The sequence below is a fragment of the Ruegeria sp. YTSC106 genome (genome assembly GCF_059609765.1).
In genome coordinates this window covers 109168-154234 of the sequence record NZ_JBXWMI010000012.1, presented here as the reverse complement: position 1 = coordinate 154234, position 45067 = coordinate 109168, and the positions used below count along the sequence as shown (strand labels likewise).

Here is a 45067-nt window from a genome sequence, read left to right as displayed (position 1 = left end):
ACAGGCCGGATACATATCAGCGACTACCGCTAGCCACGCCGATATCTCACTTGCGAACAGCAGCCGGTACATACATTGGGCTCTGAGCGACCTTTGTTGGCTAACCGACGTGCAGATGGCGAAGCGCGCGCCCTTCTTCCCGAAGTCGCACGGCAAGCCCCGAGGTGATGACAATCGGGTGTTGAGTAGAATTATCTTCATCAATCGCAATGGTTTGCGCTGGCGAGATGCCTCTGGCGAATACGGGCCTCGCAAGACACCGGTCAAGTACGACAAGCGCAGATTCAAGCGCGAAATCGCATCGAGATTATGTTTGGCAGGCTCAGGGGCTGGGGTGCGTGGCGACACGCCATAATCGTTGTCCCAAGGTCTTCATCTCAGCAATCGCACTCGCGGCAACCGTCATCTGCTGGTTATGAATACTGACCCTAGGTATACGAGAGTGGTTAAGCTTTCCTCTCAACGGATGGTAGAAAGCCTCATTTTGTCCATAAAAAATTGTCTTTTTCTGGGAAAACCATTAGGTTTTATGAAAATGGTGGAAAACACCGGAGGCAGTAAGAGAGCAGATGCCAAAACCGAAAACACGTGTTTTGCGGACAAGGGTTCCTGCGCGCCTCATGGGAAAAAGGGATGGTCTGTTTTTCCTGTGGGGACAGATAGAGCGCGCGCGTTTGAAAATCGAAGACGGCGAACGCCCTGATGGTGCAGCCTCGGATGGGGCAAGAGTAGACATGGCTGGCGAGGCCAAAGGATCAACGGCGGCATTGGTGGACGAATTCATCTTCTACTGACTTTTGTGATGAAGCTGAGCCTGACGGGTCTATTTTTTCTCGAAAAACAGGATAACTTCACCCAGGCGTACGCCATAGCGTGAGACATACGCACGGTTCAGCAGGCGGTCGTCATCCAGCAGCCACATCCAGTCGTCAAACGTGACGCGCATGGTTCCGTCCTTGATCGGCAGGTCGATCTTGTATTTCCAGTTGAACGTATCCCCGCGTTCAATCCCGCTGGCGGCGCCCAGCACGCCAGGGGCCATACCGGTCCAAGTATCTTCTCCGGTCTTGGTCAATGCCCAGATGCGTTGCTCAGTCGCGCCATCATCGTAGACGAAGTCTTCGATCAGGGTCAGGGTTTCGCCGTCCCAAGTGCCGTCAATGTCGACCTTGAATCTGCGGGGGATGTTCCCCAGAACATCCTGAAACTGACCGTAGGCCACGGTTTCACCTTCAAAAAAATCCTCGAGGTTCAACTGTCGGTCAGAAAGAAAGGTTTTTGGTACCTTCGGTTTACTGGAGCAGGCCGTCAGAAGCGCGAGACTCGCGATGGCGACACAGGCGATCACGGAGCGAACGGTGATCATTGCAACGGTTTCCCGTCCGAAGTCGCGTCATATCCGTTCGAACCAATTGCGTGGGTCGGTTTTGATTTCGGGTTTGCACGCATCGTGGCCACAAGTTCCGCGACCTTGATGCCAAATTTGCGCATCTCGGACCGGTTCATGATGACGCCATGTTCTGTAAGATACATCCAGTCGGTGACATCCAGAGTATGCCCGCCAGCGTCTTCGGGCAGGATGATGCGATAGGTCAGTTTCACGGTTGACCCCGAGATGACACCCCGGCCTTCGCCCACGATATCATCCGCCATTGCCGTGAATGTGTCTCCGGTTCCCAGCGTCAGATACCATTTGCGGGTCATCTGTTTTCCGTTTGAATAAGTGAAGTACTCGGTCAGCGTGCCCGAGTTGCCTTGCCAGTCGCCGGCCATGCGGGCGACAAAGCTGTTCGACATTTTGCCGTTGGGGCCATAGATCAGGCCCTCGGACACGATCTCTCCATTCAGGTGTTTTTTCAGCGAAAAACTTGGCCCGGTACCACTGTAATCGGACGGAGATTGCGCACGAAAGCTCAGCAGTCGGGTGCGGATGAATATTGCGATCAGAAGGACCAACAGGATGATGGCGATAGCGTTCATTTGCTTGTGACCTCGGTGGGCAGGGTCAAGACCATCCCGAACGCCCCGACTTTCAGGATGCAGGGCAGCACCGCATAGGCAAGATTGAGTGTATCCAGTGCCTGTGCTGAATTGGTTTGACCAGGGGTGAAACCGCTGCGTTCCAGCAGCGGCAGAGTGAAAAAAGCAGCCAGGGCGAGGCCCAGCTTGCCAGCGAAGGACCAGATGCCAAACGCGGCCGACGCGTTCAGCCCGGCCCGGGTCAGGACGACCGAGAACATCGCGGGCAACACGACCATGTCCGCACCAAGGGCCGCGCCCGAGGCGAGACAGATGACGGCGAACCCGGTAAGGTTTCCCGCGCTCAGTGTGGCCGCGCCGATAAAGCCAGCGATTGAGAGCGGCATCGCGATTATCAGAGTCTGTTTCGGGCCAATTCTGTTGCTGAGCTTTGCCCAGAGCGGGACACTCGCGCCTGCGCTCAGGAAGAACAGGATCAACAAGGGGCCCGCTTTGCCCGGCAGTTGCAGCCGGTCTTCCACAAAAAACAGAAACAGGGTGGAGGTGATGGCGACCGGGAGGCTGTTTACCAAAGCCAGCGCAAGAAGGCGCAAGCCGCCAGCCTGACCCAGTCCAGAAAAAGACAAACCTGTTCCTGTTATCGGGGTCCGTCGCCAGATCGGGACAGTCAGCACCAGAGTCAGAACGGATAGCAGCCCCAGAAACGCTCCGAATGCGGGGTAGCCTTGGAATTGCGCGCCGAAAGCAACCAATAGGGCTGGTGCGCTGGCTGCGATGACCACCCCGGTCAACTGCCCGCCTTCACGAAAGGCGGCCAGTGTCATCAGTTCTTTCGGATCGGTTCGCTTTGCCAAAGTTGCGCTGCGACCGTACAGAAGAATGGTACCCAGGCTGTATGCCGAGAACAGCAAGATCAGGATTGCTACCAGTTCCGGCACGCTGGCACCCTGCGGCAGATTGAAAAGCAGGGGAAACCCGACCGCCAGCCCCAAAGCCGCCATCGCCGCAAATACAAGCTGGCCACCGGGCCATCTGTCAATTGCCCAACCAATCAGCGGGTCCTGCACCAGATCCACCAAACGGATCAACAGCAGCACGGCACCAATGACCCCAAGGCCAATACCCAGGTTCACGGCTGCAAAGCGCGGCAAGTGGATATAAAGCGGAATACCCGCCGCAGCGAGCATCAGCGCATAGAGGCTGACCCGGGGATAGAGCATCACCGCCCCTGCAGCCTTCGCGTGAAAGACGCTGACCGCGTGTTGTCCCCCAGGAATACGGACATGAAATTGCGCTTGATGCCCGGATACGCCATGGTGCAGGTCTTTTGCCCGTTCAGCCAGAAACTGACCTTGTCGGGACCGTCAGAAACCGCCAGATAGCTGTCCCCTTTTGCCACGGCTTTGAAGCACCGGTCCAGTTGGTCGCGAACGGGCACTGAACGGCCGATGCGGTCCATCTCCTCAAGCGTCGAGTTGACCAGCGCTTTCTTCTTGATGTTCTTGCGGTAGGTCAGTTGCAGGGCGATATCTTCGCTCCAACTGAACGGCGCACCTTTGGGCGTATAAAGCTTGGCGTCATAAATCGGCAAACCCAGATACCGGAAAGTCGCGGTTCCGCGCAGTTGCGCGTCGTTTAAACCTTCCGTGACCGGTGATGCCGCCAGACCCTTGGCGACCAGCAAACAAAGTGCAAGAAGCGCCACGCGCCATATCCCATTATTCGGCGGCAACAGATATGGCCGGGTCTTTACCAGGAATGCCATTGTCAGCTCCGATGGTTTGCGGGGCACCATTGATTTGAGCAACGACATGCATCGCGCTGGCTATCCCGTCTTCGTGAAATCCGTGCCGGTTGTAAGCCCCGGCAAACCAGGTTCGATTCTGTCCCTGCATCTCGCGGATTTGCCCTTGCGCCTTCAGGGCGGCCTTGTCGAATACCGGATGGGCAAATTCGACCTGATCATAGATTTTATCCGCGGGAATTTCTGTTGAGGCGTTCAGCGTTACAAACAGCGGGTCACCGTCCGGAATGTTCTGAAGCCGGTTCATCCAGTAGGTCACGCCCACATCTCCGGCTTGCGAGCGATAGGACCAGCTTGACCAGCACGCGCGCCGCTTTGGCATCTGACCTGGGTCACAATGCAGTATGGCCGTATTGGGCTGGTAGCGGATCGCGCCCAATGCAGCGGCTTCCGCGGGGGTCGCGCCCTCACCCAAAATGGCAAGCGATTGATCCGAATGGGTGGCCAGGATGATTTCATCGAACTGATCCACGGCGCCCTGGCTGTGGATGGTGACGCCCATCTCGTCACGGGATGCATTCTGAACAGGGCTGGCCAGACGTATTTCTGCCCCCCGCGCACGAAGGGCTGCGTCGATCCGGCGGACATACTCTATGCTGCCGCCTTTGACCGTGTACCATTGATGCTGGTTTGCACGACCACTTGCCAGCAAAGCGTGATTGCGGAAGAACTGCACCAAAGAACGTGCGGGGAACTGATCCACGAACTCGACCGGCGTAGACCAGATGGCACCGCACATCGGCATCAGATAGTTGTGCCGGAACCAGTGACCCAGCCGCAGCTGGTCCACCAACTCACCAATCGTGGTGTCGTCGTCCTTGGCTGCTTCGGGGGCTTCTTTGCCAAACCGCAGGATATCGGCGATCATTCTATAGTAGGCAGGGCGCGCCAGATTGCGCTTTTGAGCGGTCAGAGTGCGCAGGTTGTTCAACCCGTATTCAATGCGCCCATTGTCGATGCTCGCGCCAAAGCTCATCTCACTTTCGATCACGGGTACGCCCAGCTCATCAAACAACCGGGTCAGGTAGGGATAGGTCGCATAGTTGAAGACGATGAAGCCCGTATCGACCGGTTGGTCCCCGTTCTTCCCAGCCATCACCGTGCGGGCATGGCCACCAAGTCGCGGTTCTGCCTCATAGACCGTTACGTCGTTGTTTTCTGACAGATAGTAAGCGGCGGAAAGACCCGAAATGCCTGCACCTACAATCGCGATTTTCTTCCGTACACCCCGGGTTTCGTCGAACATTCCAGCCTCTTTATGTGACGTTTTACAAGAAGATACGCAGGGTAGGCGCGAGTGGATCAATTCGATTGGAAATTTTTAGCAGATGCACTACTTCGTGACTTCTGGTTTGAGATTCCGCGAATTGCGCCACCGTTTTGATCCAACGCGGATGCGAAGCCGTATTATTGTGACACACAAGTGAAACGGCCCACACATGAGCAGATTTGACGGGAAAACCATTTGGATCATCGGCGCAAGCGAAGGTCTGGGCCGCGCTTTGGCGCAGGCGCTCAGCCGAAAAGGTGCGTCCCTGATCCTGTCGGCGCGCAATTTGGAGCGGTTGTCCGAGATGTGTTCAGAATTGCCGGATGCGCGCGCGATCCGGTGCGATGTGACCGATTTAGACTCTGTTCGCTCTGCTGTTGCTGAGGTGGGGCATGCCGATGGGCTGGTCTATAATGCCGGTGCGTATGATCCCATGCGTTCGGCCGAATGGGACACCGAGGCGTCCCTCAGGATGAGCGATGTGAACTATCTGGGTGCGCTGCGGGTTCTGGGTGAAACTGTTCCGGGTTTTGTCCGGGCGGGCCAGGGAGAGGTTACTCTGATCGGATCTCTGGCCGGGTATCACGGGTTGCCTGCAGCCATCGGGTACGGAGCCAGCAAGGCCGCGCTGATTTCGCTGGCCGAGACGATGCGGCATGATTTGGCGGGTACTGGCGTGACAGTGCGTATCGTCAATCCCGGCTTCATCAAGACCCGACTGACCGAAAAGAACAGCTTCAAGATGCCGATGTTGATGACGCCCGAGGATGCGGCGAATCGCGTGGTCAAGGCGATGTCTCACCGCCGTTTCCGTACGGATTTTCCGGCACCGTTTTCCTGGTTCATTCGTCTGATTGACTACCTGCCGGACCTGCTGGTTTATCGTGGAAAATAGACTCTAACAAAACTGCCCCTGACAGAACCACCCTGCGGACATCGTGCCTCCGTGCCCGTAGAACAACCATAGTCGTTCCCCCTGTTCTGTCACCACCACCCAGTAATCGCGCACCCCGCTGCGCCAGTTGGGGTCATCCAGCCACCATTCCGGCGCGATACGTTCCGGGCCTGTGGCCTGCGCCAGTTGCCAGTCGCGCCCGCGCCAGCGAAAGGTGCAGGGCACATTCGGGGTTTCCGGCGCCATCACGGGTTCGGGCTGCCACATCTGCAAAGGCCGGGGGCGCGGTGGGGCAGGCCAGTCGCGCGCGGGTTCCGACCATGCGGCTGCCAGCGTTTGCGCCGTTTTCTCGGGGATATGAGAGGCCGCCGGGTGCCGCCGCGTGATTGCATCCAGCCCCACCCGTGCGCCCAGCTTGCCGATCAGATCATCCACCGCTGTATTGCCCTCAAGCCGGTTACGGGCCACACGGCGCGCTTCGGCATGACCGGCGATGGTGCGGGCATGGATGGGTTCCGTCTGGATCGCCTCAAGCCGCAGCATGTCGATGCCATAGCCTGCGTCGATCTTGTCAATTTTCATCTCTAACAAAGGGCGAATGCGATTTTTGTCATAGGTCGGACGTGCCAGGCCGATCTCGATAACCTCAGCGGCCTGATCGGCCCGGTGGGCTTCCAGACGCAGCGTGCGGACCCCGCGCCCCTTCTCTTCCAGCTTGGTGCAGAGCGTTGGCAGAATCCGATCGACGGCAGCCATCACGTCTTCGACCAAGCCAATCGGGTTGGGCAGAGTCATCCGCACCGCAAAGTGATGTGGCGGACGGGCGGGCGAGACCGGCTCGGGTGCGCTGCCCATCGCTTGATCCAGGCGCAGCACCAGCCCGCGGCCGAACCGCCGTGCCAAACTGGCACGCGGCTGTCCCAGCAAGTCTCCGATCCGGCGCAGGCCCAGACGATTCAGTTGCGCCACAACCTGATCTTCAAGCCGCAGCGCCGCAATGGGCAGAGGGCTGAGCGCGCCATAGGCCTGTCCCGGCTCGGCAATCCGCGCGCCACCGCCCAGCGCCATCGCCTGTGGCGCGGCCCCGCCCTTGGTCCAGTGCCGCCGCTTGCTTGCCCGGGCGCGGGTGGCGCGAGCCTCTTGGGCAATGGCATCACCGTTGCGATCGGATGTGGCCTCTTGCCCGGCATAGCGGGCCAGCGCCCAGGCCGCGCCCAGCGTGTCGGCGATGCCCATCTGCACGCTCAGGCCCATGTCGGCACAGTCGGTTTCAAGCACGACCAGCAAGGCCTCTTCACCGCCGAACAGATGGGCGCAACCCGACAGGTCAACGATCAACCCGTCCGGAGCCTCTTCGGCCACCCACGGGCTGAACTTGCCCGCCCAGCGGCGCAGCGCGGTCAGAAACGCGGCCTCGGTCGGGGCGTTGCGGGGGCGGGTGATCAGGCTGGCGCACATGGCATGGGCATCGCGTACCGGCTGGCCCACGCGCAGACCAGCGGCCTGTGCCTCGGTGTTTAGCGAGGTGATGACCTGCATGTTCGACTGTTCGGTCACAACGGCCAAAGGTCCGCCATGCAGGCCCCGCGCAGCGCGGATCAGCCGTTCGGCCCCCAGACGGGGGAACCACAGCGAGAGTATTCGGCGTTTGGGCATCGGGCAGACATCAAAATGTTCTCATTTTGTTCTTATTCGAGAATCACCTGCCGAGTCCACGCTTACCCACAGGTCAGACGCTGAATAACACCGGCGCCGTCCACATAGACGTTCAGCCTGTCGATACGGTAATCCTGTGTGGCGATGCCATCCGGGCCCAAGACACGAGACCGTTCGGGAAGATCGGCCTGAATCGCTGAAACGGGCTGGCCGACGGATTCGGCAAAGGGCTCGCCCTTGCAAAATGCCAGATCAACAGGTGCGTCTTCTGAGGTGGCGGCAACTTCCTGCGGAATGCTTGTGTCTGCGCAGGCCGCCAGAAGGATCAAGATAGGGATAAAACGGTGCATTGGCGTTCCTCATTCTGGCAATGTCGTTTCTGCAATATCAAATAATTAGCCAACCTGCCAAGAAAGCACAGTTGAAAACACCCTGTATTTGACGCAGGGTCGAGGCAAAAGTGACAGGGAGAAAAGTACCATGCGTACCCGTGCTGCCGTCGCCGTACAGGCGGGCAAACCTTTGGAAGTGATGGACGTGAACCTAGAAGGCCCAAAGGCGGGCGAGGTTCTGGTTGAAATCAAGGCCACTGGCATCTGCCATACGGACGAATTCACCCTGTCGGGTGCCGACCCCGAAGGCCTGTTCCCGGCCATTCTGGGCCACGAGGGCGCCGGCGTAGTGGTCGAGGTCGGCCCGGGCGTCACCAGCCTGAAGCCGGGGGATCACGTGATCCCGCTCTACACCCCGGAATGCCGCGAGTGTGAATACTGCCTGCATCCCAAGACCAACCTGTGCCAGGCGATCCGTGAGACTCAGGGCAAGGGGCTGATGCCCGACGGGACGTCGCGTTTTTCGACCTTGGATGGCGATCCGATCCTACACTACATGGGCTGCTCGACCTTCTCGAACCACACGGTCCTGCCTGAAATCGCACTGGCCAAGGTGCGCGAGGACGCACCCTTCGACAAGATCTGCTATATCGGTTGCGGCGTGACCACAGGGATCGGCGCGGTGATCAACACCGCCAAGGTGGAAATCGGCAGCCGCGCCATCGTGTTTGGTCTGGGCGGTATCGGCCTGAACGTCATTCAGGGCCTGCGTCTGGCCGGGGCCGACCAGATCGTCGGTGTCGACCTCAACCCGTCAAAGGTTGAGATGGCCACCAGGTTCGGCATGACCGATTTCGTCAACCCGTCCGAAGTTGAAGGTGATCTGGTGCCTTATCTGGTCAACCTGACCAAGGGCGGTGCGGATTATACCTTTGATGCCACCGGCAATGTTGGCGTGATGCGCGCGGCACTAGAATCGGCACACAAGGGATGGGGCGAATCGATCATCATCGGCGTGGCACCTGCTGGGGCCGAGATCTCGACCCGTCCGTTCCAACTGGTGACCGGGCGGTCTTGGCGCGGCACCGCCTTTGGCGGCGCGCGGGGCCGGACGGATGTGCCCAAGATCGTCGACTGGTACATGGACGGCAAGATCGAGATCGACCCGATGATCACCCACACCATGGGTCTGGACGACATCAACCACGGCTTCGATTTGATGCATAAGGGTGAAAGTATTCGCTCGGTCGTAGTTTATTGAGACTCTATTCAGAGGTTTTTCGACAACGGCGCGCTGAGTGGTGCGCCGTTTTTTGGAACTACTTTCCGGGCCTTGTGGCCCCGGTATCCGACCGCGGTGATCGCACGCGCAGAACAGGGGTGTTGACTGAGGTGGTGTTGGCCCGGCTTTCTCGCCACACAACATAGATGCCTGACGCAATGATAACACTGGCGCCGACAGCAACCCAGATGTCAGGGCGTTCACCAAAGAAGATCATGCCAAACAGCGTCGCCCAAATGATCTGGCTGTACTGGCTGGGGGCGACAACACCGGCAGGTGCAGCGCGATAGGCCAGAATGATCAGGTGCTGGGCGATCACCGAGAACACCCCAACCAGCGCCATCATCGCCAGATGCAGCAGGGATGGCGGCTGATATACAGCGGGTTGGGCAACGCTCATCACAGCAATAGCCAGCAGCATCGGGTACAGGATCAGAACGGCCGAGCGTTCCTCATTTCCGATCTTGCGCACAAGCACCGAGGCAAAGGCGCTGCAGAAGGCAGCCGTCAGGGCGGCGAGGTGGCCAAGGGTGATGTCGGTCGTACCGGGGCGCAGAACGATCAGGACGCCGATCAGGCCGACGCCAACCGCGGCCCAACGCTGGGCGCGGACCACCTCACCCAGTATCGGGATCGACAGCACCGTAACGATCAGCGGGAAAGAAAACAGCAACGAATAGACTTCGGCCAATGGCAGGACGGAAAAGGAATAAAACGCGCAGGACATTGCCGTGACCATCAGGCCTGACCGTAACAGAACCAGCCATGGGTGGCGGGGTCGAAAGTTTCCGGTCGTTCGGTCGGTCAGGATCGTGACGGCCATCGGCACAAAGGAAAACAGTGTGGCGAAAAAGATGATCTGCAGCACCGAATAAGTCCCGCCCAGCACTTTGATCAGCGCGTCGTGGCTGGCAAAGACGGCAAAGCCCAGAAATGCATAGCCAAGCCCCTTTAGGGTGGTGTTTTGAGCGCTCATCGACATGGCCCCGGTCAATGTTGGTGTGATGGCGATATGCCATAGCAGCGCGGGCGGAGTTCCCGGCTGTCTTTCTTTCTGCTTAACCCTATTTCGAGGGCGCGAATAGCCCCAATTTTACCGCTAACATCGCATGGCCGCCATGATCTGAGATCATCGCAGGATCGGCGGCGCGTCTTTGGGCTGGCGCGCAGACTGAACACCCGCTTTCATGCCGACACCGATACGACGCGCCAGAGCGACCCATGGTGTGGCGGTTTCAGAAGGCAGGGTCTGGGTGGCGACCTGTTCGAACAGGTCCAGCCAATGGGCAAAGAATTCAGGCTTTACATCTGGTCGTTCGATATGGACCCGCTGTGGATTGCCGTCATAGCTGCGTTCAAACAGGATGGCGTTGCGCCAGAAGGATTCGATCTTTTCCTCATGCGCGGACCAGTCGGTGACATGGTTGGCGAATACGGGTCCAAGTACCGCGTCCTGCCGCACACGGGCGTAAAAGGCGCGAACCTGTGCGTTGATCTGCTCAGGCGTCGCGGGAAAGCGCGGTGGAAGGGTTGGTCTGGTCATGGTGGCCTGTTTTCGACTCTGTTTTTGGCAGATAGGCGGTTCCGGCGTTATGTGACAGAGGTGGTATTGTCGCGCCCATCCGGTGTCAGCAGATGCCGCAGCAGGGCCACCGGATGCGCGCGCAGGCTCAGGCGGGTGGCGACGTAATCCTCGACCACCTGCTCGCCCAGCGTCATTTGCGGCAGATAGGCTTCGGGCTCGTCCAGCGCCTCGCCCTCCAGATCCTGTGAGAACAGCGGCAGAGGCTTGGTAGTGGCAATCGCCTTGGCCTGCCACAAGGCCTCGCGCCGGGTCAGGCCGCAGGTGGAAAAGGCATCGGCCTCGGCCAGCCGTTCGATCACGGACGGGCCCAGCCCGGCGCGGCGCCAGACATCCTCGACCTGGGTGTAGCCATTGCCGCGCGCGGCGGTCAGCCAGCTGGCGTCCTCTTCGCTGAGGCCCTTGATCTGGCGAAAGCCCAGCCGGAGGGCCAGCCCGCCGTGGCCGTCGGGCTCCATCACGTTGTCCCAGAAGCTGGCATTGATGCAGACCGGGCGCACCTGCACGCCATGCTCGCGCGCGTCGCGCACGATCTGGGCGGGGGCATAGAACCCCATCGGCTGCGAATTCAGCAGCGCGCAGGCGAAGATGCCCGGATGGTGGCATTTGATCCAGGCCGAGGCATAGACCAGCAGCGCAAAGCTGGCCGCGTGGCTTTCGGGGAAGCCGTAGGACCCGAACCCTTCGATCTGCGAAAAACACCGCTCGGCAAAGTCGTCGTCATACCCGTTGCGTTTCATCCCACGCAGGAACAGCGCGCGGAATTCGCTGACATTGCCGTGTTTCTTGAAGGTTGCCAGCGAACGGCGCAGCCGGTCCGCCTGTTCCGGGGTGAAACCCGCGCCGACAATGGCGATCTGCATCGCCTGTTCCTGAAACAGCGGCACGCCCAGCGTCTTGCCCAACACCTCGCCCAGTTCGTCCGAGGGGAAGCTGACCTCCTCCTCACCATTTCGCCGCCGAATATAGGGGTGGACCATGTCGCCCTGGATGGGGCCGGGTCGGATGATGGCGACCTCGATCACCAGATCATAGAAATTGCGCGGCCGCATCCGGGGCAGAAAGTTCATCTGTGCACGTGATTCCACCTGAAACACACCCACTGAGTCTGCCTTGCAGAGCATGTCATAAACTGCCGGGTCCTCGGGCGGCAGCGTGGCCAGCGTATAGCTGGTCTGGTGGTGCTGGCCAATCAGATCAAACGCCTTGCGGATGCATGTGAGCATTCCGAGGCTCAGGACATCGACCTTGAGGATGCCCAGCGAGTCGATGTCGTCTTTGTCCCAGCAGATGACCGTGCGGTCCTCCATCGTGGCGTTCTCGATGGGGACAAGTTCGTCCAGACGGCCCTCGGTGATGATAAACCCGCCCACATGCTGGGACAGGTGACGGGGAAACCCGTCGATTTCATAGACCAGCATTAGAGTCTGTTTCAGCCGCCGATCTTCGGGATCGAGGCCGATTTCACGCATGCGCTGGGCTTCAAGGCCTGCGGCGGAAAAGAACCCCCAGAGCTGCGAAGACAGGGCGGAAATCGTGTCTTCGGTCAGCCCCATGGCGCGGCCCACCTCGCGGATGGCGCGCTTGCCGCGATAATGGATCACCGTGGCGCACAGTCCCGCACGGTGGCGGCCATAGCGTTCATAGATGTGCTGGATCACTTCTTCGCGGCGCTCATGTTCGAAATCGACGTCGATGTCGGGCGGCTCGTCCCGCGCCTCGGAGACGAAGCGTTCGAACACCATGGTGCCCATCTCGGGGCTGACCTCGGTGATGCCAAGACAGAAACAGACGACAGAGTTGGCCGCTGAGCCGCGCCCCTGACACAGGATGCCGCGCGAGCGGGCGAAATGGACGATGTCGCGGACGGTCAGGAAATAGGGTTCGTATTTCAGCTTTCCGATCAGGGCGAGCTCATGCGCCAGCATCTTTTTTGCTTTCTCCGACGCGCCCGCCGGATAGCGCCATTTCAGCCCCTCATGCGCCAAACGATGCAGGCGTTGGGTCGGGGTTTCCTGTTCGCTGCCCTCGCTGGGGTACTCATAACGCAGCTCATCCAGCGAGAATGTGAGCTGTTCGCTGAGTTCATGCGCGCGGGCGACAGCCCCCTCATAGCCTTTGAAAATGCGCAGCATCTCGGCCTCGGACCGCAGGCGTTGCTCGCCATTGGCAAGCGCCTCGCGGCCCAGCTCATCGACCTTGCGGCGCAGGCGGATGGCGGTGAGCACATCACCCAGCTTGCGGCGCGTGCCGTGATGCATCATCGGTGCGGCGCTGGCGAGTGTGGGGAGGCTGAGTTGCTTTGATTCAGTCTCTAATAAAGAGAAATATATGCCATCTGCGCCGTCATACCGGGGGTGCATCAACAGATGTATCCGCCCGGCAAAGCGGCGCGTCAGCTGTTGCGCTTGTGTCCGCCATGTGCCCGCGCCGCCCGGAGACCGGGCCGTTTGTGGCCACAGCAGCAGGTGGAGACCGTCGGAAAACTCCAGCAGGTCGGACAGGTGCAGGATGCAGTCGCCTTTTTCGGCGCGCAGACGGCCCTTGGACAGGATGCGGCACAGATTGGCCCAACCCTGCCGGTTCAGGGGTAGGGCGGTAACCGTGGGTGCGTCGGTAAAGATCAGCCGTGCCGCCGGTATCAGGCGGGGCACCGCGTGGATCGGGTACGAGGGCGGTTTGGGGATGTGATCGGGGCAGGGTGGGCCTATGGAGGTGTTCTGCGCCTCCCACTCCAGCCGTTCGCGCACCTTGCGGGTGATCTCGCGCGCCTGCGTATGGGCGCGGACGATGCCTGCGACCGAGTTGTCATCAGCGATGGCGATGGCGGGCAGGCCCAGGGTGACGGCACGCTCCATATACTCCTCGGGGTGGGACGCCCCGGTGAGGAAGGTAAAGTTCGACGTGATCGACAGCTCGGCATACATGGCGATTCCATATTATATTCACGTTTTGTTCTTTTTCGAGTCCTTTGCGCAGGAAACGGGTCGATTGGGTTTGGTCGGATGGGCAGTGTCGGGAAAAAGGAGACCCGAGATGTTCAAAATCACCGCTCTGCCAACCGACGAAGTCCGCGACCTTCAGGCAGGTGGCCCGGATGCGTATGGTTCAACGCCGGAACGCGCCATTTCGACGGGCGCCGGCAACCCGTGTCGCCATTGCTTGCAGAACATTCCCGAAGGCGAAAATATGCTGATACTGGCACATCGGCCTTTTTTAGAGACACATCCCTATGCGGAAACCGGACCGATCTTTCTGTGTGCCACGCCGTGCGACCGGTATGAGGGAGACACGCTGCCCGAGATTCTGACCTCCTCGTCCGAATACCTGATCAAGGGTTACGGTGCGGATGACAGGATCGTCTATGGCACCGGGGCGATCACGCTCAGCGACCAGATCGGCGCAAAAGTGGCGGACATCTTTGCCCGCGCAGATGTCGATTACATTCACGTCCGGTCTGCTCGAAACAACTGCTATCAGGCGCGAATAGACCGCGCCTAAAGCTTGACCCGGTGCATCCCGCGGCGTGGCTGATCCTGATCATCCATCGGGGCATCACCAGTGCGGCTGGATGTCAGCGCTAGGAACACATCCTCCAGATCCGCTTCTTCAGTGCGGACGTCGCGGATGCGAATACCTGCGGTGCGCACGGCTTCCAGAACCTGCTCGGCGCTGGTCTGGGCGCTGCGATATTGCAGTACAAGGCTGCCATCATCGCGCAATGTCGCCGCAACGCCTTCTGCTGTGGGCAAATCGGTAACTGGGCTGTCCGGCACAATCACCATTGTCCGGCTGTCCATGCGCCCCAGCAGATTTGCGGTACTGTCCTGAGCGATCTTTTCGCCGTGGTTGATGATGGCGATTTCGTCACACATCTCTTGCGCTTCTTCCAGATAGTGGGTGGTCAGGATAATCGTCATACCCTGTTCGTTCAGCTTCCGCACATTGGCCCACAGCATCTGACGCAGTTCGATATCCACGCCTGCCGTGGGTTCGTCCAACACCAGGATTTTGGGGTGATGGACCAGCGCCTTGGCCAGTAGCAGCCGCCGCCGCATCCCGCCCGACAGCGTGCGGGCATAGGCCTCGGCCTTGTCGCTGAGGCCGACCAGTTCAAGGATTTCATCGCTGCGGCGTTCGGATTTCGGAACGCCGTACAGGCCTGCCTGTACTTCCAAGGCACCACGTGGGGTGAAGAACGGGTCAAGGTTCAGTTCTTGCGGCATGACACCAATCGCGGCGCGGGACTGTCGCGGATTCTGATCCTGATCGAAACCCCAGATCGATACACGGCCCGAAGACTTCACCACCAACCCGGCGAGAATATTGATCAGGGTCGATTTCCCGGCACCATTCGGGCCCAGAAGTCCAAAAACCGAACCCCTGGGAACAGTCAAATCAATGCCTTTCAGCGCGTGTTTCTCAGGCTGACCCTTGCCGCCACGATATGTCTTGCGCAGACCTTCGATCCTGATTGCCGCATCGCTCATGTGGCTCTTGCCCCCGGATTGCTCATCGCTCATAAACGCACCTAATGCATGCCCGCGAGGCCGACAACCGAAGAAGGATCGCTAGCCGTGACCATCGAAGCGCCGGAAACCAAGATCGTCGAAACCGACCGTGTCGCCTGTGACGGCGGCGAAGGCGCATTGGGCCATCCGCGCGTCTGGCTGCAAATCCCCGAGGATACAGGCTGGGTCGAATGCCCGTATTGCGACTGTAAATATGTGCTGAAGGGTACCGAACAGGGCTGATTGCCCGACTAACCGGGTTTTGCCCAAATCTTGCCTCGGTTATCATGTTAGTGCTTTGGCGCAACCAAAGCAGGGATACGTGATGACCGGAATTTCGGCCACTGACAATGTTAACCCGGTTTTCGGCTGGGTTGGGTTCTGCATCGCGTCTTTGGCGTTGTTTGCTGCGTTGTTCGTATTCTGGGCGGGGCCCTTTGTACCTCAGCAGACTGCGGGTGTGTCGCTGGGCGAACTGGCGGCCGAGATCGGCAAATCGACCCTAAGGGCCGCCGCGGGGATGGAACAACCCGAGCCTGTTGCCCGCGCCCGCGATCTGGATGATTTCCTGCGGATCGGTGTCGCCATGCTTGGCGGGCTTGCGATCGTCATCTCGGCCGTTGGCATCCTGCGTCACGAAAAGCGGCGCCCCGCCATCGCCGGAATGGTTATCGGCACGGGGGCAATCCTTTTCCAGTTCTTTGCCTTTGCATTTTTTGCTTTCCTTGGCGTGTTGGTAATCATGGCTTTGCTGAACAGTTTCTCTGACGTCTTCTCGGGGCTGTTTGGCGGTTAGGCTGCGTTCTTGGCTGGTCAGCCGCGCGACCCTGTGGCAGAACCGTCCCTGACCGATAGGGAGCGCGCGCATGAGCAAATTCGGAAAAGGGTGTCACCTGCATCTGATCGACGGATCGGCTTTTATTTTCAGGGCCTATCACGCGCTGCCACCGCTGACCCGCAAGTCGGATGGTTTGCCGATTGGGGCGGTGTCCGGGTTCTGCAACATGCTTCAAAAATATGTCGAAGGGAACGCCGGGCCGGATGCACCGACCCATGTGGCGGTGATATTCGACAAGGGCTCGCACACATTCCGGAATGATCTGTACGACCTTTACAAGGCTAATCGCGAAGCGATGCCCGAGGACCTGCGCCCGCAAATACCGCTGACCCGTGAGGCGACAAAAGCGTTCAACATCGCCTGCAGGGAACTCGAAGGTTATGAGGCAGACGACATCATCGCCACTCTCGCCGTGCAAGCGCGCGAGGCAAGGGGGCGCGTGACCATCGTAAGTTCCGACAAGGATTTGATGCAGTTGGTCGGTGACGGTGTCGAGATGCTCGATGCGATGAAGAACAAGCGTATTGATCGGGACGGGGTGGTCGAGAAGTTTGGAGTTGGCCCCGAGCGCGTTGTGGATGTTCAGGCGCTGGCCGGCGATTCCGTTGACAACGTGCCGGGCGCTCCGGGTATCGGGGTCAAGACGGCTGCCCTTCTGATCAACGAATACGGTGATCTGGAAACACTGCTGGACCGTGCTGAAGAAATCAAACAGCCCAAGCGCCGGCAAACCCTGATCGAAAAGCGCGATCAGATCGAACTATCTAAGAAACTGGTGCAGTTGGACGAGAACACGCCGCTGGATTTCACGCTGGATGACCTTGAAGTGCGGGAGCCCGATGCAGAGACCCTGCTGGGTTTTCTGGCGGATATGGAGTTTCGCACACTGACCAAACGGATTGCAGACAAGCTGGGGGCCGAAGCACCGGTCATCGCCGACGCACCGGTGCCTGCGGCCAAGGAAGTTGAGGCTGAGGCGATTCCGTTTGACGCTGAGAAGTATGAATGTGTCCGTGATGCAGTGGCTCTGCAAAAGTGGATTGATCAGGCCCATGAGCGCGGCTGGGTTGCGGTGGATACCGAAACCACCGGTCTGAATGAAATGATCGCCGATCTGGTCGGTATTTCGCTGTGTGTCGAGGCCGGAGAAGCCTGTTACATCCCGCTGACCCATCGCGATGGCGCAGCGGATGATCTGTTCGGCTCAGATGCGCTGGCTGAAGGGCAGATGCCGCTGGATGAGGCGCTGACACTACTGAAACCGATGCTAGAGGACCCCTCGATCCTCAAAATCGGGCAGAACATGAAATACGACGCCAAGATATTCAGGCGTCACGGCATCAATGTGACCCCCATCGATGATACGATGCTGATGTCCTACGCCATGCACGGTGGCGAGCATGGGCACGGGATGGACACATTGTCCGAGAGATACCTGACACACACACCGATCCCGATCAAACCGCTGCTGGGGTCGGGCAAGTCTGCAATCACCTTCGACAAGGTGCCGATAGACGAGGCCACAGCCTATGCCGCCGAGGATGCCGACATCACCCTGCGCTTGTGGAAACTGTTCAAGCCGCAGCTTCACCGCGTGCAGGTGACAACTGTCTACGAGACGCTTGAACGCCCGCTGGTGCCGGTTCTGACGGAAATGGAGATGCACGGCATAAAGGTCGACCGCGATGTGCTGAGCCGTATGTCCAACGCTTTTGCACAGAAAATGGCCGGTTTAGAGGCTGAAATCCACGAGCTGGCCGGAGAAACCTTCAACGTCGGCTCGCCCGCGCAATTGGGCGAGATCCTTTTCGACAAGATGGGCCTTGAGGGCGGCAAGAAGGGAAAGACCGGCAAGTATTCGACCGGCGCCGATGTGCTGGAAGATCTGGCGACCGAGCATGAATTGCCGCGCCGGGTCCTAGACTGGCGTCAGCTGTCCAAGCTGAAATCGACCTATACGGACGCGCTACAGACCCATATCAACCTCGACACGGGCCGGGTACATACGTCTTATGCTATCACCGGGGCGAATACGGGGCGTCTGGCTTCGACCGATCCCAACCTGCAGAACATCCCGGTGCGCACCGAGGAGGGCCGCCGCATCCGCGAGGCCTTCGTGGCCGAGCCGGGCAATGTGCTGGTCAGTCTCGACTACAGCCAGATCGAGCTGCGCATCCTGGCGCATATCGCCGACATTCCGGCCCTGAAACAGGCGTTTGCGGATGGGCTGGACATTCACGCGATGACGGCGTCCGAGATGTTCGACGTGCCGCTGGATGAGATGACGCCGGATATCCGTCGTCAGGCCAAGGCGATCAACTTTGGCGTGATCTATGGCATCTCGGGCTTCGGCCTGGCACGCAACCTGCGCATCCCGCGGGCCGAGGCACAGGGATTCATCGACCGCTATTTCGAACGCTTCCCGGGCATTCGCCAGTATATGGATGACACGGTGACATTTGCCAAAGAGCACGGCTATGTCCAAACCCTGTTCGGGCGCAAAATCCACACGCCCGAGATCAACGCCAAGGGGCCACATGCCGGCTTCTCGCGTCGGGCGGCTATCAATGCGCCGATTCAGGGCACGGCGGCGGATGTGATCCGGCGCGCGATGGTTCGAATGCCGGGTGCGATCAATGGGCTGCCCGCCAAAATGCTGTTGCAGGTCCATGACGAATTGTTGTTCGAAGTGGCCGAAGACGCGGTGGATCCGCTGATCGACGTGGCGCGCGACGTGATGGAAGGTGCGTCCGACCCGGCGGTGAGGCTGGATGTGAAGCTGAATGTGGATGCCGGCCAGGGTGCGAACTGGGCCGAGGCACACTAGCGGCGCTGGGTCAGCCCCGTGGCCTGACCCACCCTTCGACCATACGTTTGACCGAAGGTCCAAGGACCAGGATCACCGTGAAAGCGATGGGCCAGCAAAAGGCCCAGGACGCCATCCAGTCACCAAGCGTTTCAGGGTGGAACCCCACTGCTTTGACTGTGGCGATTCCGGTGACAATGCACGACATCAGGCCTGACATGATCAGTCCAAAGATGGCATGGGCGAAGCGGGCAGGGATCATATCGGACATCCTCGAAAACGGGTCGCCCGATATGTGCGCCATTCGTGCAGCGATTTCCAGACGGATGACCGGTGTTAACGTCGCATCCATGCCAGGGTCGCAGCCGTTCGAGTGGTTGAAGGCGTGTACTCGGCACTGACCCAACCGACATAACCGGTATCGTCCATTGCCTCGAAAAGCTGCGCGAAATCCGTGGGCCCGCGCCCCGGTTCAGAACGTTCAGGGGCGGCCCCGATCTGGGCATGGACAACATTTGGGTGAAAACGCTCCCAGACGGCCAGCGCGTCGCCGTGGATCATGTGAGCGTGAAAACTGTCATATTGCAGACCGACATTTGGGCGATCCACACGGCCCAGTACCTCGGCCGCCAAATCATAGTCGTTCAGAAAATAGCCGGGTTGGGAAATCGGATTGAGGGGTTCGATCGTGAAAGCCTGGTGCGGCGCGATATCGGCGGCCCACTGTAAGTTGTGCACGAAGCAGTCCATCGCATCCGTCCCGACAGCGTATCCCGACATGATGTGAATGAAGCCCGGTTTCAGCACTTCGGCATAACGCAGAACGCGGCGGATATCTGACTGAAACCGAGCAGCACCGCCCGGGGTGGCGGCATAACCCGGTGCGCCACCGGTATAATTCGGCGGAGGGGCGTTGATCAGAACCAAATCGAGCCCGTTGGCCAGCAAGGCACGTTGGGTTTCTTTTGCCGCAAGTTCGTAGGGAAAGAGAATCTCGACCGCTTGGAACCCGACGTCTGCGGCTGCCCGAAACCGGTCCAGATACGGAAGTTCGGCAAAGAGCAAAGAGATATTCGCGGCGAATTTTGGCATGGCGGCCCTTGGAAAGCTGGTGGGCCGACCTTATCCGCGCACAGGTTTCTGTGAAAGTGACAGAAAACGACAGTTTGTCGAAATTCGACCAGATCGAACCAATGAAATCGGAAACGCTTTTGGTATCACGGCGAATCATTTTTCCGGCGCCGTGCCAATAGAAGGTTCGAAACGATGGCGATGAGCCCAGACCCCGTACGCGGGAACAGCCTTTCTGCGTCCGCGGGGCAGTATTCTGCCTTGTCGGGCAACGGGTTGGCCGTGGCCTCGATGCTGACCTGGGCGGCCGGGTTTCCGGCGGCCGAAGTGCTGTTGCAAACATGGCCGCCCGTTGCCTTGTTGGCCGCGCGACTGGCGCTGGCCGTATTGGTGATGGTGCCGGTCTGGGTGATCATGGACGGACCGCACCGGGTTGTTTCGGCCCGCTGGGGTCATGCAATGATCGTCGGTGGCTTTGGGATTGGGTTGGGAATGTTCCTGCTGATCATAGCGCAAAAGCTGACCGACCCGGTGACGGTGGCAATCATCGTCTCTTGCGCGCCCTTGGTGGCCACATTGCTTGAATTGGCTGCTGGCACACGCCGGTTGAAGTGGAACTTTGCGCTGGGCGTACTTGTGTCGATTGTCGGCGGGCTGATCGCCACCAGCGCTCTGGCTCCGGCACAGTTGGGCCTGGGCGCGGCCTGTGCGGTTGTGTCGACGGTGCTGTTTTGCTGGGCGAGCATGGCAACCGCCCGGGACTTCCCCGAGCTCAGCCAGACCGGGCGTACGACGATCACCTTTGTCGGAGGACTGGCTATGGCGTCGCTGCTGATATTCGGATCGGCGCAATTTGGCATGGAAGTGAAGCCTGCAACTGCATTTGATGTGCAACAGGCAGGCATGTTGATGATCTATGCGCTCATTTCCATGGGCCTCAGCCAGGTATTTTTCATCACCTCCGTCGGCAAGCTGGGCGTTGCATTGGCCTCTTTTCACATCAATGTTGCCCCGTTCTACGTCATGTTGATCATGCTGATGATAGGGGACGAGTGGAACTGGACCCGGGCGCTGGGTGCGGGCGTTGTTGCATTGGCTGTCGTGCTGGCACAGGATCGCGCGCCCCGGTCAGCTCAGGTCGGCTGAGGGGATCAGGCCAAAGAACTGCCCGCCTGACCAAACACCAAACCAGCCGTCATGATGCGTTCCGATCTCGACGAGGCGGTAGAAGCTTTTGCGATCTATGCGGGCTTCGAGGTTGGCGCGGATCAATATGTAGGGTGAGGGTTCTTCCGTTTCCGGGTCAATAACAATCCGGATTGGATGGTCAACTCCGGCCACGGCCCTGTCGCCGACATGGGTTGTGAAGGTCAGAGACTGGTTCTTGCCATCCCCGTCCCGGTCGAAATCCACAGCAACAAACGGCGCGTCTTCGACAGTGATTCCCACCTTCTCGACAGGCGTTACGAGGTAGTATTTGCCCTCCTCCTTCTTAAGAATTGAGGAAAAAAGCTTCACAAGCTCGAAACGGTTGATGGGTGAGCCTAAATAACTCCAAGTGCCATCTTTTGCGATCTTGATGTCCAGATCGCCGCAAAACGGAGGATTCCAGAGGTGAACGGGCGGTAAACCTTTGGCTTTGACCGCTTTGACTGATGCCGCCAGACCATCAGGCGAGGGTTTCACAGGTTTTTGTCCGCTCATTGCTTTTGCCATTTCCTCTCAGCGCGATACACTTCAATCATATTACTCCACGGAAGGGAAAGTCATGACCGAACCTGCCGACCTCGTAGCCGAGATCGAAGCGCTGGAAAACAAGCTGCAAGAGGCCAAGGCCTCGATCACCCGCCGCTTCATCGGGCAGGAGAGGGTCGTGGACCTGACTCTGACCGCGCTTTTGTGTGGCGGCCACGCCCTTCTGATCGGTCTGCCGGGGTTGGGCAAAACGCGTCTGGTCGAGACTCTGTCAACGGTGATGGGCCTGCATGGCAACCGCATTCAGTTCACGCCCGACCTGATGCCCGCCGATATTCTGGGCTCTGAGGTGTTGGATACTGCCGACGATGGCAGCCGCCATTTCCGTTTCATTCCCGGCCCGATCTTCTGTCAGCTGTTGATGGCGGACGAGATCAACCGGGCAAGTCCACGGACCCAGTCGGCGCTGTTGCAGGCGATGCAGGAACGTACAGTGACCGTAGCGGGTGAGGATCGTTCATTGGGTACACCGTTCCATGTGCTGGCAACGCAAAACCCGATTGAACAGGAGGGCACCTATCCGCTGCCCGAAGCTCAGCTTGACCGATTTCTGGTGCAGATCGATGTCGAATACCCCGACCGTCAGACCGAGCGGGATATTCTGCTGGCCACAACCGGGGTTGAAGAAGAGGAAGCGCATCAGATTTTCAGCAAGGAAGAGTTGCTGGCTGCGCAGGTCCTGTTGCGTAGGATGCCGGTCGGAGAATCCGTCGTTGAACTGATCCTTGATCTGGTCCGAGCCTTCCGTCCTGAAGAAACAGGAGTATCCGAGCGGGTTGCCGAAACCGTGGCCTGGGGCCCGGGCCCTCGTGCAGCGCAGGCGCTGATGATGACGGTGCGGGCGCGTGCGATTTTGCAGGGACGTCTGGCACCCAATGCCGAAGATGTTCTGGACATGGCGCGCCCGGTGCTCAGCCATCGGATGGCACTGAACTTTGCGGCACGGGCGCGCGGTGACAGTCTCGCTGATCTGATCGACTCGACCGCTGTTGGACTGATCCGGACCGAGGCAGCGGCGTGAATGCCGCGCTGACCCTTCGTGAAAGATCTGAAGCCGAGGCATCACGGCTGCCGCCCCTGTTGGCGCGGGCAGAGCATTTGGCAGGTACCGTTTTGCTGGGCGACCACGGTCGACGGCGGTCCGGTATGGGGGATGATTTCTGGCAATACCGCCCGGCCCAGATCGGCGATAGCCGTCGCATGATAGATCATCGCCGCTCGGCTCGTGGGGATCAGCAATTTGTACGTGAACGGGAGTGGCAGATAGCGCAATCCGTGATGCTTTGGGTCGATCAGGGGGCTTCGATGCGGTTTGCGTCCGACATAACCTTGCCCACCAAGGCGGATCGCGCCCGCCTGCTGGGGCTGGCGACCTCGATCCTTCTGGTGCGCGGCGGTGAACGTGTCGGCCTGACAGGCACGACCTTGCCGCCCCGGCGCGGCAATGCGCAGATCATCCGGCTGGCGCAGGCCTGGTGCGAGGATGATCAAACGGATTACGCCCCGCCTGAACACCGTGCCATGATCCCTCATGCCAGCGCCGTGTTCATCTCTGATTTTCTTGGTCCCATGGACGAAGTCGAACTGGCCCTGACCAAAGCTGCCGACCGTGGCGTGCGCGGCGTGGTTCTGCAGGTGCTGGACCCGAGCGAAGAGTCGTTTCCCTACCGTGGCCGCACCGTTTTCGAAAGCGTTGGCGGTTCTGTCCGACATGAAACGCTTAAGGCCGCAGAGTTACGGGACCGTTATCTGGACCGCCTCGCGCGCCGCAAGGACGCGCTGACGCAGTTATGCCGAGCGACGGGCTGGCAACTGGGCCTGCATCATACCGGTGATAGTGCGCAAGCGGCTCTGCTGTGGCTCTATCGTGCGCTGGACGGGGGAACGCGATGACGGTTCTGGCGGGCATCGGCTTTACCGCGCCCTGGGTTTTGCTGGGTCTTCTGACCCTGCCGATCCTGTGGCTCATCCTGCGGGCCGTACCGCCCGCGCCGATCCGCCGGATGTTCCCGGCGGTAACGCTTTTGTTGGGCCTGAAGGATGACGAAAGCGTTTCGGACCGCACCCCGTGGTGGTTGCTGCTGCTGCGGATGTTAGCTGCTGCTGCGATCATTTTCGGGCTGGCAGGGCCGGTCCTGAACCCATCTCGGGATGAAACCGGAACCGGGCCTCTTCTGCTGGTTCTGGATGCCAGTTGGGCCGGTGCCACGCGCTGGCCGGCGACACTGGACCAGATAGAAACACAATTGTCCGAAGCCGGGCGCGCGGGCCGAACTATTGCGATTCTGCGCCTGACAGAGCCGGAAACACCTGTTTTTCAGGCCGCAGAGGCATGGCAGGGGCGTTTACCCGGACTGACCCCACACCCCTGGCAGCCGAATGCGGATCAGATTGCTCAGACCATTGCCGCGTTGAACGCCGTTGAGGGCGGGTTTGATACCCATTGGTTCAGTGACCGGTTGAACTATTCAAACCACGCTGAACTGGTTTCAAGCTTGCAGGCGCGCGGCGAAGTGACGGTCTATCAGGCGGCGTCTCGGCCCGTTGCGATCCTGCCAGCGGCCTATCAGGACGGGCTGATCCAATTGACCGTACAGCGTGCAGGCCCCGGACCGGAAGACCGTGTGACGGTTTTGGCGCAAGGACGTGATCCGGCGGGAACGGCCCGGGTGTTGCATTCTGTTGAGCTGACCCTTGAAGCCGGCGAAACCACGGCGCAGGTCGATCTGGCACTGCCGTCGGAGTTGCGCGCCCGTATCACGCGGTTTGAGATTCAGGGCCAAAGGTCCGCCGGGGCCGTGACCCTGACCGATGACAGTCTGCGTCGGCGCGAGGTCGCACTGATTGCCGGAACCCTCAACCGTGAAGGGCTGGAGCTGTTGTCGCCTCTGCATTACCTGACACAGGTCCTGATCCCGACCGCGGATTTTGTCGATGGCGGCCTGCTTGAGGTTCTGCCCGCCAACCCGGATGTGATCGTCCTGTCGGACGTGGCGCAGATGTCGGAACCGGAAAAGGCCGCGTTGATCGAATGGGTCGAACAGGGCGGCCTGCTGCTGCGTTTTGCCGGTCCGCGCATGGCGGCCAGCGATCTGGGGCGGGACACCGAAGACACCCTGTTACCGGCACGGCTGCGCAGCGGTGGGCGATCCGTCGGCGGCGCGATGAGCTGGGGTGAAGCCAAGACGCTGGCTCCATTCCCTGAGAACTCTCCTTTTTACGGCTTGGCTATCCCGAATGACGTGGTTGTCTCGACACAAGTCATGGCCCAACCAGACCCTAATCTTGCGGATCGCGTGATTGCTTCGCTGTCCGACGGGACGCCGTTGGTGACGCGCAAGGCACTGGGGCTTGGGCAGGTAGTGCTGTTTCACGTAACTGCGGATGCCGAATGGTCCAGCCTGCCGCTGTCAGGCCTGTTCGTCGAGATGCTGGATCGTTTGGCCGTGTCCTCAGCAGCCAAATCGCGGCAAGAAGCGCAGTTGCAGGGCACCACGTGGGAACCGGTTCAGATCATGGACGGGTTTGGAGCCTTGTCGGATGCTGGAACGCTGGCAGGTGTGGATGGGGTTCAGCTGATCTCGGGCCAGATCGGGCCAGAGTTGCGTCCGGGTCTCTATGAAAGCGGCAAACAGAAGCTGGCATTGAACGTGGTTTCGGAAGAAACCGAGCTGCGCCCGGTGATCTGGCCCGCCAATGTGCCGATCAAAGGGCAGGAGGTCAGCACGGAAACCCCGCTTGGTGGCCTGTTGCTCAGCCTCGCACTGATCTTGCTGACGGTTGACGTAATTGCCTCTCTGGCTCTGTCGGGCAGGTTGGGTCTGGCCCGAACGACAGCTGCGGCGCTGGCAGCTTTTCTGCTGGTGCCGGAAGTACAGGCGCAGACGCCCGAAGATACCGAGTTCGCCTTGGCGGCAACGCAAGAACTTGTGCTGGCGCATGTGCTGACGGGTGACGCGCAGGTGGACGACATTGCCGAGGCCGGAATGCGGGGCTTGGCGCAAACCCTGTTCTTTCGCACTTCCGTCGAACCGGCGGACCCAATCGGCGTTGATCTGGAACGAGACGAGCTGGCATTCTTTCCGCTGCTTTATTGGCCCATTACACCGAACCAGCCGCAACCTTCGGCTGAGGCGTATATCAAACTGAACGCATATTTGCGCTCGGGTGGGATGATCCTGTTTGACACGCGTGATGCGGACATCGCCGGTTTTGGCGCATCCAGCCCGAATGGCCGCAGGTTGCAACAACTGGCCGGACCGCTGAATATCCCTGCATTAGAGCCGATTCCCCGCGATCATGTCCTGACCAGAACATTCTATTTACTTCAGGATTTCCCGGGTCGCTATTCCGGTACCGAGGTTTGGGTCGAAGCTGCGCCCGGGGATGCAGAACAGATCGAGGGGATGCCTTTCCGCAACCTCAATGACAATGTGACACCGGTGGTTATCGGCGGCAATGACTGGGCCGGGGCCTGGGCCGTGGATCGTAACGGACAAGCCCTGTTGCCTGTAGGTCGCGGCTATGCCGGGGAACGGCAACGCGAACTGGCAAATCGGTTTGGCGTAAATCTTGTGATGCACGTTCTGACCGGGAACTACAAATCCGATCAGGTCCATGTGCCCGCACTTTTGGACAGGTTGGGACAATGACCGGAACCGTCATATTCGACCCACTGATTCCGTGGCCGTTTTTGGCTGCTGTGGGGGCGGTTGCCGCTGTTGGAGTAGGTCTGGCCTTGTGGCGCGGCTTGTCGGGCTGGGCCCTGCGGGGATTGGCAGCTTTGGTTGTCATCGCTGCACTGTCCGGTCCGGTCTATCAGATCGAAGACCGTGCTCGGCTGACCGATATCGTTTTGATGATCGAGGATGAAAGTGCCAGCCAGACACTTTCGGACCGGGCCCGGCAAACTGCCCAGGCCGCCGAAGAACTGGCCGCTGAGATTGAGGCACGAGATAATACGGAACTGCGCCGCATTCGGGTCGGCGACGGTGAGGGGGATGAGGGCACGCAGGTCATGGCTGCCCTGAATGAAGCTCTGGCCGAAGAACCGCGCGCGCGCATCGCAGGCATTCTGGTGGTATCGGATGGGCTTGTGCATGACGCTGATCAGGCCCCGGAATTGCCAGCGCCGATGCATCTTCTGCAAACCGGGCGTGCAGACGACTGGGATCGCAGGCTTATCGTCCGAAATGCACCTGCCTTTGCCATCATCGGAGAATCAGTGACTTTGACCCTGCGCGTTGAAGACAGCGGAGCAGCCCCCGCGGGTGCCGCGACAGCGCCGCTGGAGATTTCCGTGGATGGTGGCGAGCCGCAGCAGCTGAGTATTCCAATCGGTCGGGACGTAGAACTGCCTGTCACTCTGCCGCATGGCGGGCGCAATGTGATCCAGTTTTCCGTGCCTCAGGCCGATGGTGAGTTGACCGACCGCAACAATACCGCGCTGATCCAGATGAACGGCGTTCGGGATCGCCTGCGCGTGTTGCTGGTCTCGGGTGAGCCGCATCCCGGTGGGCGCACATGGCGTAACCTGCTGAAATCCGACAGTTCCGTAGACCTGGTGCACTTCACCATCCTGCGTCCGCCCGAGAAACAGGACGGCGTGCCCGTCGATGAACTGTCACTCATCGCTTTCCCAACGCGTGAACTGTTTCTGGAAAAGATCAACGATTTCGACCTGATCATCTTCGACCGCTACAAGCGGCGGGGCATCCTGCCGGCGATCTACCTGGACAATGTCACCAACTATATCAACGATGGCGGCGCAGTTCTGATTGCTGCTGGTCCCGATTTCGCAAGTGCAGATAGCATTTTCCGGTCGCCGCTGGCACCGATATTGCCTGCTCAACCTTCCGCGCGTGTCTTTGAGGAACGTTATGTGCCGATGGTCAGCGAGTTAGGTCAGCGCCATCCGGTGACAACAAATCTTGGCGATCCCGCGGATTGGGGCGCCTGGTTGCGCCAGATTGATGTGAACCATCGCTCGGGCGAGGTACTGATGACAGGCATTGACGAACGCCCCTTGCTGGTTCTGGATCGCGTGGGCAAAGGGCGTGTTGCAATGCTGGCTTCGGACCATGCCTGGCTGTGGAGTCGCGGCTTTGAAGGTGGCGGCCCACAACTGGAGCTTTTGCGCAGGTTGGCCCATTGGATGATGAAGGAACCCGAACTTGAGGAAGAGGCGCTGTGGGCCGAAGCCAACGGACAATCCATGCGCATCATTCGACAGACGCTTGGGGATGACGTGGGTCCGGTGACTGTGACGCGCCCGAACGGCGAAACGCTGGAAATCACTTTGCAAGAGGTCTCTCCGGGGCGGTTCGAAGCGTTATACTATGGGCCCGAGATTGGTCTTTATCGTTTGCAGGAAGGCGACCACACGGCCGTGATTGGCCTTGGCCCCGCCGCGCCGAAGGAATTTGAACGCACCATCGCTACAGGGGATATCCTTGAACCGGTTCTGGCCAATATGCGTGGCGGCGTGATCCGGCTGGAAGATGGATTGCCGTCGATCCGAAACGTGCGCGCCGGGCGTCCAGCGGCCGGTCGGGGCTGGATCGGTCTGACGCCTCGCGATGCCTACGAGACAAGGGATGTGACCCAAGCGGGGCTGCTGCCTCCTTGGCTGGTTTTGCTGTTGGCAGGTGGTTTCCTGTTGGGAGGTTGGCTGCGTGAGGGGCGGCGCTAATCGATCCTGATTGCGACCCTGTCGGACTGACCTTGAGAATCCACCACGACAAGTGAGGTGAAACCGGCCCCCGGATTGGGGATTTTGAACTCTCTTTGCCGCTGCCCGGTCAGCAAGGGTACTCCATCTGCCAGTACGGAAAACGGTCCGACGCCGCCACGCAGTTTGACCGTCAAAGGTGCTCCGAATGTCTCTAACACAGCGTTATTGGGAGGAAACAGCAAGTCCGGCGCGGAAGGATCATCTTCGAAAGCTTTTGTGCGGGGGCGAAATCGCTGCAAAGGTTGCGGCAATTGGGCAGCGCCGACAAGCAGGGTCGAGGGCGGCGGTGGACGCAGGGGCGTGAGGTCGGGTTTCAACAGGTTGAAAGCCTCGGCCAGAAGCGGCGCGGCAAGATCGCCCCCAAATGCACCGGGAACAGGCGTTCCATCAGCCCGTCCCAGCCAGATCCCGATGACGTGCCGCCCGTCAAAGCCGATGGCCCAGGCATCGCGGTGGCCATAAGATGTGCCGGTTTTGTAGGCAAGCGACCCTGTTGCATTGCCCGCCGGTGGCGAAACCCCGGCCAGAATGTCCGCAACCTGCCAGGCAGAGGTTTCTGACAGAACGCGCTGAGTTTGCCGCGCCTCCGCAAGCGTATCGTGAAACAGGATCGGGCCTGTGCCACCAGCCGCCAGAGTGGCGTAAACCTGAACCAGATCGTGCAGGCTCAACCCCACGCCGCCCAAAGAAATCGCCAATCCGGGTGTGCCACCATTCAGACGCGGTTCCGAGCCGGCCAACCGCAATGCCGTCATCACACGAGCGGGCCCCAGTTCATTCGTCAGCCGCACAACGGGGATGTTCAGCGACAATTGCAATGCATCCCGCACCCGGACATCTCCACGGAATGCGCCATCAAAATTGCGCGGCGCGTACCGACCGAACATGACGGGGCTGTCGCTGATCAAGGTCTCGGGATGGGCCAGCCCCTGATCGAAGGCCAGCCCGTAGACCAGAGGTTTCAGGGTCGATCCGGGAGACCGTACGGCCCGGGTCATATCCACGAACCCCTGACGCGCATCTTGATACCCGGCAGATCCGACCGATGCCAGAACCTCGCCGCTGCGATGATCGGCCACGATCAGGGCCCCGGAAACGCGCGGTCCGACACGGGTGACGGCCTGGGCCACCAAGGTTTCCAGCCGGGCCTGCAATCCGGCATCCAGCGTCAGGTCGAAGGCTCGGGTCGCGGGTGCTTGCCGCGCCACACGGTCAGTCAGATGTGGTGCAAGGCGCGGAAACGAATTCATCCGATCCGGAAGAGCTTCGGTCAAAGCCACGCGCGCTTCAACACCGGTCAGGACGTTATGGCCTTCAAGCCTGCGCAGCACCCGGTCACGCGCTTCTCGGGCGGCCTCTGGGTTACGATCCGGACGCTGCGCTTCCGGAGATTGCGGCAACGCAACCAACAGGGCTGTCTGTGCAGGGGTCAGCCGGGCGGCGTCCTTTCCAAACCACGCGCGGGTGCCGGCGCGGAGTCCTTCCAGATTACCACCATAAGGGGCATGGGTCAGATAAAGGTTCAGGATTTGCTGTTTGCTAAGGCGCCGCTCCAACGCCAATGCGACTCTGATCTGGCGAAATTTTCCGCTCCAGCGCCCGGTCGGGCCATCTTCGATCAACCGTGCCACCTGCATGGTCAGGGTGGACCCACCCGACACGTTACGCCCGTTCCACAGGCTTTGCCCAGCGGCCCGCAGCATCGCGATGGGGTCCACTCCGGCGTGGGTCCAGAACCGTTTATCCTCGTACCGGATCAGCATGGCGATGAATTTCGGATCGACTGCGCCGGGCCGTAGTCGCCAGATGCCATCCTCGACTGGAAATGCACGCAGAAGGTCGCCATTCCGGTCTCGCATCTCGACCGAAGTTTCAGCCAGAACGGGAGGGAGGGTTGTGGCGTCGACCCAGCGGTCAACACCATCCCGCGCCAGTGCCGTCAGGTAGAGTGCTCCGGCCAGCGCAAACAAAAGCCGCGACCGCCTAGGCATGACAGCCATCCAAGCAGTGGTATGGTGCAAGGCTGATCACTGAACCTCAACCTGCCTGGTCGACGTACGCGCGCGGTTCTGCGGGCGGTACATATCTTCGACCGAGGCTGCAGGATGATGGAACACGCCCGGCGTTACGGCGCGCGCCACGTAGGCCAGCGTTACCCTCTCACGACCGGACAAATCAACGGCGGCCAGGAACCGGTCCGAACGGAACTCGGTATGGGTAGCGTCGGACAGGTCCAGCCAGTCGAGTGCCCGCACATCGCCCGAGCGGAGCAGGCTCGGGTTGTCGATCTCGATCCCGGCGGATAGCGGATCGTCCACCATCAACCGTGCTCCGCCGCTTTCGAACGGTGTTACTTGCAGTACTGTGACGAACCGGTCACCCACGGCAAAGCTGTTTGCGTCGATCAAATCGCCATCCATCGAGTAGTACTGCCGTTCGATCGCGTAGCCGGTGCCGCCCGCCTCCGGCGGAGATTCCGGAATGCCCGTGATCGTCAAGGTGATATCCGTCGCCTGACCGTCGGCGGCCATGATGTTGATATCATCCGCCTGTCCGGATTGCAGAACCTTCACAAACGGACCAGAAACCGGCGCGCCGTTGACCATCAAGCCCGATTCCGTTGTGTCAGACACAAGCTCGTGCGCCGCCAGCAACGACCACGTGGCCTCCTGAGTAGACAGCGGCGTGCGGCCTGTGCTCACCCGTTGGATCAAAGCATCGCGGTCAATCGCCTCGCTACCTGCGCCCACGGCAAGGGTCAACAGACCGGCCGCATCCCGCAGGTAGGTGCCGTAGTCAGCGCGCCAGACGTTCTGTTGCTGGTTCTGTTGCCGATCCAGCATTAGCGCGGCACGGTTGAACATCGAATCCGCACGGGTCTGGTCGCCGTAAGAGGCCAGAGCTGCGCCCAGTTGTGCCGCCGCCAGAGGGGTGTCGAAGGCATCCCCTTTAACATCAGCGTAATAGCGCAGATCGCCCATCGAGGCCGCGCCTTCCCGTGCAAGAACCATCAGGGCATAGGCGATGTCCTGACCGCCTTCGTCAAAATCTGGTGCATAATTGACCCTGTTCCGAAGGTTATCCATTGCCTGAGCGAAAGCCCGGTCTGGCACGGGATGTCCCTGAGTGCGGGCACGGGACAGGAAGTCGGTCACATAGGCGTCCAGCCAGAAATCCCCGCTGCCTGCGCGCCACAGGCCAAAGGCTCCGTTCGCGGCCTGACGGGTCAGGATGCTGCGGATCGAATCGCCGATGCGCTGATCCACCACCGGACCATCCCCCAGCCCCGAGGCTTGCGCAACGGATGACAGGTACAGCAACGGCAGCGCTTTGCTGGTGATCTGTTCGGTGCAGCCATAGGGGTAACGGTTCAGCTGATCCAGCAGTCCGGGTGTGTCGAATTTTGCCAATGCTCCGGCGGACAGAATGGCCTTGGCCGAGCCCGGCTGGAACCCGTCAAACACATCCTGTGAAAACAGGAAGCTGTCGCCTGCGCCCAAGGCAAAACGCCGCGTCTGCGCAATCACCGGATCATTGGCGCGCACCGGCATCCGCAGGGTTTGCGACAGGTCGCGCCCATCAGGCGTGGTGATCGACACGCTGATTTCAGGATCGCCGACGGCGCTGGCCGTGATCGGGATCTCGAAAACCGCCTTGCCACCGTCCTCCAGCACAAAGCTGGCTGGTGCCGCGCCCAGTTCCAAACCGTTGGAGGCGGTCAGGCCAAGTGCCATTTCTCCGGGCGTGCCATCCGCATGGACGATCTCAAGACGCATTCGGCTTTGATCGCCTGGGGCAAGGAAGCGCGGAAGGCTGGCGGTGACGACCACAGGGTCGCGGACGATCATTTCGGCTTCGGCCTGGCCGACGGCTTTGTGCGACCACGCGACGGCCATCAGGCGGACGGTTCCGTTGAAGGCGGGAAGGGGAATGTCGATCTCAACCTCACCATCCGCACCGATCTCGACCGGGCCACTGAACACGGCCATCAGGTCTTGCGTCGGCGGCGGAGACTGGCGACGCATCCCGTTGTCACTGTCGCCGCCCGAGCGCACTGTGCCCATGGCTCCGGTCATGCCGTCGATCAGTCGCCCGTAGACATCCCGCAGATCAACGCCCAGACGACGCTGCCCGAAATAGTATCCTTGCGGGTCCGGGCTTTCGAACCCGGTGAGGTTCAGAATGCCCACATCGACAGCGGCCAGGGTCAGCCAGACCGGATCATTGTCTGCGGCGTTTTCGACCCTGATACGGGCTTTTTGCGTCTGACGTGGTGCGATGACCTCGGGCACATCGACAGTTACGGAGAGTTTGTGGTCCTCTGGATCGATGCTGGCATGGGCCACACCCATCGCCCGCGCCGGGTTCTGACCGGCTGCAACATCCATTGGGCGGATCACGGTTGCGGTGACATAAGCCCCTGCGCCCCAATCCTTCGTTACCTCAATGGGTATCAGAGTTTCACCTTCCGGCACTTCAACCATTTGGCGATGGACCAGACGGTTCGAAAGGACTTCAATCTGAGCGACACCGGCCATTCGCGGTACAATCCGCAACTGCGCCGTATCCCCGATGCGATAGCTGTCGCGATCCAACGACATTTCAAGCCGGTCCGGCGTGGTCGATGCATCGGCTGCCTGATACCAGCCCGCATGGAAATCGATAGCGGTTTCTGCATACGTCCCATCGACACGCTGCACCACCAGTTCATAGCGCCCCCATTTCACCGGCTGTGTCAGCGTCAGAGGGTCGGTAGAGACGTCCACTTCGCCAGTGGCGACACGGCTGCGGCGCGTAGTTGGTTCCCAATTCCAGTTGCCGTACAGCTGATACCATTGAAAGCGCGTTTCGACCTTGTTCAGCGTCCAGCGCAGACGCATCGGGCTGGGCGTCAGGTCAGGGGAAAGGCCGACAATCTCAAACGCAGCCTCCGTGCCTTCCGGGATGACCTCGTCGAACAGGGGCTTGACGCCAATAACAGGGTGCGGCGGCAAGACAGGCGCGGTCAGGCGACGCTCAACCGGGCGGCCCGAGCCATCGGCCAGTCGGGCGATGATCTCGACCTCGATCGGCTTTCCTTCAGTCTCTAATGCAGGGACTTCGACCGCCACAGTTGCTTGACCCGCCGTGTCTGTGTGCATGTCACCGAAATATGTGCTCTTGATCGAGGTCTCTGCATCATAGCGACCAAAGCGATAACCTCCGTAGCCCGGAACCGTGTCCGCCGGGCGCGCGATGACCTGCCCATCGATGCTCAGGTCAGACCCCGGCACACCAAACAGATAGCGCGCGTCGATCGAGAGTGGTGGACTATCGCCGGGGCGCAAGGGTGCGTCGGGCAGGGTCAGGTCAAAATCGATACGTTCGGGCAGGAAATCCTCGACGAGCACGGTCTGACGCGCCAGTGTATCGCCCTTGGGATCGGATTTGATTTCAATCTTCCATGCGCCACGCGGCACGTCTGCGGCCACAGGCAGGGCAAAGACATGACCCCCGGCAACGCCGCCATCCGAGACAGACCGGCGGTATTCCACCCCGTCCGGGCGATACAGGATTGCAGTCAGAGGCAGGCCCTCAATGGCCAGCGCCTTACCATCGCGGGACAGGGCAGTGACATGGATCACCTCTCCAGCCCGATAAGCACCTCGGTCGGTGGTCAGAAAGACATCGACCGGCCCCGCCGGCGCGCGCCCTTCAACGCCGCGATCCGATAGGTCAAAGGCAGGATCGGTCAGCGAGAGAAAGCTGAAATCGCTGTCATCACTTGCCGCCGTCACCAGAGCAGGCGCACTGGCCCCTTTTCCGCGCGTCAGGCCCGGATCGAAGCTTACATAGCCGGTTTCATCGGTCCGCGCCGTCGCGATGACAGCGTTCGCCTCTGAGACCAGCGAAACTTCGACACCTTCGCGCGGTACTGCATCGCTTAGCCCGCGCACGGTCACGTGCAGCCCGTCTGCGCCCAGGGCGGTGCTGATCCCCAGATCAGAAAGAACAAACCATTGCGTTGCGCCGGGATCGTCATAGGGATCGGCTCCCGGAACGCGGGCGGTCAATGCATAGATACCCGCAGGTTGATCAAAGAACGCTTCGGCCATGGGAAGACGTGCCGTCATGGTCTGGTTCAACTGGTTGGAAACCTCGGCAGTACCCGTCCAGATGTCCTGAGCAATCTCGTCCGAGAATTCTTCTTCCTGCCATTCACTGAGCGGACGGCCGAAAAAATCCTGTTGCACGGCACGCAAAAGGTTCCGGTCACTGACCCGCCGCAGGGTCAGGTCAAGTTCTGTCACATTGACCGTTTCGACAGGCAAGGCCGCATCCGCAGAATTCGGAAGGACATAGCTGCGCCCGGGAAACCGAACCGAAGGTGCCCGGTCGCGAACATAATGGGTCAGTTCAATGCTGCGGTTCAGTGCTTCGCCCGAGGCGGCAGGCAAGCTTTCGCGCAATGTCAGGCGATAGCGCAGGCCATGCGCAACCCCATCGACGCAGAGCTGGCTGTCATCGGCCTGCACGACCAGCCCGTCAGCGTCACGCTGAACGAAGGGATCATAATCAACCCCAGCCTTGACCAGAGGTTCCGAGAACTCAATACAAATCCTAGGGGCAGCCGCATCGCTTTCGACCGAGCTGTCGACCACGCGGAAGCCATATTTACCGATGGCGTTGTCCAAGGCGGCCAATACGTCTTCCCGCGGTTGCACCTGCTCGGCCAACCGAAGAACAGGGATCATGTCGCGCCCGCGCTCAACCTCTTCCAAGGCTTCTGCAAGTATCATCAGGGCAGCGATCTGGGAGCCGGAAGCATCGGCACGCAGATAGCCATTGATCGCCGCATTCAGCGCGCGATTGCGCAGATCGCGCCGCTCGTTCCAACCCGAAGGGTTCATGGCCAGCAGCAGGCGCGCATATTCCACCCAAAGATCCGGGGTGTCGCTGAGCGATACGGCGACACCCGTCCACTGCATCGCCTGCGTGACACTGCCCGCGTCGCGCGCGGCATCCAGAACGGCTTGCAGATCGTACCCTCCTGCCGGGTGCAGGAACCCCAAATCTCGGGCTTGTTTTGTTGCGCGACCAAGATCGTCAGAACTCAGGGCGCTCAATGCTTCAGCCTGTGTTTTTCCCAGGGTTAGAGACTTTTCAGTGCCTGGCACCTTTTGCGCAGACAGAGCCCCTTGATAGGTCTCTTGGCGGCTCACGCCACTTTTGGGAAAGCAGGCATCGGACCGGGTATTATAGGTGAACGCCGTACATTGCGCGTTGGCCGAGCAGGCCTGAATGCAGGACTTCAAATCGGTGTCGAACAAGGCATCCAGATCCGAGCCATAGAAATCCGTGTCCCGAGAGGCGACATAGCGGAATTCAGGCACCGCACTCTGCGCCAGAACCGCAGCAGTAAGGTTCAGAAGAAAAATTATGTAAGTTATTGAAATATAAACAAAGCGGCGCATGGTGCCCTCCTCTTTGGGCTCAGCCTTGCATGGCGCGCGCCTGTAGCGCAACGGCTTAAACAGTTTTTCATTCTCTGTCGCGATGCTGAAATCCGAACGTCCCGGAATCGATCATAATGAGTCTTGCGAACAAACTGGCACAGGAACGGCGTGCGCGTCTGGCAGCAGAACGAATGCTTGCCTTGAAACAGGCCGAACTTTCGACTGCAAATCGAAAACTGGGCCAACACGCCATGGCACTGACCAGGCGTATTGGTGAAACTCAGGCCGAAGTTGAAACTGTCCGCGGTGAAAACGAAAAGGTCAAATCCGATCTTACAGTCGCCCATGCCAAGATCGAGATTGCTGAACGCCGCCTGTGGCATTCGATCCAGACCATTCAGGACGGGTTTGCTTTCTTTGATGGCGACAGCAGGCTTATCAGCGCAAATGCAGCATATCTAAGTGTTTTTGAAGGCCTGGATGAAGTCGCACCGGGGATTTCCTATCAGCGGATTCTGCAATTGCTGACCACCGAAGGAATTGTAGACATTGGCGACGAAACTGCCGAGGAATGGCAGGCCAGAATGCAGGCCCGCTGGAATCGTTCCAGTCCACCTCCAATCGTCATGCAACTGTGGAACGGCCACTTCATCCGCCTGATCGATCAGCGTGGCAGCGGCGGTGACGTGGTCAGCCTGGCACTCAACATCACCGCGTCGGTCCGGCACGAAACAGAATTGAAGGCTGCCCGCCAACGGGCGGAAGCGGCCAACAGGGCCAAATCAGCCTTTCTCGCCAATATGAGCCACGAAATCCGCACGCCGATGAATGGTATCGTCGGTATGACCGAATTGCTTGATGAATCTCCTCTGGACGAAGAACAGCGGCTCTATGTCAACACGATCCGCAACTCGGGTGAGGCAATGTTGGTTATCATCAACGACGTGCTTGATTATTCCAAGATCGAGGCGGACAAACTGGTTCTACACCCTGAACCCTTCGATCTGGAGCGCTGCATCCTTGAGGTCGCGATGCTGTTGCAACCCAGCGTACGCGACAAGGGGCTCACCTTGCTTGTGGATTACGACCTTTTCCTGCCCACCCTTTTTGTAGGAGATCCCGGCCGAATACGGCAGGTTCTGACCAACCTGGTGGGCAACGCGGTCAAATTCACCAAGGAAGGGCATGTACTGGTCCGTGTGACAGGCGTTCCGCATTCCCAGGCTCAGACATGCGACATCCATGTTGCCATCGAAAATACCGGCATCGGCATAGACGCGGACAAGATCAACCACGTTTTTGGTGAGTTCAATCAGGTCGAAGATGAACGCAATCGTCAATTTGAAGGTACCGGGTTGGGTCTTGCCATCAGCAGGCGCCTAATCACCATGATGGGCGGTTCGGTCTGGATTGAAAGCGAACCGGGTCGGGGATCCTGTTTCGGGTTCAGGGTGTCGCTGCCCACGGCAGAAGGCCCACAGCCGGAACCTCCGAAACTGTCGGATTGCGTGAAACACGTCATGGTGGTCGAGGATCTGGCCGTAAACCGGGCCATTCTGGCGAAACAACTTGGCCGTTTAGGGGCCGAAGTGACGGTTTGCGCGTCAGGAGCCGAGGCGCTGGCAGAAATGCATGACGCAATTGAACTTGTCCTGTGCGATCATGATCTGCCAGATATGGATGGATTGGACCTGGCCATCACCCTTAAAGACCGTGGGTGGGGCGATGCCTCGGTCATCGTGATGTCTGCAAATCCATCTCTGATCCACACGCACCCGGCCCGCGACCTGATCAACGGTGTGTTGCAGAAGCCGATCCCCAGGGCCGAGTTGTATTCCAGGCTCGTGGCTCTCAGGGGTAATTCGCCGCCAAAATGTCGTTCTACGCAGCAAAGTTCCGTCTCTGACAAAGAAGAAACCAAGGTATTGGAAACAAGGCGCATGAAGATACTTGCGGCCGAAGACAATCATACCAATCAGCTGATCCTGAAAAAGATGGTCCAAGACCTGCAAATAGATTTGCGATTTGCCTCCAATGGGATTGAAGCCGTTGAGATCTTTCAGGAGTTTGACCCAGACTTGATCTTCATGGATATTTCCATGCCGAAGATGGACGGCAAACAGGCCACTACTGAAATCCGCAGGATTGAGGTCGAAACAGGGGGTCATGTCCCGATCGTTGCCTTGACGGCTCATGCAATGGCCGGTGACGACCAGGGCATCTTGTCAGCGGGGTTGGATTACTACATGACGAAACCTCTGCGCAAAAATCATATTCATCAAATGATCCTGCAACACCAACCAGACGGGGTAAGCAATGTTATGGACAATCACCTCGTCCAGGAGCATTCACCCATGTGTGACCGCAAACAGGATTCTGCTTCATCTGGCTGAAAATATCCCGCGGAGCGCGAGGGGCTGGCCCCTCGCTCAGACCCGCAGTCCAAAACCGTAGCTGTAAGAGTTATCGATCAAGCTGTCAGGGTCTCAGGCCGAATTGGGTCGAACAAAGACAGGTTTGTCCTCTTCCGACAGGTCAGCACGATACGCGTATCCGCCCGTATCGAAATCCAGCAGAGCTTTCGGGTCAGTCAGGCGGTGTTGAATGACATAGCGCGCCATTGCACCACGCGCCTTTTTGGCAAAGAAACTCACGATCTTCGGAGTGTCGTTCTTGTCTTCCATGAACACAGGAGTGACGACGCGCAGTTTCAAAGCGTGCGGGTCCACGGCACCGAAATACTCCTGACTGGCGCAGTTGATCAGAACGTCGCTGCCGATCTTGTCGCATTGTGCGTTCAGGGCCTTGCTCAACTGGTCGCGCCAATATTCATAAAGGTTCTTGCCGCGCCGGGTTTTTAGCTTGCTGCCCATCTCCAGTCTGTAGGGCTGTATCGCATCAAGTGGCCGCAAAACGCCATACAGGCCCGAGAGGATGCGCAGATGATCCTGTGCCCATGCCAATTCGTCAGGACCGAGCGAAGCTGCTTCCAGACCCTGATAGGTGTCACCTGCAAAGGCCAGCGCGGCCGGGCGCGTTGCCTTGGCGTCTGGCATGTCCGAAAAAGCACGATAGCGATCGCGATTCAGACGTGCCAGATCATCGCTTAGATCCATCAGCTTTTTCAGATCGCCAAGGGTCAGATTGCGTGCGGTTTTGGACAGTCTGATCGCATCATCCTGAAAATCGGGCTGTGTGACTTCAACGTCCCGCTCTGCCCAGTCCAGCCGCTTGGCCGGAGAAATCACTACCAGCATACCTGCCCTCTTTTCTTACCTGCTCTGGCGTATCTAGCCCGCCCCACGCAACACGTCCAGAAAGGCGGTGCCAAACCTTTCGTGACGTCGGTCGCCCAGCACCTGTTCAATCCCGCGCAGGTCGTCAGGGCGCATCTGAGCCACCTTCGCCAGTTGTGAGGCCGAGCAGGTCAGCGGCTTGTCTATCCCGTCTGGCCCGCGGGACAATTGAGACTGTACTTCGAGCAAGCGGTCATAAATTTCGCCCTGATCGCGTCCGGCCAGCTTGCGTCGCGCCGGATGAACGGTTTCCGCTGTGCCAGCGATCACCTCAAGAAAGGTATCGCCATAGCGTTCCAGCTTCTTTGCGCCAACACCACCAATACGTGCCATGTCGTCCAGTGTCATGGGGCGTTTTTCCGCCATTTCAATCAGGGTACGATCCGGAAAAATAACATAGGCCGGGACCCGCGCGGATTCTGCCAAAGCGCGTCTTTTCGCCTTGAGAGCAGAAAGCAATGGCGCATCTTCATCGGAGACCATGGCTCTCACGGCGGGGCGGCGGTTTGCCTTGCGCAGTGTGTCCTTGCGCAAGTTGATCCGTGCCTCTCCCTTCAGAATTGGTTTGGCGGCTTCGGTCATCCGCAAGGCGCCGTGACGTTCGGGATCGGGACGCACCAGATCGTGACCCATCATCTGGCGGAAGATGGCCTGCCATTGGGCGCGCGACCATTCTTTGCCGATGCCCCAGGTGGACAAACCATCATGACGGCGCGCGCGGATCTTGTCAGTCTCGTTCCCCAGAAGAATGTCGATCAGATGACCGCTGCCAAACCACTCATCAGTGCGAAGGATCGCAGACAAGGCCATTCGGACAGGCGTTGTGCCATCAAATATCTCAGGTGGTGTGTCGCACAGGTCGCACTTCCCACACGCTACCGCCTGTTCTCCGAAATAGCCCAACAGTGTCTGGCGGCGGCATTCCAGCGCCTCGGCCAACCCCAGTAGAGAATTCAACCGGGCATGATCGGCCATGCGGCGCTCGGGCGGAGCAAGACCCTCGTCAATCTGAGAGCGGCGCAGACGGATATCGTCGGGTCCGAACAGGGTCAGGGTTTCAGCGGGGCCACCGTCACGCCCAGCGCGCCCTATCTCCTGATAATACGCCTCGATCGATTTCGGCAGGTCGGCATGGGCGACCCACCTGATATCCGGTTTGTCGATGCCCATCCCAAAGGCAACTGTGGCAACCACGATCAGCCCGTCCTCGCGCGCGAAACGGCTTTCGACGATGCGGCGATCTTCGGCCTCCATACCCCCGTGATAGTGGCAGGCGGTGTGACCTTCTGCGCGCAAGGCTTGCGCCAGCACTTCGGTCTTGTTCCTTGTGCCACAATAGACGATGCCGGATTGTCCTTTGCGTGCCTCAGCGAAATCCAGAATCTGCTTGCGCGGTCCGTCCTTGGCAGCAAAGGCCAGATGGATGTTGGGCCGGTCGAACCCGCGCAGAAACTTGCGGGGTTCGGTGCCGTCGAACAGTTTTTCGACAATCTCGTCCTGCGTTTCGGCGTCTGCTGTCGCTGTGAAAGAGGCCAGCGGCACGTCCAAGGCGCGCCGCAGCTCTCCGATCCGCAAATAATCAGGGCGAAAATCGTGTCCCCATTGGCTGACACAATGGGCCTCGTCCACTGCAATAAGACTGACATTGATCCTGCGCAGCATCCCCAGCGCCGAACCCGCAGCCAGACGTTCTGGCGCCATGTAAAGCAGCTTGAGCCGTCCGGCCTCCAGCGCTTCCCAAACGGCATCTGTTTCTTCAGGGGAGTTGCCAGATGTTAGGGCGCCGGCCTCAACACCGGCTTCCTGCAACCCGCGCACTTGATCGCGCATCAGGGCGATCAGTGGAGAGATCACCACGGTCACCCCGTCGCGCAATAGGGCAGGCAGTTGAAAACAAAGGGATTTGCCACCCCCGGTAGGCATGATGGCCAGCACGTTTTCGCCCGCGGTCACGGCATCGACGATCTCTTCCTGCCCGGGGCGGAAATCGTCGAATCCAAAGACATCTCGCAGCAGGGGTGCGGCGTCGAACATGTGCGGGGGTGCCCTGTTATAAGGTTTATCTGCTCTTGGGACAGGACAATCACATACTAAGAATCGGTGAACAAGAGGTCAGTAGAAATAGACCGCATTGTTGATCAGGATGATCCGCAGGGCATACACACCGATCAGTACGACCAGAGGTGTTAGGTCGAGCCCACCCATATTGGGCAGAATACGGCGGATCGGGCCATAAATAGGCTCTAGAATACGGTTCAGTCCGTACCAGATTTGGGCAACCAGCTGTTGGTGCAGGTTAAGCACCTGAAAGTTGATCAGCCAGCTCATGATCACATGGGCCAGGATGATGAACCAGACAATGTCCAGGATCAGCAGCAGGATTTGGATCAGCGACAGCATGGGTTCTCCGTTCTCTTGTTGGCCGAGACCTAAGCACCCTTGCCGCAAAGAGCAAGTAGCCTGAACTCAACGCTTGCGAATTGGGCTAAAGGCCCGTCTTATAAAAGCAACGATAAACAGGGGCAGAGATGGCAGAAATATCCAAGCGCAGGCGCATCTGGGGCTGGTGGTTCTTTGACTGGGCCAGTCAGCCCTACCATACTTTGTTGGTTACGTTCGTTTTTGGCCCATACTTCGCGGGCGTTGCGGCCGGGTACTTCACCAATGAAGGGCTGGATGCGCAGGAGGCCGCTGCGCGAGCTCAGACGGTCTGGGCGAACTGCCTGACGATTACCGGGTTGATCATCGCGTTTGGCGCGCCGTTGCTGGGGGCGATGGCAGATGTCTCTGGTCGGCGAATCCCTTGGATCTTTGTCTTTTCGGTGATGTATGCCGTTGGTTCCGCTGCGCTTTGGTACACTCTGCCCGACGGCTCGAACATGTGGTTGATGCTGTCGGCCTTTGGTCTGGGCTTTGTCGGCGCGGAATACGCGCTGATCTTCATCAACTCACAGCTGCCCGATCTGGGAGATGACAGTGAAGTAGGTGAGATTTCGGGCTCAGGCTTTGCCTTTGGCTATTTTGGCGGCCTTATTTCGCTGGCGATCATGCTGGCATTGTTTGTGGAACAGGCCAACGGCAAGACGTTGATAGGTTTGAACCCCATATTCGGTCTGGACGCGTCGCAACAACAGGGAACCCGCTTTGTTGGACCATTCACTGCCAGTTGGTTCGTCCTTTTCATGGTGCCGTACTTCCTTTGGGTTCGTGAGGACGTGCCGACGGACAAGTCAGGCACCGTTCGTGAAGCACTGCGATTGCTGGCGAAATCGGTATCTAACCTGCGCCATCGCGTCAGTTTGGCCAGTTACCTCGGCTCGTCCATGTTCTATCGCGATGCGCTGAACGGATTGTACAGCTTCGGGGGTGTCTATGCCCGGCTGGTTCTGGAGTGGGACCTGATCAAAATCGGTGTTTTCGGAATTGTCAGCGTGTTGGCGGCTGCCGCGTTTTCATGGATCGGGGGAAAGCTGGACAAAAAGCTCGGCCCCAAACCAGTGATTTTGGCGGCAATCTGGGTGCTGATCTTCGTCTGCGTGACAATCGTGATGATGGACCGGACGCAGATTTACGGTATCGCACTACCCGAAGGCTCGAACCTGCCGGATATGGTGTTCTTTGGTTGCGGTGTTCTGATCGGAGGCATGGGCGGTATTCTGCAATCGGCCAGCCGCTCGATGATGGTGCGGCACACCGACCCCGAAGCCCCGGTGGAGAGCTTTGGACTTTATGGTCTGTCGGGCCGCGCGACCGCTTTTGCCGCGCCTTTGCTGATCGGGATTGCAACAACTGTGACCGGAAGTGCGCGGCTGGGGGTGTCACCCATCGTACTGTTGTTTATTCTGGGTCTATTCCTGATGCGTTGGGTGAGACCTGAAGGGGATCAGAGCGGATGATTTTATTACGTTATTTGGCATTTTTGGCCATCATGGCGCTGGCGAATACGGCGACGGCGCAGCCCCTGGCAAAGCAGTTGTTCGGGGCGCAGAAGGTAAGCTCGCAACAAAAAGCGGCTGCTTTCGGCAGTTATTCGCGTGGGTGCGCGGCTGGGTCGGTGCAATTGCTGGAAACCGGTCCGACGTGGCAGGCAATGCGTCTGTCGCGCAATCGAAACTGGGGACATCCCGAGGCAATCGATTACGTTCAGGACCTCAGCAAGTTTGCGGCACGGCAACCGGGTTGGAATGGTCTCTATATTGGGGATATCAGCCAGCCGCGGGGTGGCCCAATGACCTCGGGACACCGCTCTCATCAGCTAGGGCTGGATATCGATATCTGGATGCTTCCGGGCAATAACATGCGCCTGTCGCGCAAGGCGCGCGAGAACATCTCATCCATATCGCTGCGACGCTCGAACGGCGCCTACGTCAACAGCAACTGGACCAAACAGCATCATGCGGTGTTACGCGAAGCCGCCAAGGACAAACGCGTGGCGCGTATCTTCGTGTTCCCCGGGGCGAAGGTTCAGATGTGCAACGATGAAAAAGGCAATCGTGCTTACCTGCGCAAGATAAGGCCTTGGTGGGGGCATCACTACCATTTTCACGTGCGCCTGAAATGCCCTAGAGGATCAAAGGGATGCGTCAACCAGGATGCACCACCCAAGGGCGATGGCTGTGCCGAGGCGCAACAATGGGTGCGTAACATCTTGAACCCGCCGCCGCCCGACCCGAACGCGCCGCCGCCCAAGAAACGCCGGGAATATGTTCTGGCCGATTTGCCAAAACAATGCGCCGCCATCTTGCAATCCAAGTAAGTACGGCACTGTTTCTGGCTTCGGCGGCCTTGGGAGTGGATGTAAAAACTGCCACACACCAAGGCAGTTTTGCATGGCGTCACCAGGCGGATTGGTTCGGCGGATTCTCGGCGCTGCACATTTCGGACAATGGGCAGCAGATGATGGCGCTGAGCGACCGGGCCAGGTTGGTGACCGCGCGCATTGAGCGCCTTGATGGCGAGATCACCGGCCTGCGCATTCTGGGGCACTGGCCGGTTCTGTCCAGCAATGGGCACATCATGTCAGGCGGCGTTGGCGATTCCGAAGGGATTGCGGCGGCTCCGGACGGTGGGTTCTACATCTCATTTGAAGGGGTGCACCGCGTCGCCCATTACCCCGCACTGGGCACAAAGGCGCGTGTATTACCGCGCCCGCAGGCATTTCAGGACCTCGCCGACAATGGATCCTTTGAAGGTCTGGCCATCGATGGGCGCGGGCGGCTGTATACGCTACCGGAAACAAACCGCACCGCTCGTGGAGATATTCCCGTCTATCGCTGGAATGGCCAAACCTGGTCGACCCCTTTTGTTCTGCCCCAGCGTGGTTGGTTCAAGCCGGTTGCCGCTGATTTCGGTCCTGATGGACGATTTTATGTGTTGGAGCGAAGCCTCTCGGCAATCGGGTTTCGCTCGCGCCTGCGGCGATGGGATCTGGCAGGTAACGTGCCAAACGCCGAGGAAACCGTGTTCGAAACCGGAGCAGGGGCCCATGACAACCTCGAAGGCTTGTCGATCTGGCGGGATGATCACGGGCATTTGCGGGCCACGATGATTTCGGACGACAACTTTCTGGCACTGCAACGGACCGAGTTGGTCGAGTATCTGCTGCCCGATTGACACGCGGTACATGAAGGTCTAAACGCACAGCCTGCCTTGGGACGGTCCCTTGGCCAAGTCGCCGCTACCTTGTCAAAACGGGCATCAAAATATGCAACGCAACTTTATTCCCGGCATTCTTGCCATGGCCGCCATCGTGGTGGCCTCGAACATTCTGGTCCAGTTCCTGATCCTTGACGGGCTGTTGACTTGGGGTGCCTTCACCTA

36 protein-coding genes and 1 pseudogene (1 of these 37 cut by a window edge) are annotated in these 45067 nt (G+C 59.4%); 18 read left to right on the top strand and 19 right to left on the bottom strand.

Features of this window, described 5'->3' with window-relative positions:
- The first annotated feature begins 82 nt into the window (after nucleotides 1–82).
- Nucleotides 83–419, top strand: a pseudogene (locus AC2FEB_RS16815) (transposase).
- Between the two features lie 150 nt (nucleotides 420–569).
- Nucleotides 570–794 carry a hypothetical protein gene (locus AC2FEB_RS16810; protein ID WP_117871585.1) on the top strand — a complete coding sequence of 75 codons (225 nt, stop codon included), beginning with the start codon at nucleotides 570–572 and terminating at the stop codon, nucleotides 792–794.
- Between the two features lie 29 nt (nucleotides 795–823).
- Here the strand turns inward: AC2FEB_RS16810 and AC2FEB_RS16805 are convergent, their stop codons facing one another.
- Genes AC2FEB_RS16805 through AC2FEB_RS16785 form a run of 5 tightly spaced genes read right to left on the bottom strand, consistent with a single transcriptional unit; the run spans nucleotide 824 to nucleotide 5030 of the window.
- Nucleotides 824–1366: a DUF3833 family protein gene (locus AC2FEB_RS16805; protein ID WP_299899669.1), complete on the bottom strand. Its 543-nt coding sequence runs from the start codon at nucleotides 1364–1366 to the stop codon at nucleotides 824–826.
- Entirely contained in the window at nucleotides 1363–1980 is a 618-nt protein-coding gene (locus AC2FEB_RS16800; protein ID WP_117871589.1) for a DUF3833 domain-containing protein, read from the bottom strand. Before AC2FEB_RS16800 ends, AC2FEB_RS16805 begins: the two co-directional genes overlap by 4 nt.
- A complete protein-coding gene (locus AC2FEB_RS16795) occupies nucleotides 1977–3200 on the bottom strand; it encodes an MFS transporter (protein ID WP_496674467.1) in 1224 nt (407 codons plus the stop codon). Before AC2FEB_RS16795 ends, AC2FEB_RS16800 begins: the two co-directional genes overlap by 4 nt.
- Entirely contained in the window at nucleotides 3200–3745 is a 546-nt protein-coding gene (locus AC2FEB_RS16790; RefSeq protein ID WP_496674470.1) for a hypothetical protein, read from the bottom strand. Before AC2FEB_RS16790 ends, AC2FEB_RS16795 begins: the two co-directional genes overlap by 1 nt.
- A complete protein-coding gene (locus AC2FEB_RS16785) occupies nucleotides 3699–5030 on the bottom strand; it encodes an NAD(P)/FAD-dependent oxidoreductase (protein WP_496674473.1) in 1332 nt (443 codons plus the stop codon). Before AC2FEB_RS16785 ends, AC2FEB_RS16790 begins: the two co-directional genes overlap by 47 nt.
- Nucleotides 5031–5223: 193 nt before the next feature.
- Between AC2FEB_RS16785 and AC2FEB_RS16780 the strand changes: the two genes are divergently transcribed.
- Nucleotides 5224–5949, top strand: a complete 726-nt coding sequence (locus AC2FEB_RS16780; protein ID WP_496674476.1) for an SDR family NAD(P)-dependent oxidoreductase — start codon at nucleotides 5224–5226, stop codon at nucleotides 5947–5949.
- Nucleotides 5950–5952: 3 nt separating this feature from the next.
- Here the strand turns inward: AC2FEB_RS16780 and AC2FEB_RS16775 are convergent, their stop codons facing one another.
- Nucleotides 5953–7605 carry a Y-family DNA polymerase gene (locus AC2FEB_RS16775; RefSeq protein ID WP_496674479.1) on the bottom strand — a complete coding sequence of 551 codons (1653 nt, stop codon included), beginning with the start codon at nucleotides 7603–7605 and terminating at the stop codon, nucleotides 5953–5955.
- 62 nt (nucleotides 7606–7667) lie between these two features.
- Entirely contained in the window at nucleotides 7668–7955 is a 288-nt protein-coding gene (locus tag AC2FEB_RS16770; RefSeq protein WP_117871601.1) for an I78 family peptidase inhibitor, read from the bottom strand.
- 130 nt (nucleotides 7956–8085) lie between these two features.
- Between AC2FEB_RS16770 and AC2FEB_RS16765 the strand changes: the two genes are divergently transcribed.
- Nucleotides 8086–9198, top strand: a complete 1113-nt coding sequence (locus tag AC2FEB_RS16765; RefSeq protein WP_117871603.1) for an S-(hydroxymethyl)glutathione dehydrogenase/class III alcohol dehydrogenase — start codon at nucleotides 8086–8088, stop codon at nucleotides 9196–9198.
- 58 nt (nucleotides 9199–9256) lie between these two features.
- Here the strand turns inward: AC2FEB_RS16765 and AC2FEB_RS16760 are convergent, their stop codons facing one another.
- The 3 genes from AC2FEB_RS16760 to AC2FEB_RS16750 form a co-directional block, all read right to left on the bottom strand.
- Entirely contained in the window at nucleotides 9257–10195 is a 939-nt protein-coding gene (locus AC2FEB_RS16760) for a DMT family transporter (protein ID WP_496884226.1), read from the bottom strand.
- Nucleotides 10196–10348: 153 nt separating this feature from the next.
- Nucleotides 10349–10762 (bottom strand): group III truncated hemoglobin, encoded by a 414-nt coding sequence (locus tag AC2FEB_RS16755; protein WP_496674486.1) that lies wholly within the window; start codon nucleotides 10760–10762, stop codon nucleotides 10349–10351.
- A gap of 47 nt (nucleotides 10763–10809) precedes the next feature.
- Entirely contained in the window at nucleotides 10810–13728 is a 2919-nt protein-coding gene (locus AC2FEB_RS16750; RefSeq protein WP_496674489.1) for an error-prone DNA polymerase, read from the bottom strand.
- Between the two features lie 109 nt (nucleotides 13729–13837).
- Here AC2FEB_RS16750 and AC2FEB_RS16745 point away from each other — a divergent pair, with 109 nt between their 5' ends.
- Entirely contained in the window at nucleotides 13838–14302 is a 465-nt protein-coding gene (locus AC2FEB_RS16745; protein WP_117872934.1) for a DUF1203 domain-containing protein, read from the top strand.
- On the opposite strand, the gene AC2FEB_RS16740 is transcribed toward AC2FEB_RS16745, so the two are convergent.
- On the bottom strand, nucleotides 14299–15291 hold the full coding sequence (locus tag AC2FEB_RS16740; RefSeq protein ID WP_117871611.1) for an ABC transporter ATP-binding protein: 993 nt from the start codon (nucleotides 15289–15291) through the stop codon (nucleotides 14299–14301). The two genes, AC2FEB_RS16745 and AC2FEB_RS16740, sit on opposite strands and share 4 nt — an antisense overlap.
- A gap of 87 nt (nucleotides 15292–15378) precedes the next feature.
- Between AC2FEB_RS16740 and AC2FEB_RS16735 the strand changes: the two genes are divergently transcribed.
- The 3 genes from AC2FEB_RS16735 to polA all read left to right on the top strand — a co-directional run bounded on the left by AC2FEB_RS16735 (nucleotide 15379) and on the right by polA (nucleotide 18977).
- Complete coding sequence (locus tag AC2FEB_RS16735; RefSeq protein WP_299899654.1) at nucleotides 15379–15555, top strand: zinc-finger domain-containing protein; 177 nt, start codon at nucleotides 15379–15381, stop codon at nucleotides 15553–15555.
- An 82-nt stretch (nucleotides 15556–15637) separates the two neighbouring features.
- Nucleotides 15638–16108: a hypothetical protein gene (locus AC2FEB_RS16730; protein WP_117871613.1), complete on the top strand. Its 471-nt coding sequence runs from the start codon at nucleotides 15638–15640 to the stop codon at nucleotides 16106–16108.
- A gap of 70 nt (nucleotides 16109–16178) precedes the next feature.
- Nucleotides 16179–18977 (top strand): DNA polymerase I, encoded by a 2799-nt coding sequence (polA, locus tag AC2FEB_RS16725; RefSeq protein WP_496674494.1) that lies wholly within the window; start codon nucleotides 16179–16181, stop codon nucleotides 18975–18977.
- Between the two features lie 10 nt (nucleotides 18978–18987).
- Here the strand turns inward: polA and AC2FEB_RS16720 are convergent, their stop codons facing one another.
- On the bottom strand, nucleotides 18988–19308 hold the full coding sequence (locus AC2FEB_RS16720) for a DUF2798 domain-containing protein (RefSeq protein WP_496674497.1): 321 nt from the start codon (nucleotides 19306–19308) through the stop codon (nucleotides 18988–18990).
- Nucleotides 19293–20048, bottom strand: a complete 756-nt coding sequence (locus AC2FEB_RS16715; protein ID WP_496674500.1) for a hydroxypyruvate isomerase family protein — start codon at nucleotides 20046–20048, stop codon at nucleotides 19293–19295. Before AC2FEB_RS16715 ends, AC2FEB_RS16720 begins: the two co-directional genes overlap by 16 nt.
- 174 nt (nucleotides 20049–20222) lie before the next feature.
- Between AC2FEB_RS16715 and AC2FEB_RS16710 the strand changes: the two genes are divergently transcribed.
- The gene (locus AC2FEB_RS16710; RefSeq protein WP_299899648.1) at nucleotides 20223–21173 is read left to right on the top strand and encodes a DMT family transporter; all 951 of its coding nucleotides are present in this window, start codon (nucleotides 20223–20225) and stop codon (nucleotides 21171–21173) included.
- Here the strand turns inward: AC2FEB_RS16710 and AC2FEB_RS16705 are convergent.
- Nucleotides 21156–21731, bottom strand: a complete 576-nt coding sequence (locus AC2FEB_RS16705) for a DUF1285 domain-containing protein (protein ID WP_496884225.1) — start codon at nucleotides 21729–21731, stop codon at nucleotides 21156–21158. The two genes, AC2FEB_RS16710 and AC2FEB_RS16705, sit on opposite strands and share 18 nt — an antisense overlap.
- A gap of 64 nt (nucleotides 21732–21795) precedes the next feature.
- Here AC2FEB_RS16705 and AC2FEB_RS16700 point away from each other — a divergent pair, with 64 nt between their 5' ends.
- The 4 genes from AC2FEB_RS16700 to AC2FEB_RS16685 are packed head-to-tail and all read left to right on the top strand — an operon-like array spanning nucleotide 21796 to nucleotide 28473.
- On the top strand, nucleotides 21796–22803 hold the full coding sequence (locus tag AC2FEB_RS16700; protein WP_496674506.1) for an AAA family ATPase: 1008 nt from the start codon (nucleotides 21796–21798) through the stop codon (nucleotides 22801–22803).
- Complete coding sequence (locus AC2FEB_RS16695) at nucleotides 22800–23675, top strand: DUF58 domain-containing protein (protein WP_496674509.1); 876 nt, start codon at nucleotides 22800–22802, stop codon at nucleotides 23673–23675. Before AC2FEB_RS16700 ends, AC2FEB_RS16695 begins: the two co-directional genes overlap by 4 nt.
- The gene (locus AC2FEB_RS16690; RefSeq protein ID WP_496674512.1) at nucleotides 23672–26434 is read left to right on the top strand and encodes a DUF4159 domain-containing protein; all 2763 of its coding nucleotides are present in this window, start codon (nucleotides 23672–23674) and stop codon (nucleotides 26432–26434) included. Before AC2FEB_RS16695 ends, AC2FEB_RS16690 begins: the two co-directional genes overlap by 4 nt.
- Entirely contained in the window at nucleotides 26431–28473 is a 2043-nt protein-coding gene (locus AC2FEB_RS16685) for a hypothetical protein (RefSeq protein WP_496674515.1), read from the top strand. The genes AC2FEB_RS16690 and AC2FEB_RS16685 overlap by 4 nt, the downstream gene beginning before the upstream one ends.
- Here the strand turns inward: AC2FEB_RS16685 and pbpC are convergent.
- A complete protein-coding gene (gene pbpC / locus AC2FEB_RS16680) occupies nucleotides 28470–30506 on the bottom strand; it encodes a penicillin-binding protein 1C (protein WP_496674518.1) in 2037 nt (678 codons plus the stop codon). The two genes, AC2FEB_RS16685 and pbpC, sit on opposite strands and share 4 nt — an antisense overlap.
- Nucleotides 30507–30542: 36 nt before the next feature.
- Nucleotides 30543–35969 (bottom strand): alpha-2-macroglobulin family protein, encoded by a 5427-nt coding sequence (locus AC2FEB_RS16675; protein WP_496884224.1) that lies wholly within the window; start codon nucleotides 35967–35969, stop codon nucleotides 30543–30545.
- 116 nt (nucleotides 35970–36085) lie between these two features.
- On the opposite strand from AC2FEB_RS16675, the gene AC2FEB_RS16670 reads away from it, so the two are divergent.
- Nucleotides 36086–38344 carry a response regulator gene (locus tag AC2FEB_RS16670; protein ID WP_496884223.1) on the top strand — a complete coding sequence of 753 codons (2259 nt, stop codon included), beginning with the start codon at nucleotides 36086–36088 and terminating at the stop codon, nucleotides 38342–38344.
- Nucleotides 38345–38437: 93 nt separating this feature from the next.
- Here AC2FEB_RS16670 and yaaA read toward each other — a convergent pair whose 3' ends face one another.
- The 3 genes from yaaA to AC2FEB_RS16655 all read right to left on the bottom strand — a co-directional run bounded on the left by yaaA (nucleotide 38438) and on the right by AC2FEB_RS16655 (nucleotide 41647).
- The gene (gene yaaA / locus AC2FEB_RS16665; protein ID WP_496674527.1) at nucleotides 38438–39208 is read right to left on the bottom strand and encodes a peroxide stress protein YaaA; all 771 of its coding nucleotides are present in this window, start codon (nucleotides 39206–39208) and stop codon (nucleotides 38438–38440) included.
- Nucleotides 39209–39241: 33 nt separating this feature from the next.
- Nucleotides 39242–41281, bottom strand: a complete 2040-nt coding sequence (recQ, locus tag AC2FEB_RS16660; protein WP_496674530.1) for a DNA helicase RecQ — start codon at nucleotides 41279–41281, stop codon at nucleotides 39242–39244.
- 78 nt (nucleotides 41282–41359) lie between these two features.
- Entirely contained in the window at nucleotides 41360–41647 is a 288-nt protein-coding gene (locus AC2FEB_RS16655) for a YggT family protein (RefSeq protein WP_117871642.1), read from the bottom strand.
- 128 nt (nucleotides 41648–41775) lie between these two features.
- Between AC2FEB_RS16655 and AC2FEB_RS16650 the strand changes: the two genes are divergently transcribed.
- The 4 genes from AC2FEB_RS16650 to AC2FEB_RS16635 all read left to right on the top strand — a co-directional run.
- Nucleotides 41776–43143, top strand: a complete 1368-nt coding sequence (locus AC2FEB_RS16650; protein WP_496884222.1) for an MFS transporter — start codon at nucleotides 41776–41778, stop codon at nucleotides 43141–43143.
- Nucleotides 43140–44003: a penicillin-insensitive murein endopeptidase gene (gene mepA / locus AC2FEB_RS16645; protein ID WP_299899627.1), complete on the top strand. Its 864-nt coding sequence runs from the start codon at nucleotides 43140–43142 to the stop codon at nucleotides 44001–44003. Before AC2FEB_RS16650 ends, mepA begins: the two co-directional genes overlap by 4 nt.
- A complete protein-coding gene (locus tag AC2FEB_RS16640; protein WP_496674536.1) occupies nucleotides 43976–44860 on the top strand; it encodes an esterase-like activity of phytase family protein in 885 nt (294 codons plus the stop codon). The genes mepA and AC2FEB_RS16640 overlap by 28 nt, the downstream gene beginning before the upstream one ends.
- 91 nt (nucleotides 44861–44951) lie before the next feature.
- Nucleotides 44952–45067 carry the 5' portion of a queuosine precursor transporter gene (locus AC2FEB_RS16635; protein ID WP_117871650.1) on the top strand. It continues 532 nt past the right edge of the window, so only the first 116 of its 648 coding nucleotides appear in the window; its start codon is at nucleotides 44952–44954; its stop codon lies beyond the right edge, outside the window.

What these genes read in the sequence shown, in the direction of transcription:
- AC2FEB_RS16795 (WP_496674467.1), bottom strand. Translation starts at nt 3,200, where the DNA reads ATGCTCTATCCCCGGGTCAGCCTCTATGCGCTGATGCTCGCTGCGGCG.
- AC2FEB_RS16730 (WP_117871613.1), top strand. Translation starts at nt 15,638, where the DNA reads ATGACCGGAATTTCGGCCACTGACAATGTTAACCCGGTTTTCGGCTGG.
- AC2FEB_RS16810 (WP_117871585.1), top strand. Translation starts at nt 570, where the DNA reads ATGCCAAAACCGAAAACACGTGTTTTGCGGACAAGGGTTCCTGCGCGC.
- AC2FEB_RS16785 (WP_496674473.1), bottom strand. Translation starts at nt 5,030, where the DNA reads ATGTTCGACGAAACCCGGGGTGTACGGAAGAAAATCGCGATTGTAGGT.
- AC2FEB_RS16675 (WP_496884224.1), bottom strand. Translation starts at nt 35,969, where the DNA reads ATGCGCCGCTTTGTTTATATTTCAATAACTTACATAATTTTTCTTCTG.
- AC2FEB_RS16750 (WP_496674489.1), bottom strand. Translation starts at nt 13,728, where the DNA reads ATGTATGCCGAGCTGTCGATCACGTCGAACTTTACCTTCCTCACCGGG.
- AC2FEB_RS16700 (WP_496674506.1), top strand. Translation starts at nt 21,796, where the DNA reads ATGACCGAACCTGCCGACCTCGTAGCCGAGATCGAAGCGCTGGAAAAC.
- polA (WP_496674494.1), top strand. Translation starts at nt 16,179, where the DNA reads ATGAGCAAATTCGGAAAAGGGTGTCACCTGCATCTGATCGACGGATCG.
- AC2FEB_RS16780 (WP_496674476.1), top strand. Translation starts at nt 5,224, where the DNA reads ATGAGCAGATTTGACGGGAAAACCATTTGGATCATCGGCGCAAGCGAA.
- AC2FEB_RS16670 (WP_496884223.1), top strand. Translation starts at nt 36,086, where the DNA reads ATGAGTCTTGCGAACAAACTGGCACAGGAACGGCGTGCGCGTCTGGCA.
- AC2FEB_RS16685 (WP_496674515.1), top strand. Translation starts at nt 26,431, where the DNA reads ATGACCGGAACCGTCATATTCGACCCACTGATTCCGTGGCCGTTTTTG.
- AC2FEB_RS16775 (WP_496674479.1), bottom strand. Translation starts at nt 7,605, where the DNA reads ATGCCCAAACGCCGAATACTCTCGCTGTGGTTCCCCCGTCTGGGGGCC.
- pbpC (WP_496674518.1), bottom strand. Translation starts at nt 30,506, where the DNA reads ATGCCTAGGCGGTCGCGGCTTTTGTTTGCGCTGGCCGGAGCACTCTAC.
- AC2FEB_RS16655 (WP_117871642.1), bottom strand. Translation starts at nt 41,647, where the DNA reads ATGCTGTCGCTGATCCAAATCCTGCTGCTGATCCTGGACATTGTCTGG.
- AC2FEB_RS16790 (WP_496674470.1), bottom strand. Translation starts at nt 3,745, where the DNA reads ATGGCATTCCTGGTAAAGACCCGGCCATATCTGTTGCCGCCGAATAAT.
- AC2FEB_RS16740 (WP_117871611.1), bottom strand. Translation starts at nt 15,291, where the DNA reads ATGAGCGATGCGGCAATCAGGATCGAAGGTCTGCGCAAGACATATCGT.
- yaaA (WP_496674527.1), bottom strand. Translation starts at nt 39,208, where the DNA reads ATGCTGGTAGTGATTTCTCCGGCCAAGCGGCTGGACTGGGCAGAGCGG.
- AC2FEB_RS16765 (WP_117871603.1), top strand. Translation starts at nt 8,086, where the DNA reads ATGCGTACCCGTGCTGCCGTCGCCGTACAGGCGGGCAAACCTTTGGAA.
- AC2FEB_RS16710 (WP_299899648.1), top strand. Translation starts at nt 20,223, where the DNA reads ATGGCGATGAGCCCAGACCCCGTACGCGGGAACAGCCTTTCTGCGTCC.
- mepA (WP_299899627.1), top strand. Translation starts at nt 43,140, where the DNA reads ATGATTTTATTACGTTATTTGGCATTTTTGGCCATCATGGCGCTGGCG.
- AC2FEB_RS16715 (WP_496674500.1), bottom strand. Translation starts at nt 20,048, where the DNA reads ATGCCAAAATTCGCCGCGAATATCTCTTTGCTCTTTGCCGAACTTCCG.
- AC2FEB_RS16640 (WP_496674536.1), top strand. Translation starts at nt 43,976, where the DNA reads ATGCGCCGCCATCTTGCAATCCAAGTAAGTACGGCACTGTTTCTGGCT.
- AC2FEB_RS16745 (WP_117872934.1), top strand. Translation starts at nt 13,838, where the DNA reads ATGTTCAAAATCACCGCTCTGCCAACCGACGAAGTCCGCGACCTTCAG.
- AC2FEB_RS16760 (WP_496884226.1), bottom strand. Translation starts at nt 10,195, where the DNA reads ATGAGCGCTCAAAACACCACCCTAAAGGGGCTTGGCTATGCATTTCTG.
- AC2FEB_RS16705 (WP_496884225.1), bottom strand. Translation starts at nt 21,731, where the DNA reads ATGAGCGGACAAAAACCTGTGAAACCCTCGCCTGATGGTCTGGCGGCA.
- AC2FEB_RS16805 (WP_299899669.1), bottom strand. Translation starts at nt 1,366, where the DNA reads ATGATCACCGTTCGCTCCGTGATCGCCTGTGTCGCCATCGCGAGTCTC.
- AC2FEB_RS16690 (WP_496674512.1), top strand. Translation starts at nt 23,672, where the DNA reads ATGACGGTTCTGGCGGGCATCGGCTTTACCGCGCCCTGGGTTTTGCTG.
- recQ (WP_496674530.1), bottom strand. Translation starts at nt 41,281, where the DNA reads ATGTTCGACGCCGCACCCCTGCTGCGAGATGTCTTTGGATTCGACGAT.
- AC2FEB_RS16720 (WP_496674497.1), bottom strand. Translation starts at nt 19,308, where the DNA reads ATGGATGCGACGTTAACACCGGTCATCCGTCTGGAAATCGCTGCACGA.
- AC2FEB_RS16770 (WP_117871601.1), bottom strand. Translation starts at nt 7,955, where the DNA reads ATGCACCGTTTTATCCCTATCTTGATCCTTCTGGCGGCCTGCGCAGAC.
- AC2FEB_RS16650 (WP_496884222.1), top strand. Translation starts at nt 41,776, where the DNA reads ATGGCAGAAATATCCAAGCGCAGGCGCATCTGGGGCTGGTGGTTCTTT.
- AC2FEB_RS16755 (WP_496674486.1), bottom strand. Translation starts at nt 10,762, where the DNA reads ATGACCAGACCAACCCTTCCACCGCGCTTTCCCGCGACGCCTGAGCAG.
- AC2FEB_RS16800 (WP_117871589.1), bottom strand. Translation starts at nt 1,980, where the DNA reads ATGAACGCTATCGCCATCATCCTGTTGGTCCTTCTGATCGCAATATTC.